Here is a 56452-nt window from a genome sequence, read left to right as displayed (position 1 = left end):
GGTTTCGCCGTAGTCGGTCCCAAATCGCAAGCGGTTGTGGAAAAACTGGCCGAACAGGACATCTCGGACCTCAAATTCATGGGCTGTGGTGATTTCGACATCGGGTTAGTGCGCGCACGTGTTGCCCGCATGTCAGTGACCGGCGAGAAAGGGTACGAGATCAACTGCCGCTCCGGAGACCACATCAAGCTTCGCCGGATGCTGTTGGAGGCCGGAGCCGAGGAGGGCATTCGTGAATGCGGCTTCAACGCCATGTTGTCGACACGGCTGGAAAAGAGCTTTGGTATCTGGTCGGCAGAGTTCACGCAGCTTTACACGCCGGGCATGACCGGAATGGATCGCTGGATCGACTGGGGCAAGGAATTTGTCGGCAAAGATGCTGCGGTCGCAGAACGTGACGGCAATGGACCGGCGCAGATTCAGGTAACACTGGAAGTGGACGCCGCAGACGCGGACGCAAGCGGTTACGAACCCGTTTGGGCGGGCGGTGAGCGTGTCGGCTTTGTGACATCCGGCGGATACGGTCACTACACCGGCAAGTCTTTGGCAATGGCTTTGGTCAATCGCGACAAGGCTGCGCCCGGAACAGAGCTTTCGGTCCATGTGGTTGGTGTCGAGAGGCCCGCGAGGGTTGTCGCGCCGTCACCTTATGACCCGCAGGGCAAAGCGATGAGGGGCTAAGCATGATCGGACAAACATCCGAACGTGGGCGACGACGGCGCGGGCGAAGCGCCGAGGCCGCTCCTGCGCCCAGTCGGGACGTGAATTATCGCCAGTTGAAGAATCCCTTCCCATTGATGGAGGTGTTCCCGGCTGACCAGATTGCAAATATGCACGAAACGGCCTTGCGAACACTTCAGGAGTTGGGCGTTAAATGCCTGCTTCCGGAAGCCCGGCGTCTCTTTGCGAAAGCGGGCGCGCGGGTGGATGAAGATACCGAGATGGTCTTCATCGGCCGCGACATTGTTGAAGCCGCCGTCGCATCAGCACCAAAGTCGATAGCGTGCCATGCAGGCGCGCGACACAGAGACTTCACCCTTGAGCTAGGTAGTCTGGTGTTTCAACCGGGGGCAGGGGCACCGAACGCGACAGATCTTGAACGCGGCCGCCGTCCCGCCACAGGGCAGGATTATCTGGAGTTCCTAAAGCTTACGCATCATTTTGATGTGTTCCAGATGATCTCGCCTCAGGTCGAACCGCAGGACGTGCCGACCCATCTGCGCCACTATTTCACGACGCAGGCGCAGATGGAGCTGACCGACAAGTTCCCGTTCTTTTTCTCACGCGGGACGCCGCAGGTGATGGATTGCTTTGAAATGCTGTCCATCGCGCGGGGGCTGTCGGACGATGAGTTTCAGGCGGGCGCACACTGCTACACGATCATCAATACGAACAGCCCGCGCACACTGGATATTCCAATGGCGCAGGGTCTGATTGATTTCGCCCGCAACGGCCAGATGTCGATCATCACGCCGTTTACGCTGATGGGCGCAATGGCCCCGATCACCGTGGCCGGCGCGATCACACTTTCGCATGCCGAGGCGTTGGCGGCGTTGACACTGACCCAGCTGGCCAGTTCAGGAGCGCCGGTTTGCTATGGCACGTTCACTAGCAACGTGGATATGAAATCGGGTGCGCCCGCATTTGGAACACCCTCACATTTCCAGGCTTCGCTTGCCGCAGGCCAGTTGGCCCGGCATCTGGGCCTACCTTGGCGGTCGGCTGCCGGATCAGCGTCGAACATCAACGATGTTCAAGCAGCGAATGAAAACCAGTTTGGTCTTTGGGGCTGTCTGATGGCAGGGGCGACGGTGATCATCCACTCGGCCGGTTGGCTGGAGGGTGGCTTGACCGTTTCTTTTGAGAAGATGATCTGCGACGCCGAGGTCCTGAACATGGTGGCTGAGCTTTGTGCCGGGGCGCAGGCGGGCAAAGCTGAGATCGGTTTCGACACCGCGCTGAGCGAGGTAGAACCAAGCGGGCACTTCTTTGCCTCGAGCCAGACGATGGATCGGTACAACACCGAATTCTATGAACCGCATCTGCACGACTACGCCAATTTCGGAACCTGGACAGAACGCGGATCGATGGATGCCAATCATCGCGCGACCGCGGTCTGGAAGGGTATTCTCTCTGACTTCAAAGCGCCTTCATGTGACAGTGACCGTATCGGAGCCTTGCAGGACTTTATCGCGCGCCGCACCGCTGCGGGCGGCGCACCGCCGGAGAGTTAGATGAGCACAAAACCCATCCTGCACCGGGATGACCCCGAAGCTGAACCCTTGGTTGGGAACATTAAGGTCACGCGCGACGACTGGCTGAACGTGGCTATGGATGTCCTGATCTCGGACGGTGTGGACCAAATCAAGGTCCTGAACCTGGCTGAACGAATGGCCGTGTCGCGGTCGTCCTTCTATTGGTATTTCAAATCCCGGCAAGAGCTTTTGGACGCACTGCTGGCGCGCTGGCATGCGACGAATACAGCGGCTTTGGTCGCGCAGGCCAAGGCCCCGGCGGATACGATAACCGCAGCCGTCTGCAACGTGCACCGTTGCGTGGTGAACACTGAACTGTTCGATACGGCCCTGGACTTTGCCGTCCGGGATTGGGCGCGTAAATCGGGGAAAGTACGTCGGGCGCTTGATCAGTCAGATGCGCGCAGGCTTGAGGCGTTGCACGCCATGTTCGCGCGGTACGGCTATTCAGAGGTCGAGGCCGAAACGCGCGCGCGCGTGCTGTACTATATGCAAATCGGTTATGATCTGGCGCAGCTGAACGAGCCAATGTCCACGCGGATCGCAATGGTTCCGCATTACCTTTATGTCTTCACTGGGGTTGAGCCCAAGCCCGAAGAAGTCGAAGAATTCAGCGCCTATTCAATGCGCTATTGGAAGGGAGAAGCCTCATGAGTCAACCTGACGCAATCATCATCGGAACAGGTGTGATCGGCGCGGCCATCGCCTTTGAAATGGCCAAAGCAGGCTGGAAAACCTTGTCGCTGGACCGAAACAGTCAGGTTGGCCACGGTTCGACCGCGGGGTCATGTGCGATTATTCGGATGCATTATTCGACCTTCGATGGAACGGCGTTTGCGTGGGAAGGTTACCACTATTGGCGCGATTGGGCGGACTACCTCGGCCTGCCCGAGGATGCTAATCTGGCGCAATTCCGCGAGACCGGCTGTCTGGTGATGAAGACCGATGCCAATGGCTTGCTTGAAAAGCACATGAAGAACAGCGCCGATTTGGATTGCCCGTTCGAAGAATGGTCATCTGACAAAGTCGGTGAGCGCCTGCCGATCTACTCGCAGGACAGTTTCGCGCCAGCGCGCCGGATGGATGATCCAGAATTCGGGCACCCGAACGGGCGCAAGATGCAGGGCGGCGTGTTCTGGCCGCAGGCGGGATATGTCACGGACCCGGCTTTGTCCGCGCAGAACTTGATGGATGCTGCCAAGCTGCATGGCGCAGAAGTGCACACTGGTGCCGAAGTGGTCGAGATATTGTCCAGCGACGGTCGGGTTTCGGGTGTTAAACTTGCCTCGGGCGAAGAAATTCACGCAAAAGTCGTTGTGAACGTCGCGGGCCCCGGCTCGGCGATCATCAACAAGATGGCGGGTGTCCTAGATGATATGACGATCGAAACCCGCCCGTTGAGGCAAGAGGTTGTGCACGTCCCCGCACCCGAGGGGTTTGATTTCGAAAACGATGGAACGATTGTCTCGGACAGCGATATTGCCTGCTACTGTCGACCCGAGCACGGCAACCACATTCTGGTCGGCTCGGAAGATCCGGAATGTGACCCGCATCAGTGGTGCGAGGATGATGTGGATTACAACCACGACTTCACCGACCAGTGGACAACGCAGGCCATGCGGTACGCGCAGCGCGTCCCAAGTCTTGGCATCCCGTCCAAAACGCGCGGCGTTGTGGATCTGTACGACGCATCGACCGACTGGATTCCGATCTATGACAAATCCAGCCTGCCGGGGTTCTACATGGCCTGCGGGACCAGTGGGAACCAGTACAAGAACGCGCCGATCGCAGGCAAGATGATGGCGGCCCTGATCGCGTATTGTGAAGGGGGCGCGGATCACGATGCGCAGCCGCTGCAATACGAACTTCCCTATATCGGGCGGAGCATTGATGTCGGGTTCTATTCCCGCAAGCGCCCGATCAACGAAGAAAGCAGTTTTTCTGTACTGGGGTAGTTAAAGAAAAAAATCGCCCTATCCTTCCGGGGAACTGGAAAAGGGCAGGGCCCAGAATGGCCGAACCGACGCATCGCGTTTTGATACTTGGAAGTGCACCGGCCGCCGCTGCAGCTCGGGAGTGGTCGCGGGATCCGTTTACCCACATCATTGCAATCAACAACGCCTGGCGTATCCGCGACGATTGGGATTTCCTCATCCATCCTGAGGACTTCCCTATCTGCAATCGCCCGGACGAACTGGTTCGTAGCCAAAGCATCGTCGAGGCGGATGAATACGTTCCGCATCAAAACAAGTTTGGTGGCTTTGTTTACGCCGGCGGCACGATGGCGTTTACGGCGGGCTACTGGGCCTTGGCCGCGCTTAAGCCAGCCGTCTTGGCCTTTTTTGGCTGTGACATGATTTACCCGAATTCCGGCAAGACCCATTTTTACGGCAACGGAGCAGCCGACCCTTTGCGCGCTGATGTGACGCTGCGATCGCTCGAGGCAAAATCCGCCCGATTGGCTTTGTTCGGTGCCGCGCAGAACTGCCGCGTGGTTCGACTGTCGCAGGGTGAAAGCCGGCTGGTCTTTCCTTCGGTGACGACTGACACCCTGATGTCTGGCAGGCTGCTTTCGACAAAGGGTATGCAAGCGGCACTGCAGGCAGAGGCACAGTTGAATTACTTCGTTTCGTCTGGTCGCTATTGGGAGGAAGAAGAACGTTTCGACGCCGCTAGAATTGACCATTTGGATCGAATGTGGCTGGACGCGTATTGTCCCCAATCCCTGGAAAACGTTGCCTGAAGCAATCGCTGATCAGGTCGCGAATTCAGCCCAGGCCCAGACCATGGCGATGTAAGTCAGGTTGTGCAGGCACTGGTCCAGACCCGCAGCCCGCCAAAACGCGGCTTGGGTCGGCATCAGTTGTTTTTTGTCCGAATAACTGGCTTTGGCGAAATCAATATTGAAGTGAACAATCCATTCCAGTGCAGCAATGATCAAAATAAACGACCACGGCGCGCCAAAAATCAAAAAGACAATCACTGACCCGATGACATGCACGCCCGCATGCTGCGCACGGCCCACGTGAAAATACTCACCGCGCCCTGCCAACATTTTCGGAGTCTGGAGAAAGAAATCCGCAAACATATGTTTGATCTGCAACAAGCAGAGCATCAATAGCACTGCGCCTATACTGGCAGTCAAATGAGTCCTCCCGAAATCGTCCCAGACAGAGTCTAGGCACTAATCTGTGGTTGCGCAAATGAACTTGTTCACACTCGGCAATTAACTGATGAAATTGGAAACTATTTGCCTCTTTTGGCTGGACTAAGGTAAATTCAGAGTGTTGGGTTTACGACACTTTCGTCAAGATCGTTTCGGTGATCCTTAGTAGGGGCAGGTTCCATAGAACGTTCAATTTTCCAGTTTATTTGGAAATACTCGAAACGCGACCAGTTGATTCTGCTGGCCGTGACCTCGACGTTGTTTCCTCTACTTTATCTGACGCTCGAATTGCCCAAACGCATCATCAACGATGCGATTGGCGCGGCCAGCCCGGTTGTAGATGTCTGGGGTTATAGCCTGCCTCAGACGACATTCCTCATCATTCTGTGTATCGGATTTCTGATCGCGGTGCTGGCGCATGGCCTGATGAAAATGCGCATCAACACCATGAAAGGCGTGCTGAGCGAGCGTATGTTGCGCCGGTTCCGGTACGTGCTGATCAGCCGCGCGTTGCGTTTCCCGCAACCCTATTTCGAACGCGTCAGCCAAGGTGAGCTGGTGTCGATGGTCACCGCCGAAAGCGAGCCGATGGGCGGGCTCATGGGGGACGCGATCAGCCAACCGGTTTTGCAGGCGGGTCAGATGATCACCATCCTGTCCTTCCTGTTTCTGCAAAGCTTCTGGTTTGGGTTGGCGGCAGTCGCGCTGATCCCTCTGCAAGCCTGGCTGATTCCGAAACTGCAGCGTCAGATCAACCTTCTGAACAAAAAACGCATTCAAGAGGTTCGTCTGCTGGCCGCCCAGATCGGCGAGAACGCGGCGGGCGCGTCTACGTTGCGTGCCAATGGTGGGTGGCGATACCGCCGGGCGATGGTGTCTGAGCAGCTGGGGCGCCTTTTTGGTATCCGGTTCGAGATCTACCAGAAGAAGTTCTTTATGAAATTCATAAACAACTTCATCTCGCAGATGACGCCGTTCCTGTTCTATTTGGTTGGCGGTCTTCTGGTTCTGCAGGGGTCGGTTTCGCTTGGTGCGCTGGTTGCGGCCCTGGCTGCGTATAAGGATCTCAGCTCACCGTGGAAGGAACTACTGACCTATTATAACCAGACACAGGACATGTCGCTGCGCTGGGACGTGGTGACGGAACGGTTTGCACCTTCCGGAATGCATGACGAAAAACTGTTCGATGGCGAACCCGAGGCCACGCCAAAGCTGAACGGTGACATCGTGCTCGACCATGTCTCGGTCCGCGATATGGACGGTAACCAGGTTCTGGATGATTTGGACCTGTCCTTTCCCAGCGGGAAAATCATCGGGATCGCGGCCCCCAGCGAAGAAGATCGCCGCGCTATGGCCGAGTTGCTGACGCGGGAAATTCTGCCCAGCTCGGGCCGGGTTCGGATCGGTGAAATCCGTTTGTCAGAGCTGCATCAAAGCGTCGTGGCCGCCCGTATTGGGTATGCTTCATCACGACCCGTAATGTTCCAGGGTACGCTGGGCGACAACGTCATGATGCCGATGCGGTTCAAGCCACAGACATCCGAAACAAACGATCCCGGATATGATGAGACGTTGCGGGCCGGCAATAGCCCGGACCCCTTCAAGGCAAACTGGCTGGACCCGACGACTGCGGGATTAGACAGCGCTGAAGAGGTGCGCGACTGGTGGTTGAAACTGATTGACGGGATGGGTTCCGGCGCGGCGCTGTTTTTGCGCGGGGCCGAACAGGTCTTCGATGCCGCCGAGCATCCCGAGCTGGCCGACAAACTGGTCGAACTGCGACCTTTGGTTCAGGATGCGGTGAAAGCAACAGGGCTAGAGCAACAGGCCCTGATCTTTGACCGCAATCGCTATAACCCTGCCTTGCCGGTTGCGGAGAACTTGTTGTTCGCCACCCCCAAAGTCCCCGTCACACAAGAGCTTTTGGCGCAGCAGACCGTGTTCCTTGAGCAGTTGCGCGAATTTGGTTTGGACGAGACACTGGTCAGCCTGACACGCGATGTGATTGAAATGCTGCGCCAGATTTTTGGCCTGGACGGCACCGATCACCCGCTGTTTCGCAAACTGGGACTAGAGGCGCAAACGTACGAGGCTGCGGTCGAACTTGTCGAAAAGACCCGGAACGAGGGCGTATCGGGGCTGAATGATGAACAGCTGGCAAACCTGCTGGCCGTTCCGTTTGTGATTTCGGCGGAACAGATCGGACCAGCCTTCACCGACGACCTCAAGGACCGCATTCTTGAGCTGCGACATAGCCATTCCGAAAAGCTGCTGGAGCGGTTGCTGGATGTATTTGTGCCCTTGGACAAATCAAAATTCGCGCCCGGATTGACAGTTCTGGAGAACGCCCTGTTTGGAAAGGTCAGTCAGATCGGCGGCGCCCGTTCGGACGAGGCGCGCAAACTGATCGTGGATGTATTGAACGAAAATGGTGCGCGCCCGCTGGTGGTTGAGCTGATCTATGACGTGCCGGTGACGCTTGGCGGCCAAAACCTGCCAGCGGTCTTTGCTGAACCTCTGTCCTTTACGCGCGCGACGATCAAGAAGCCGGATATACTGATCCTTGAGGACGCGTTGGCCAGTTATGACATGGCCTCGAAAGTGGCCGTGTACAAAAATCTACGCGCTCTGCTGCCGGATACCACGGTGATCTACCTGAACGACCAGTTCGAAAACCCGAGCGTGTTCGACATGTATGTGGAAATCAGGCAAGGTCGGGTCGTCTCGGACGAAGGACCTGCGGACGTGGAAGAAGACAGTGCCGCCTCGGCTGACCTTTCGCGCAAGCTGCGCGCGCTGGAACAGACACCGCTGTTTTCCGGGCTGGACCGCCGACAGCTGCGCCTGCTGGCCTTTGGTGCGCGCTGGTTCGATGCCAAAGCAGGAGAGGTTGTTTTCCTTAAGGACGATCAGCCAACCGACGGCGCCTATGTGGTGCTGGATGGGGAAGCCGGGCTGTACCTTCCACAGACCGACGGAGTGGATCAGTTGATTGCCACGGTCGGCCCCGGTGCCCTGGTCGGAGAGTTGGGCCTGATCCGCAAGGAACCTAGGGCGCTGAGCATGATCGCCGAGACGGAACTGTCGTGCCTGCGTATTGGTGAAGAGGAATTCCTGGCCGTGGTCGAAAATGATGCCGCAACCGCGTTCAAACTGTTGCAGGTGATCGCGGGCTACGTATCGAACTAAGCGTTATTCGCTATCGGGGCTGCAGAACATATCGTAAAGAACAGCAATCACCTGCGCCGCGCCGTCGTTGTTCAGCGAGTAATAGATGGATTTTCCGTCCCTGCGCGTTGCAACAATGTTTTCAGCGCGCAGGCGTGCCAGCATCTGACTGACTGCAGCCTGACGGATATGCAACAAATTCTCCAGCTCACCCACGGATTTTTCGCCGTCGGCCAGATGGCATAAAATCATCAACCGACCCTCATGCGCGAGCGTTTTCAGAAACGCAGAGGCTCGAGCAGCGCTTTCTTTCATTTCAGATAGCGCGGCTTCGGTTTGTTCGGTTTGGTCGTCTTCAAGTGTCACGCGTTGCCTGTTTAACACCTATGGGTTGGGTCAATGTGCCCCAAGACCTATTGAGTTGTCACCCCTCGGTTGCAGGGGCACCACCTTGAAAGGCGTTTCCGTTCACGTAATCACAGGGCTCCTCCTGCATCTGCAGATGCAGGCCATCACCGTTAAAAGGGTGCGCCCGTGCAAGGTCTTCGTTCACCTCAATCCCCAGGCCCGGTGCGGTCGGCGCAGGGACAAATCCGGCCTCAACCTGCAATGAGCTGTTGATGAGTTGATCGTGAAACGGCGTGTCTATGGTCTCAAGCAGCAGCAGGTTGGGGATGGAGGCGGCCAGATGGATATTGGCCGCCCATTCAACCGGACCGGCGTACAAATGTGGGGCCATCTGGGCGTTGAAGACTTCGGCGATGGCGGCCACTTTCTTCATCTCCCAAATCCCGCCGGCACGACCCAGCGCGGGTTGCAGGATTTCTGCCGCCCCAGCCCGCAAAACGGCCGCGAATTCGGCCTTGGTAGTCATGCGTTCACCGGTTGCGACCGGGATCCGAACGTTTCGCGCGACGCGGGCCATGTCTTCGATCATGTCCGGAGGTGTCGGTTCTTCGAACCAAAGCGGTGAATAGGGTTCAAGCGCCTGACCCAACCGGATTGCGCCCGCGGTGTTGAATTGCCCGTGGGTGCCAAACAGCAGATCGGCTTTGTCATCCACGGCCTCTCGGATTGCTTTGCAGAACGCAATAGACATCGAGATATCGGACATCGCAGGCATGTGCCCGCCCCGAACAGTGTAAGGCCCGGCGGGGTCGAACTTGACGGCTGTGAACCCGCGCCGGACCATTTCGGCGGCACATTCGCCCGCTTTTTCAGGCGACGTCCAGAAATCGTTCAGACTATGTTGGGGCAGGGGATACAGATAGGTGTAGGCCCTTATGCGTTCGTTCACCAATCCGCCCAGCAAGGCGTAGACCGGCCGATCGCGATCTTTACCCAGAATATCCCAACACGCGATTTCCAGTCCGGAAAAGGCGCCCATGACCGTCAGATCGGGCCGCTGAGTAAACCCGCTGGAGTAAGCGCGGCGGAACATCAGCTCGACGTTTTCGGGGTTCTCGCCCAGCATGTGCCGTTCAAACACGTCCCGAATGACATGGCGCATCGCCTCGGGACCAACCGAGGATGCATAGCATTCACCCCACCCCGTGATCCCAGTATCGGTTGTGACTTTAACCAGTATCCAATATCGCCCGCCCCATCCGGGCGCAGGAGGGGCGGTGACAATGATGTCGAGGTCTTGCAGCTTCATCAGGTGGTCTCCTGCCCTGCCGGGTTAATCCCTGTCGAAAACGATCACGTTACGCTTGGCGGATCCGGTTTTGGTATCCTCGATCGCTTCGTTGATCTGCGACAGCGTCCATCGGCCCGAGATCAGTTCATCCAGTTTCAGGCGTCCCTGATCGTAAAGGTCGATCATCCACGGAATATCCCGCTGAATGACAACATCGCCCATTTTTGATCCGATCAAACCCTGGCCCAGCGCGGCCAGAACTACCGGCTCGTAGCTTGCCATATCCCCGGAGTGCGGCATCCCGATCATTACCGCCTTACCACCCGGACCCAAGTAACGAGGGGCTTGGTCGTAAGCAGGAATCGCGCCGACGGTGATCAACACGGCATCTGCACCGCGACCCCCAAGCGCCTTGTAGGCGGCCTTCCAGGGGGCTTTCTGATCGGCCAAAACGCCGTGGGTCGCGCCGAATTCCTTGGCAATGGTCAGCTTCTCTTCGGTCATGTCCACGGCCACAATACGACGTGCACCGGCGATGCGGGCGCCCTGAATTGCGTTCAGCCCGACACCTCCGGCACCGATCACCACCACATCCTGTCCGGGCCGCAGCCCGGCGGCGTTGACGGCGGCGCCGACGCCCGTGATCACGCCGCAGGACAGCAGGCTGGCGACGTCTTTGGGCATCGACTGTGGAATTTTGACAATCTGCCGGTGGCTGACCACAACCTTCTCTGCAAAAGCTCCGCAGGCCATTGCCTGCTCCAGTGGTCCGCCATCTGCTGTGCGCAACGGCCCGTTGACCTTATCATAAGGCGTTTCGCAGACAGTTGGTTTCCCCCCCGCGCAAGAGGGGCACGAGCCACATGCCCGGATCAGGGTAACGACAACCGGGTCCCCAACCTGAAACTCACCTGCCGAGTCGCCGACCGCAGTGATAATGCCCGCAGCTTCGTGCCCGTAGACGGCAGGAAGATGCCCGCCCCACGCACCACCGGCAAATGAAATGTCCGAATGGCAAATTGCCACCGCATCCAGTGTCACCTCGACCTCATCTGACTTGGGCGGCGCGATCTGAATATCTTCGATGACCAGAGGTTCACCGAACGCCCGGCAAACGGCGGCTTTGATGGTTTGCATGCTGTCCCTCTCTCACTTTGCGCTACGGTGGCGCGCTTATGGGGACGCTGCAAGGCGGAATCCGTCAAAGGGATGTCGTAGTTATGCCATGACCCCACGTGAACGGGAAAACACAAGAAGACAGATCACCATCATGACGAATGCCAAGAGGAATGGTGCGCCCGGCAAGTAGATCGCCGCGTCGGGCTTGATGAACTGAGCGAACACGCTGGTCATGAGCAACGGTGCGATGACCATCGACAAAGCGTGCAAGGATGTCAGTACACCCTGCAGTTCACCCTGTTGCGAGTCGGGAGTCTTGCGCGACATCAGGGCCTGCAGGGCAGGGGTCACAACCGCTCCGATGGCGGTGATCGGGATCAGCATCAAGGCAATGATCCCATTGGTCAGGAAGGCCAGAAGAAAAAAGCTAAACAGCTCGAACCCCATGCCGTAGATGATTGTGACGCGTTCACCCAAGTATTTGGTTGCGGGCCGGATCAGGCCACCCTGAACGGCCGCCATGCCGATTCCGTAGACGCCCAGTGACACGCCGATCATTTGTGGTGACCAGCCAAACCGCTCGGTTGTGAAATACGCCCAAATTGCTGGGTAGACATAGATCGAGATGGAGTACAGGAGATAGACCCACAGCATCGGCCGGATACCGGGCAACGCAGCAATCGCGCGCAACGAGTTCACTGGGTTTGCCCGCCGCAGGCTGAAGGCCCGGCGTGTCTTGTCGCTGACCGTCTCGGGCATGACACATACACCGATGACGAAGGCCAGGGCAGACAAACCTGCGGCAGCCCAAAATGGTGCACGTGTGCCATATTCGCTCAGCAGCCCACCAAGTACTGGGCCAAAGACAAACCCGACGCCAAATGCTGCGCCCAATAGACCAAAGTTTGCAGCCTTTTCGTGGGGTTTCGACACATCCGCCATGAAGGCCGCCGCCGTTGCATGCGTGGCGGCCGTAATGCCTCCGACGATGCGCCCGGCCAACAGCAACCAGATGCTGCCCGCAAGTGCCATGACAACATAGTCCAGCGACATGACGAACAGCGAGACCAGCAATACCACCCGTCGCCCGTAAGCATCCGAAAGGTTACCCAGAACTGGTCCGAACACGAACTGCATTGCTGCAAACGCGGTGCTGAGGATGCCACCCCAGATCGCAGCCGTCGCCAACGTGCCACCCTGAACCTCGACGATCAGTTCCGGCATGATAGGCAAGACAAGGCCGATGCCCATGGCGTCGATCATGACCGTGAGAAGGACGAAGAAAAACGGAAGACGCATTTGAACCGCAAGGATGATGATTTGGGCGGACCTTATCCGCGGACGATGCGGGTTGAAAGGGATGTGCTCAGACTTGTGACCCTGGCAGGTCTTTTGCGATTTTGTCCAACAATTCAGCCAATTTTTGCGGTTGTGCAAAGAATGGGGAATGTGACGTGTCAATCGTATGCCGCATCGCTTCGGGGGCGCTGCGGCTCATTTGTTCCTGGTATTCGGTCGGGATCGTCCGGTCATCGGTTGTCCGGATATATGCCTTGGGAACCCGGTCGAAATTGCCGGTCAGGGGCAGGGGGGTGTCCTGTGGTGCGATGGCTTGCGGGCACAAGCGCGCAAACGCGAATGGCAGTGTTTCGGGTGGGCAGTCGTGGTAGAACAGGTCATGCACCTTGCTTGGTACAACCGTATACGAGAGGCCGTCGGTTGATTTTTCGACCGCATCATGGATTGTCTGCCGGGGCGATCGTTTGCGCATTTCCACCATCGAAAGACCATCCTGCGGGACGTAGGCGGCAAGGTAGATAAGGGCGCGCATCGCCTCCGGCTCCGCCTCTGCCGCGGCACTGATCGGGTAGCCACCCCAGGAATGACCGACAATGATCGTATTGCGCGAGGTCGCATCCAAAATCGTGTCGCGACAGTTGTCCAACGTCACATCGGCAACGGGCGTCGGATCCGATCCGTGGCTGGGTAGGTCAATGGCACGGACCTCGTGCCCCAGCGCTTCCAACGCCGGGATGAGGTCGCGCCAACACCAGGCACCGTGGCAGGACCCATGGACTAATAGAAGATCGGCCAAACCAAGGCTCCTTCAAACATGTCCGATTTCGGTCAGAAAGCTGTGCAGCAATGCCGCGTATTCTGCCGGTTGTTCCACACAAGGCAAGTGCCCAGCGCGTCGCATCAGCTCGAACCGAGAGCCGGGGATCAGGTCAACGGTTTCCCGCACAAGATCCGGTGGGGTCGATCCGTCCTCGCTGCCGGCGATGCCGAGCGTCGGCAGGCGCAGGCCGCTGGTGGGGGTGTAGAAGTCTGTGCCAGAGATTGCCGCGCAGCAGCCCAGATAGCCATCCACTGGCTGGCGCACCATCATGTTGCGCCAAAGCAGATGCTCGGGCGCTGCGCGAAATGCCTTGGAAAACCAGCGCTCCATGGTTGCATCAGCCAGGGCCTCGATCCCGCCCTTTTGTACCGCGTCCATGCGGTCCTGCCAGATTGAAGGAATGCCGATCTTGGCTGCGGTGTTGGACAGCACTAAGGCGCGGACCTGATCCAGACGTTTTACGGCCAGTCCTTGTCCAATCAGCCCGCCGATCGAAAGGCCGACAAACACGCAATCGCGCACTTCAAGAAAATCAAGCAATCCTTCCACGTCCCGCACAAGCGCACCCATCGAATAGGGGGCCGGGGGTTGCGACGAAAGACCGTGCCCGCGCTTGTCAAAACGGATCACACGCAGCCCTGCGGGCAGGTGCGGCAACACATCGTCCCAAAGCCGCAGGTCGGTTCCCAAAGAATTGGCAAACACAATTGGCGCGCCGTCTGGATCACCATCGATCCGATAGTGGATTTGAACGTTTCCAATGTCTGCGATCTGCACGACTCAATCCCCTGGCGTCAATACGCCCACATTTCAGGTTGCCCCAGCCTAAACGACTTGTCAGGTCAGGTATTCCAGCGCTTTTCCAAAGACTTCGGGGTCGGCGTTGCCGCCCGATGCTACTACGATCACAGTGTCGCCCTCGATTTCCTCGGCGCGGAAAAGGGCTGAGGCCAACGATACTGCCCCGCCTGGTTCCAGCACGATCTTGAGGCGCAAAAACGCCTGCGCCATGGCGCGAAGCGCGTCTTCCTCGGACACCGACAAGCCCGGACCGCACAGCCTATTCAGGATCGGAAAGGTGATCTGGCCCGGTTCCGGCGTCAGGATTGCATCGCAGATATTGCCCGATGCGGCGTTGTTGCTTTGAATGTGCCCTGTTGCCAAAGACCGTTTGACATCGTCGAACCCCTGAGGCTCGCACGGGCGGGCGCGCAGCCCCGGCGCGTGGCCTTCCAGCGCCAGCGCAATACCTGAGGTCAACCCGCCACCGCCGCAGCACACCAGAACATCCGCCTTCTCGATACCCAAATCGGCCGTCTGCCGCGCCAGTTCCAGCCCGACTGTGCCTTGTCCTGCGATGACCTGAGGTTCGTCGTAAGGCCGGATCAGGGTCAGACTGCGTTGGGACGCCAGTGCCTCGCCAATTTCTTCGCGGCTTTCGTTCGCGCGGTCATACAGAACGACCTCACCCCCCAGCGCGCGGGTGTTGTTGATCTTTAGCTGCGGTGCGTCAGAGGGCATGACGATGACCGAGGAAATCCCGTGCTGCGCGGCCGCATAGGCCACGCCCTGCGCATGATTGCCCGAGGAATAGGCGATGACACCGCGCTGCCGGTCCGCATCACCAAGGGCCGATATCGCCGACCAGGCCCCGCGAAACTTGAAGCTGCCGGTATGTTGCAAACACTCGGGTTTCACCAGCACGCGGCGGCCCGCGATTTTGTCCAGAAACGGCGAGGTTAGAATCGGTGTCTCGCGAACATGCCCTCTAAGGCGCTCGGCGGCGGCCTCGATCATTTCAAGTGTGCTCATGCGGTGACCAGTACCTTGCGAATGAGTTCTACCGACTGTGGTTCATCCAGAAACGGGGGATGACCACGGTCGGGTATTTCTGTCGATATAAGATCAGGGTGGCGGTTGTGCATTTCAGTCAGCGTGTCTTTGCCCAAAATATCCGAATTTGTGCCGCGAATGACGCCGGTTGGAATGCTCTGCAGTGCTTCAAACAGGGGCCACAGATCAGGGGCGGGCCCTGCAGCGGCCTGTTCCAGAAGCGCTGTACGCAGCGCAGGATCATAGCTGAGGGTCAGACCATCAGGCGTTTCGTCGAATTGGACTTCCGCCTGCTGCCGCCAACGCGCTAGTGACACGCCGGGAAATTGGGGCCCCAAGACGTGCTGCAACGCCCGGGCCGCCAAATCATATGTTTTGGAAACGGGCTGCTTGCCGACAAATTCCATGATCTTGGCGATACCCGATGGTTCCAGCACCGGACCGACGTCGTTCAAAACAACGCTCAACAACCGTTCGGGATGGCTGGCGGCTAGCGCCATGGCAATCAGCCCCCCACGCGAGGTGCCGATGACATTCACACGGTCCAGACCAAGATGGTCCAGCAGCTCGATCGCGTCTTGAGATTCGCGAAGGACGTTGTAGTTCATAAAGTCCGGGTCATGGTCCGAGCGACCGCGCCCGCGGTAATCCATCGCAATTACCCGCATGTCACCCAGATGCGGCGCGAGGAACGAAAAATCCTTGCTGTTGCGGGTCAACCCGGCAAGGCAAAGCACAGGCGCACCAGAGCCGGTGTCCTCGAAAAAAAGACGCCTGTCATCAGACGAAGTGAAAAATGCCATTAAAGTCCAGCCAGTTGCGGAATCGTCGTCAGGTCGGACAGTACATGCGCAGGTTTCCATGGCAAGCGGTCCATCGGCTCCCCGGCGCGATTGACCCAGGCGGTTACAAAGCCATACCCGCTGGCACCAGCCGCGTCCCAGCCGTTTGAACTGACGAACAGCACCTCGTCGCGGGCGCAGCGGAAACGCTCTTGCACAAGGTCATAGACACGCGAGTCCGGTTTGAACACGCCGACGCTTTCCACCGACAACACATCGTCCAATACATCTCCGATACCCGCAGACTGGACAGCGCCATCCAGCATCGGTGGTGAGCCGTTCGACAAAATCGCTGTTTGCAATCCACCCGATTTCAATGCGCGCAGCATTTCCGGAACTTCCGGATAGGCCTGCAATTCCCAGTAGAGATCCAGCAGCCGTTGCCGCAGGGTGGCGTCGCCGTGTAACTCAGTCGCCTCGAGCGCCCAGTCGAGACCATCCTGGGTAACATCCCAGAAATCTGAATGGGCGTCCGTAACCGCGCGCAGCCAGGTGTACTGCAGCTGTTTCAGGCGCCAATGATTGGCCAGTTCGGGCCATTTCTGTCGCAGTTTCTCAAAGCCCGGTTCTCCGGCTGCTTGCCGCGCGGCGGCGGCCACGTCGAACAGCGTTCCATACGCATCGAAAATGCAGGTTGTGATTGGCATCCGGTCCCCTCCTGATCGTCCGGGGCAGGTTTGCACAACAATAACGGGCATGAAAGAGGGCGGGGTTTACAATGTCGTGTTACCTCCTAGGCTTGGCCGCTAAACCCCTAAAGAGGCCGGAGACCAATATGACCGAAATCAAACAAGGCGACACGGTTCGCATCCATTACACAGGAACGCTGTTGGACGGAAACGTCTTTGACAGTTCCGAAGGACGTGACCCGCTGGAATTCGTCGTTGGTACGGGCCAGATTATCCCGGGTTTGGATTCGGCGATGCCGGGTTTGAACATTGGGGACAAAAAGCGGGTCGAGATCGCCTGCGTTGACGCCTATGGCCCGATTAACCCCGCAGCGCGCCAGCAAATCCCGCGCGAAGGCATTCCGGACGATATTCCGCTGGACCCCGGCACCCAATTGCAGATGCAAACACCGGACGGACAGGCCGTTCCGGTGACGGTGGTCGAGGTCGACGAAGCAACCGTCACGCTGGATGCCAACCATCCATTGGCCGGTCAGGATCTGATATTTGATATCGAGGTCGTTTCGATCAACTGACCTAGGAAACGAGTCGGATCAGCCTGTTATGAGGCTGATCCAGGCTATGACGGTTTCCCGCATCTGCGGCTGTGTGAAAAACACAAACAACAATAGGGTGGTTAGGGCCAATAACGCGACAATGCCACGCGTGCCCAAAAATCCGGATCTGCGGCGCGACCGGATGCTGCGAGTGTTGCTGGAAAGGATATGTTCGGCTTTGCTCATGCCGATATCCCTGCCCGTGAAAGATGGTGAAATCTTGGCACCGGCAGGGAAAGATCGAGTCACATGTGATCGGGCTGTGGCATGCCCAGAACGTGGAAGCCGCCATCGACGCGAATGATCTCACCCGAGGTGCATGCGCCCGCGTCTGAAGTGAGGTAAACGGCCGTGCCGCCAACAGCCTCGAGCGTTGCGTTCGAGCGCATGGGCGCGTTCTGATCGCAGAACTTGTAAGTCTTGCGGGCACCGCCGATTGCGGCACCTGCCAGCGTCTTCATCGGGCCGGGCGAGATCGCATTGACGCGAATGCCTTCCGGGCCCAGATCATTGGCCAGATAGCGGGTCGCCGATTCCAGCGCGGCCTTGGCCACACCCATGACGTTATAGTTCGGCACAACCTTGTTCGATCCCTGATACGTCAGGGTCAGCAGCGTGCCGCCATTCTCTTGCATCAGGGGATAGGCGCGGCGCGCGACCTCGATGAAGGAATACGCCGACACGTCCAGCGAGTGCTTGAAGTTGGCACGCGTGGTGTTCAGAAAACGTCCGGTCAGTTCGGATTTGTCCGAATAGGCAATGGCATGAACCACGAAGTCGATGGTGGGCCAGCGCGCGCCAAGCTCTTCGAATGCGCGATCCAGCGAGGCGTCATCCGTGACGTCAGCGTCCACCATGAAATCACTGCCCAGGCTTTGGGCCAACGGCTCAAGACGTTTACCGAACGCCTCGCCCTGATATGTGAATGCCAATTCGGCACCGGCCTCATGCATGGCCTTGGCAATGCCCCACGCAATCGAGCGGTCATTGGCCACGCCCATGATCAGGCCGCGTTTACCTTTTAGAAGATCCGACATTACATTCACCCGTTATACTTCGACAGGATCATGGACCCGTTGGTGCCGCCAAAGCCGAAGCTGTTGGTCATCACACTGTCCAATCCTGCGTTTTCAACTACTTGAGTTGCAATTTCACCGGGCAAGATGCCTTCGGCAAGCGTGTCGACATTGATCGACGGCGTAATAAAATCATTGTCCAGCATCAGCAGGCAGAAGATCGTCTCAAGCGCGCCTGCCGCACCCTGTGCGTGTCCGGTCATCGACTTGGTCGATGAGATCGGGGGCACATTGCCTTCACCAAAGATGCGGCGCACGGCTTCAACTTCGCCAACGTCTCCGACCGGGGTCGAGGTGCCATGGGCGTTGATATAGCCGACTTTGCGCCCTTCGGGCATGGTCGACAGAGCCAGACGCATCGCGCGCTCGCCACCTTCACCGGACGGGGCCACCATGTCGTGGCCATCCGATGTGGCCGCATACCCGGTCACTTCGGCATAAATCTTTGCGCCGCGGGCCAGCGCGTGTTCCAGATCTTCTAGAACGACGATCCCGCCACCGCCCGAGATGACGAATCCATCACGGTCCTGGTCAAACGCACGCGACGCTTTGTCCGGCGTGTCATTGTATTTGGATGACATCGCACCCATTGCGTCGAATAGGCAGGACAGTGTCCAGTCCAGCTCTTCTCCGCCGCCAGCGAACATGACGTCCTGCTTGCCCAGCATGATCTGTTCGGCTGCGTTGCCGATGCAATGCAGCGAGGTCGAGCAGGCCGAGGTGATCGAGTAATTGATGCCCTTGATCTTGAACGCGGTCGCAAGATTGGCCGAGATCGTCGAACACATGCATTTTGGCACGGCGAAGGGGCCGATACGCTTGGTCGCACCGGTTTTCAGAACAGTCTGATGCGCCGTCAGCATTGCGCTGGTCGACGGACCACCGGAACCGGCCACCAATCCGGTGCGCGGGTTCACGACCTGGTCTTCTGTCAGGCCCGCGTCGGCGATTGCCTGGTTCATGGCGATATGTGCGTATGCTGCACCGGGACCCATGAAGCGAAGGGTACGCTTGTCTACATGCTCAGCCGGATCAATCTTGAGCGTTCCGGCGATTTGGCTGCGAAAGCCGTGTTCGACCATCTGCTCGTTGGCCTCGATGCCGGACTTTCCGGCCCTGAGAGAGGCCATTACTTCCTGGGCATTGTTCCCGATGGAGGACACGACCCCCAAACCGGTGACAACTACTCGACGCATGTGCGTGCTCCTTATTTCGGGCCGGTCAGGCTCAGGCTTCGGACAGAACGACTTTCATGTCTTTGACATCGTAAATCATTTCACCGTCCGCTTCGACGATACCATCCGCCACACCCATGGTCAGACGGCGGGTCTGGATCGCTTTTTTGAAGTCGATCTTGTAGGTCAGCATCTTGCGGTCAGGGCGGACCATGCCGGTCAGTTTGACCTCGCCGACGCCTACGGCCATGCCGCGTCCCTGCCAGCCACGCCAGCCCAGGTTGAACCCGGTCAGCTGCCACAGGCCATCCAGCCCCAGACAGCCGGGCATGATCGGGTTGCCGGGGAAGTGGCAATCAAAGAACCATAGGTCAGGGGTGATGTCGAATTCAGCCAGAATATGGCCTTTGCCATGCGCGCCACCATCGGCCGAGACGTCGGTGATCCGATCCATCATCAGCATCGGAGGTGCAGGCAATTGCGCATTGCCCGGGCCGAATAATTCGCCACGGGCGCATTTCAGCAGATCGTCCTTGTCAAAGCTGCTCGGGAATTGGGCCATTCTGCCGCCTCTCCTGCCAGGGGTCCGTTCGTTATATCTGGCCTCGTCTAGCACCCGTATGCAAGGTCCTGCAAGAGCAGCACGTCACATCCTGTTGTGCAGACGGCATTCTTTGCGAATGAATTTCATTTGAAATTACCCGAACACAGCACCTATATATGGTTCAGCAACAATTGGGTTTCGGATTGATGACACCTCAGAGCCAGAACAGAGCCACAGATTGGTTGGTTGACGCGGGGCTGCGCCCAACGCGCCAGCGTGTCGCTTTGGCCGAGCTTTTAGTCGGCGATGGTCGCCATCGGCATGTCACTGCCGAAAGCCTGTTTGAGGCGGCCAAAAAGAATGGGGACGCGGTATCTCTGGCAACGGTCTACAACACGCTGCGCGCGTTTTGTGAGGCCGGAGTTCTGCAGGAGATCACGGTTGATGGTTCGAAAAGCTATTTCGATACCAATACCCACGATCATCCGCATTTTTTCTGGGAAGACGAAAGCCGCCTGAGCGATGCGCCGTCGGATCAATTGGTGATTCAACGCCTGCCCGAAGCGCCCGAGGGCGTTGAGATCGCGTCAGTCGACGTGGTGATCCGTCTGCGGAAAAAGTAACTCAGACTAAAAACTCCATCAGAATCTGTTCCGCCTGCGCAATGTGCGGCTCTGTAGGGCCGGTGCCGTGGCGCGCCACAACCACAGGTTCCGCAGCGATGTCATCCAGGATTCGGCGACTGACCAGGGGCATTCCGTCATAGCTGAGGTCCGTGGGCGGGGTGGCATAGCTGATCGCAACCCCCTCGTGATGAGCGGCAAGACTGCGCTGGATTTCCAGCGTTGCCGCCCGGTGTGCCACTGACGGTCGCAATCCGATCTGCCGAAACAGTCCAAGCACGTGCTGTGATGAGAGGCCTTCGTTTGACAGGATCAGAGGATAGGCGGCCAGCTCGCTCAGCGAAACAGACGGCGCGCGTACCAATGGGTGGTCCGGGGCCATAATGGCGTTTGGCCTGCTGGGGAAAAGGGTCTGCTGTTGAAATCCGGCATCCATGCTCAGGCCGTACGTCAGCGCCAAATCTATGCGCCCGTCGATCAGGCCGGTTATCAGCCCTTCGAACCCGTCTACCTTGTACGAAACGGTCAAATCCGGCAGTGCCACGCGCAACGGGCGCAGCGCCTTGGCCAGCAAAAACGGGGCCAAATCCACGAAACACCCCAATCGCAACTGTGCCCTGGTTGCGCAGACTTGATCCGCTTTCTCAAGCCGGGCCGCATTGGTCAGCAAGTTTTCCGCGACTTCAATAAATCTGCGTCCTTGCGGGGTCAGCGCCAGCGCGGCCCCGCGTTTTCGCGAAAATAACGGATGGCCAAGATGCGATTCGACGCGCGTCAGAGCGGTGGACAGCGCCGGTTGTGAGACATTCAGCTGTTGCGCGGCGGCAGACAAGCTGCCGAAGCGGCCGATAGCACAGACATATTCGTATTGGCGAAGTGAAATATATAACATGAAATTAAACCTATCTTAGAAAGATATTATTTGAATAGAGGGGTCATCCAAGTGCAGATCGTCGTACCACCGGCACGGAGACAAACATGACGCACCCCATGGTTACTCACGAAATGATCGACACCTATCAACGGGACGGCGTGGTCCTGATCAAAGGGCTATTTGCCGATCACGTTGAGGCCCTGCGCGAAGGGGTGGCAGCGAATATGGCGGATCCCGGACCTTATGCATCCGAGAACAAGAAAGAAGGCCAGACGGGTCGTTTTTTCGACGATTATTGCAACTGGTCGCGCATTGAACAATTTCAGACGGTCATTCGCGAATCCCCAGCAGCAGAAGTCGCGGCAGATTTGATGCAGTCGGATACTGTGCAGATGTTCCACGACCACGTTTTGGTCAAAGAGCCCGGAACCTCGATGGCGACGCCGTGGCATCAGGATGGGCCCTATTACTTTGTTGAAGGGCAGCAAACGATCAGCTTTTGGTCGCCGCTTGATCCGGTCACGCAAGCCACACTGCGTTGTGTGGCAGGCTCGCATCGGTGGGAGAAAGAGGTCCTGCCGACCCGCTGGGTTTCGGAAGATGGGTTCTTTCCCGATGAAGGCCAATACATCCCGGCCCCGGACCCGGATGCCGAAGGGATGCGGGTTGTCGAGTTCGAGATGGAGCCGGGCGACGCGGTTGCTTTCAACTATCGCACGCTTCACGGTGCGCGAGGAAATCAATCCGACAGCCGGCGCCGCGCGTTTTCACTGCGTCTGGTTGGTGACGATGCGCGATATGTCGAGCGACCAGGCCGGACATCGCCGCCGTTTCCGGGGCATGACATGGTTCCGGGCCAGCGCTTGCGCGAGGATTGGTTTCCGATGTTGCTGCGGCGGTGATCAGACACCGGATAGGTCATTGAGGCGGGTCAGAACCACTGGCCCGTTTCGATCAACCCCATCTCAAGCAACTGATTTGACGACCATTCGAACGGAATCGAATTGCGCCAGCGGAATGTCGGAATGTCAAAAGTAGATCCTGCGTTGGTTTTCAAGGCTTTGGCTGCCCGGAACGAACACACCGCAGCCGTTAGGTTGTGGTGCCACGGGCAGGAATACGTGTTGTATTCTTCGTCGTTGAACGTGTGATCCGGTCGCAATGACAATCCTTGTTTGGATTTGAATAGGGCGATCCGATCAATTCGGCGGCTTTGTGCGGGAACGTGTTCTTCGAACCGCCATCGCAAACCACCAGACATATCCAGCTGGCGCTCCTTCGGGTGCTTTATTGAATCCAGCCGCGCCTGGGCAAAATACCCGGTGCGATCCATCATCGCGTGTTCAGGTGCGACGCCGTTCGGGAATTCGTTCAGATCCTCGGCATAAAGATCGACAACATGGCTCAGCATCGAGTCGCGGCGTTCTTCGGTGTGAAACGCCAGCATTTCACCGATTGTGCGCGTCTCGCAAAAGGGAAAAAAGAGGTACTCGGCGTTGAAGCAGTAATACATCCACAAACTTGGCGCCGCCTGAATGATCCTGTTGATCGTCTCAAACACGACGGTGCGCGGGACGCAGCTGAGAGAGACGCGGTGAACTTGATCCTCAAGTTTGGGGTCCAGCGCAAACTCCTGCGGCATGAAAACGATCAGGGACTTGAAGCCCAGATTCAGATGGTGACGGATAGTGCTATCAGTTTCAACGTCATCTTCGACAAAAACCAACGCGAGGGGTCCCTTTGCCAAAGCGGACTTGCCCGTTTGCAGGAAAGAGTCGAGAGATTCGTATTGCATTGCCTGTCCGCTGCCGCCTTGCTGGAGTTTCGGGTCAAAATCGGGTAATCGCGTCGCCATTGCAAGCGGCGTTCGTAGGGTATAGACGACGCCGATCCCGCGAATGCAAAGGCCGTTTTCATGTCAGAACCCAAAAAGCTGTACATCAAGACCTATGGTTGCCAGATGAACGTATACGACAGCGAGCGTATGGCGGAAACGCTGGGCGGTCAGGGTTACGTGGAAACCAAGAGCCCCGATGATGCGGATATGATCCTGCTGAACACCTGCCATATTCGGGAAAAAGCTGCGGAAAAAATCTATTCCGAGCTTGGCCGGTTCAAAGGTTTGAAGACCGAAAAGCCCGACCTCAAGATCGGTGTTGCTGGATGTGTTGCACAGGCAGAAGGCGAAGAGATTATGCGCCGCCAGCCGATTGTTGACCTTGTTGTCGGTCCGCAAAGCTATCACCGCCTGCCCGAGATGGAGGCGAAGACGCGCACCGGTGCCAAGGCGCTGGACACTGATTTCCCCGAAGAAGACAAGTTCGAGAAACTCAAAAACCGTCCCAAGGCGAAACGCGGACCGACCGCATTTCTGACGGTGCAGGAAGGCTGCGACAAGTTCTGTGCCTTCTGCGTAGTGCCGTATACGCGGGGGGCCGAAGTCAGCCGTCCCGCCGATCGTATCCTGCGCGAGGCGAACGATCTGGTCGAACGCGGGGTGCGCGAGATCACTCTGCTGGGCCAGAACGTTAACGCCTATCACGGGGCTGGTCCGAATGGTGACATGACGCTGGCCGGTCTGATCTGGGAGCTGAACAAGGTCGACGGGCTAGAGCGGATCCGGTTCACCACCTCACATCCCAACGACATGGGCGATGACCTGATCGAGGCGCACGGGACGTGCGACAAGCTGATGCCTTATCTGCATCTGCCGGTTCAGTCGGGTTCGGATCGCATCCTCAAGCGAATGAACCGCAGTCACACCGCCGAGAGCTATCTGCGCCTGATCGAGCGCATTCGCGCCGCGCGCCCGGATATCGTGATGTCCGGCGACTTCATCGTCGGCTTCCCTGAAGAGACCGAAGAGGATTTTCAGGCCACCATGGATTTGGTGGAAGAGGTCAAATACGGATATGCGTATTCGTTCAAATATTCGACCCGCCCCGGAACACCGGCGGCTGAGCGGTCTCAGGTTGATCCCAAGGCTGCAGACGATCGTCTGCAGCGGCTTCAGGGGTTGATTACCCGTCACCAGCGCGAGATTCAGGACGCGATGGTTGGCCGGGACGTGAAAGTGCTGTTTGAAAAACCGGGTCGTTTGCCAGGTCAGATGGTCGGAAAGTCCGAGTATCTTCATTCGGTTCACGTGTCTGACGCTGATGTTGCGGTGGGCGAATTGCGCGATGTCCGGATCATGTCATCAGGCGCAAATTCATTGGCGGGTGCGTTGCGCTAACGCGTCCGTTATTTGGATTTTGGAAACCATACGGATTTGTTAATTCCAAATTTACCCTTGATTTATTACTCGGAATTATGTTCCGAGAAAAATCAGGTTGCTTAGGGGTCGAGTGTTTTGTGCCTTTGGGAAACCTCATCTCTTGCCGACGGGATGGGCAGGTCGGTGAATGGAAAGGGTACGAGTGAAGACTTTGAAACGTTTTTCTGGGCGGCTGTTGAAATCCGCCCTTACCACCGCGATCGCTGTTTCGGTGCTTCCCGGTGTGACCGCTGCAGGCAATCTGGATCAAGGTCTCTCTGACCCTCCTGTCGTCAACCCAAAACGGTTCGGCAGTGACGTCAGCGCCTTTTATCTGGGTGCTACGGGCGCGTACGCTTTCGGGGGCGACGATCGATTTGGACTGACTGGACCCGGCGGAACCTCGGAAGTAGGCGACCTGGACCTGAGCGGTTCGTTGGGTGGCGTGCGTGCCGGGTGGCGCGGCGTTTTGCCTGCGCGCGGCGGGCGCGACTATGTTTACGGGTTTGAGCTTGGGTACGAGTTCGGCTCGCTTAGCGATGACGCCTCCAACCAGATCAACGGCCAGACGGTCACGGGCGGGTCCGAAATATCGGACGTGTTCTCGATTCGGCTGCGCAATGGCCTGACCAATAAAAGCGGTACAGTGTTGTATTTTGTGTCGGCTGGATATGTGAATGGCGACATCAACACAACAAGCAGACAGGTCGTCCAGGGGGGCTCTCAATTCTTCGATAGTGGCGGCCGGCGCAGCGGCTTTACCGCCAGCGTCGGAGCCGAACATAACCTGACCGAACACTGGTCGATCACGGGTGAGTTCGAATACGTTCAGTTCAGCGCTGAAAACGTGGATTTCGGCAATGGAACCTCAACCAGATCGACACCGAAGTATCGCGGTCTGAAGCTGGGTTTGAACTATCGGTTCTGACACGCCGACTAAAACAGCGGCGCCAACAGGTGCCGCGCACGGGCCGGGCGCATTGGCGGTTTTGCCATTTGGGCGGAAAAAATGAAACTGTGGCTTGCGCCCACCAAGGCTTCCTGTCTACGCTCAAGGTGAAACGCCAAGACAGGAGAGCGGATTGGCCATCGGTGCCCTAAACCCACCGCAAGATGAAATGCCTCAGCGCGAAGCGTTTGTTGAGTTTCCAGACAACCGATTGTTAATAGACCTGTGCGGGGAATATGACCGCAATCTGACAGATATTGAGCAAAAGCTATCTGTTCAAATTGTGCGCCGCGGGAATCAGCTGGCCGTTATGGGTGACGAAGACGCCCAGAAGCAGGCCATCGAGGTTTTGCAGGCGCTGTACACACGCCTGGAAGGCGGACGTGACGTCGAAGCGGCCGATGTGGACCGCGAGTTGCGGATGGGTGGCTCGGAGACGGGAACCGGCAGCCGCGACGGTGATCAGCTTGAGATGTTCAGAGGCGGCACGGTCGAAATCAAGACGCGCAAGAAACTGGTCGAGCCGCGCACGGATGCGCAAAAGGCTTATGTCCAGTCGCTGTTCCAGAACGAACTGGCCTTTGGAATTGGCCCTGCCGGTACGGGTAAGACCTATCTTGCCGTGGCCGCTGGCGTGTCGATGTTTATCGGAGGCCATGTTGATCGGATCATTCTCAGCCGCCCTGCAGTCGAAGCTGGCGAAAAGCTGGGCTATCTGCCCGGCGACATGAAAGACAAGGTCGATCCTTACATGCAGCCGCTGTACGACGCCTTGAACGATTTTCTGCCGGGCAAGCAGCTGGCCAAACTGATTGAAGAAAAGCGAATCGAAATTGCGCCGCTGGCCTTCATGCGAGGACGTACGCTGGCGAATGCGTTTGTTGTGCTGGATGAAGCTCAGAACGCCACGACCATGCAGATGAAAATGTTCCTGACGCGTCTGGGTGAAGGTAGCCGAATGGTGATCACCGGTGACCGCTCTCAGGTTGACCTGCCGCGCGGTGTTCAGTCAGGGCTGGCCGATGCCGAGCGTTTGTTGAATACGATACCAAACATCAGCTTCAACTACTTCACGTCCAAAGATGTTGTGCGCCACCCGCTTGTGGCCGCCATTATCGAAGCGTATGAGGCCGACTCGGGCCGCGAGAAAGCATAGTCGTCCCGGTTGCGGCCACAGGGCTTTGGACACGGTGAGATGAACCTGGAAGTGACGATCGAAGATGCGCGCTGGCAACAGCTTGAACCGTTGGCTGCGCGCGCGATAAAGGCTGTTTTGGACTTTTGCGATCTGGACGCCGAGCTGTGCGAAGTCAGCCTGCTGGCCTGCGATGATGCGCGAATTGCTGATCTGAACGCGGAATTTAGGGAAAAGCCCACGCCGACCAATGTGTTGAGTTGGCCAGCCGAAGATCTGGCCGCTGATGAAGCTGGGCGGAGACCCGCCCGTCCGACGCCAGACTTCACGGGCGAAATCGCGCTGGGCGACATTGCGATATCTTTCGACACTTGCGCACGCGAAGCAGCCGACGCCAGCAAAACTATGGACGATCACGTCACGCATCTGATCATTCACGGAGTGTTGCACTTGCTGGGCTATGACCACATCCGTGACCCCGACGCCACTTTGATGGAAGGGGTCGAGGTCGAGATACTTGGCAAAATGGGTATAGATGACCCATATAGTATGTAATAGTGGCCGCATTGGCCGATCATTTGGAACAGGATTATGGGCGATACAGACGGCAGTTCTATGGCGGCGCAGAGCGCGCAACCGAAGGACAGCGGTGAAAATGCCAGCGAAAAAACTGGCTTCTTTTCTCGAATAGTGGACGCGTTCTCGCCGCAGAGCGACGAAGAGGTCAGCGCGACCAATGGACATGAGGTCGACATGGTTCAGCCTCGCGGCATGATCAACCTGCGGCGAATGCGGGTCGAAGATGTGGCTATTCCCACGGCGGAAATCGTGTCCGTGCCCTCGACAATCAGCAAGGATGAGCTGGCCCAGGTTTTCCGCGACAGCGGCCTGTCCCGTATTCCCGTCTACGAGGGAACGCTTGATACGCCTTTGGGGTTTGTGCACCTCAAGGATTTTGCGCTTACGCACGGATTTAATGGCACGGGTTCAGAGTTTGATCTGGTCTCGATGCTGCGTACTTTGCTGTTTGTGCCGCCGTCGATGCCTATTGGCGTGTTGTTGACGAAGATGCAGACCGAACGCCGCCATATGGCGCTGGTGATTGACGAATACGGCGGTGTTGATGGTCTGGTGTCGATCGAGGATCTGATCGAACAGGTGGTCGGTGAGATTGCGGATGAGCACGATGCCGACGAAGGCCAGCTTTGGATACAGGAAAAGCCCGGCTACTATGTCGTGCAAGCCCGCGTCCCCTTGGAGGAATTCGAGGCCGAGATAGGGCGTTCTTTGACAAGTCACGAGGATGTGGACGAGGAAGAAATCGACACGTTGGGCGGATTGGTCTTCATGCTGTCTGGTCGCGTTCCCGCACGAGGCGAGGTCGTGTTGCATCCCGAAGGTCCCGAGTTCGAGGTGATTGACGCCGACCCGCGCCGGATCAAACGTCTGCGTGTCATGTTGCCGGATCGCGTTGAATGAACCCTGCACAGGGCTGGCCGTTTTGGTTGCGGTTAATATCCGCAGCTCTGCTGGGCGCGATCGCGGCGTTTGGGCTTGCTCCGTTCGGCATTTGGCCGGCAACAGTGATCGCACTGATCCTGCTTTCGCCTCTGTTTCTTACGACTGAGACGCGGACGAGGGCAGCGTGGTTGGGCTGGGCCTTTGCGACCGGGTATTTCGCACATGCGCTCAGTTGGATTGTCGAACCGTTCCTAGTTGATGTCCAGCGTCACGGATGGATGGCGCCTTTTGCCCTGACATTCATGGCAGGCGGCCTCGCTCTGTTTTGGGGGCTTGCCTTTTGGCTGGTGCGGCGTCCCGACAGCGATGGCGTATCACAGGCCGTGTTTCTGGCGATTTCAATCTCACTGCTGGAATTTGCGCGAGGCTATGTTCTGACGGGGTTTCCCTGGGCGGGGCTGGCGCAGGTCTGGGTGAATACACAGGTCGCGCAGCTATTGTCTCTGTTCGGGCCATATGGGCTGGGCGCGGTGACTTTGCTGGCGACTTTGCCGCTCGGGGCCGCGCTGTCGCGGCGCGATGGCTATGTGGTTCCGTCAGTCCTGACCGTTGGAACCGCGTGTTTCGCATTGATTTATGCCATGTCGCGCCCGGCTGTTACGGACACTGACAATGTTGTTCGCCTCATTCAACCAAATGCACCCCAGCATCAGAAATGGGATCCGGATTACGCCCCGCTGTTTTTTGCCCGACAACTAGAGTTTACGGCGTCGGCCCCGCGACCGGATTTGATTGTCTGGCCGGAAACCTCGGTTCCTGCATGGCTGGGCAGTGCGCAGCCTTATCTGACCGCAATCGCCGATGCCGCGCAGGGGACGCCCGTATTTCTGGGTATTCAGAGAGGGGACGGCCCGCGCATTTACAATTCGATGATCTATCTGGATGAAGATGGCCGGCAGCAGGGGCTTTATGACAAGCATCATCTGGCGCCCTTTGGCGAATATGTCCCATTTGGTGACATCTTGGCTCAGTTCGGAATTTACGGAATGGCTGCTACCACCGGCAATGGCTTTAGCTCCGGACCGGGTGCGGCACTGATGGACGCTGGCAAGCTGGGGAAGGCGTTACCCCTTATCTGCTATGAGGCGGTCTTTACGCAGGATGTCTTGTCTGCACCAGGTCGTGCCGATTTTCTGCTGCAGATCACCAATGACGCTTGGTTCGGAACGCGCTCGGGGCCGTATCAGCATCTGGCTCAGGCGCAAATGCGCGCCATCGAGCAAGGGTTGCCAATGATCCGGTCGGCAAATACCGGAGTGTCAGCGATGATTGACCCGCTGGGTCGGGTTACAGCAGCTTTGCCGTTGGGGCAGGCCGGTTTTGTCGATGCGACATTGCCCAGTGCGCTGGCTCCGACTGTGTACGCCCGGCTGGGTGATGCACCGGTCTTTGTCGCGCTGTTGGCGCTCTATGCGCTGCTTTCACGCAACGCCAGAAGACAACAACGGTAATTTTGGATTGACGCTGTGTTTCATGGTGCGTATCCCGTTGCATGCTCATCACAACGGCTTCCTGGCGTGATGGGAAAACCTTAATGGAGCACTTTCATGTCCCGACAGAACTACACATTTACTTCGGAGTCCGTTTCCGAAGGGCACCCGGATAAGGTTTGTGACCGGATTTCTGATGCCGTGCTTGACGCATTTCTGAATGAAGAACCCGAAGCGCGCGTGGCGTGCGAAACCTTTGCTACGACCGACCGGGTCGTCATCGGTGGCGAAGTAGGTCTGTCTGATCAGGAAAAGCTGCACGACTACATGGGCCGCATCGACGAGATTGCGCGCGCCTGTATCAAAGACATCGGATACGAGCAGGACAAGTTCCACCACGAAACCGTCGAGGTAACGAACTTGCTGCACGAACAGTCCGCGCATATTGCACAAGGTGTGGATGCAGCCGCAGACAAGGACGAAGGTGCTGGTGACCAGGGCATCATGTTCGGTTATGCGACCACGGAAACGCCTGCGCTGATGCCGGCCCCAATCCAGTATTCTCACGCGATCCTGCGCCGTCTTGCCGAAGTGCGCAAAAATGGCAGCGAACCCGCGCTTGGCCCCGACGCCAAGTCGCAGTTGTCAGTCGTTTACCGCGACGGAAAGCCAGTCGGTGTAAGCTCGATCGTGTTGTCGACACAGCACCTGGACGAAGCGCTGAGCTCGGCCGACATCCGCGCGATTGTCGAACCTTACATTCGTGAATCACTGCCCGAAGGATGGTTGAGCAACGAAACCGAGTGGCACGTGAATCCCACGGGCAAATTCGTGATCGGTGGCCCGGATGGCGACGCAGGTCTGACCGGGCGCAAGATCATCGTGGACACATATGGTGGTGCCGCCCCACACGGCGGTGGCGCGTTCTCGGGCAAGGATCCGACCAAGGTGGACCGTTCGGCTGCGTATGCCGCGCGTTATCTGGCCAAGAACGTTGTGGCCGCCGGAATGGCAGAACGCTGCACGATCCAGCTGAGCTATGCGATTGGTGTCTCCAAGCCGTTGTCGATCTATGCTGATACACACGGTACCGGCGAAATCCCGGATGCTGTAATCGAAAAAGCAGTAGGGCAGGTGATGGACCTGACCCCGCGCGGCATTCGCCAGCATCTTCAGATGAACAAACCCATCTATCAGCGCACAGCGGCTTACGGCCATTTTGGCCGTGATCCAGAGGCTGATGGTGGTTTCAGCTGGGAACGGACTGATCTGGCCGATGCGCTGAAAGCGGCCGTCTGATCCGAATTATCAAAGCGCGCCGTCATCGGCGCGCTTTTTGTGTTGGCCGCTGATTGCCATGCCCCTCTTGAACCGACCTCAGCGTCGCAGTATGGCCACCGCCATGAGCACCCAGACCCCACAACGCCCGCGCAGAAACTTCTATGGCCGCTTCAAAGGGAAAACCCTGAAGCCCAGCCAAAAGACGTATCTGAACGAAGACCTTGATGCACTGTCACCGGGTGCGGTGGATTGGGAAATCAATCCCGAACGCCATCCGCTGGATCTGAACGCTCTGTTCGATGGCAGGGACGTCTGGCTTGAGGTCGGCTTTGGTGGGGGTGAGCATCTTGTGCACCAGGCTGCCAGCAACCCCGATATCGGCATTATTGGGGCCGAACCGTATATCAACGGCGTCGCTATGCTGTTGGGTAAGATTCGTCAGGCCGGGGTCGAAAATCTGGCGGTGCATCCGGGCGATGTGCGCGATCTGTTCGATGTTCTGCCCGAGGCCAGCATCTCACGCGCTTTTCTACTTTATCCTGATCCCTGGCCAAAAACACGGCACCACCGTCGCCGTTTCGTGACGCAGGAACATCTGGAACCTTTGGCCCGTGCCCTGAAGCCGGGGTCTATTTTTCGCGTTGCTACGGACATTCCCGACTACGTGCGCCAGACATTGGAAGAGGTGCCGCGCGCCGGGTTCGAATGGCTAGCCGAGCGTCCTGCTGACTGGCGTGAGCCCTGGGATGACTGGATTTCCACCCGCTATGAACAGAAGGCCCTGCGAGAAGGCCGTACGCCACACTACCTGACCTTCCGCCGCAAAGACTGATTGCGGCTGGACCAACCGGCCCCAATTCGCTAATCCGCCTTGAACTGATAGCGAAAACAGGAGCCCCCATGTCCGGACACGGCACGCCCATCCCGATGACCTCGCATCCCTGCGGCCCGCTGACCGGAACGGCAGAGGTGCCCGGTGACAAATCTATTTCGCACCGGTCGCTGATCCTGGGTGCGATGGCCGTGGGCGAGACCCGGATCTCGGGTCTGTTGGAAGGTGAAGATGTTCTGGACACCGCCAAGGCCATGCGCGCCTTCGGGGCTGAGGTCACTGACCACGGCGGCGGCGAATGGACTGTGCATGGTGTAGGTGTCGGTGGCTTTGCTGAACCCGATCAGGTGATTGATTGCGGCAACTCGGGCACCGGTGTTCGCTTGATTATGGGCGCGATGGCGACCTGTCCGATTTCGGCGACTTTTACGGGCGACGCGAGCCTGAATAAACGCCCTATGGCGCGGGTCACAGATCCGCTGGCGCTGTTTGGAACGCAAGCGGTGGGCCGATCAGGGGGGCGCTTGCCGATGACCATCGTTGGCGCGGCTGACTCCACGCCGGTGCGCTACGAGGTACCCGTGCCTTCCGCCCAGGTAAAATCTGCGGTGCTGCTGGCTGGCCTCAATGCCCCCGGCAAAACTGTGGTGATCGAGAAAGAGGCCACACGCGACCATTCCGAGCGGATGCTGGCGGGCTTTGGTGCGGAAATCACCGTTGAGGACACTGATGAGGGCCGGGTTATCACTCTGACCGGTCGCCCCGAGTTGAAACCACAGGTCATTGCCGTGCCACGCGACCCGTCCAGCGCGGCCTTTCCGGTCTGCGCGGCGCTGCTCACGCCGGGGTCGGACGTTTTGGTGCCGGGCATCGGCCTGAACCCCACCCGTGCGGGGTTGTTCACTACGCTGCGCGAGATGGGTGCAGACCTGACCTATGAGAATGAGCGCGAAGAGGGTGGCGAACCTGTCGCCGATCTGCGCGCAAAGTACTCACCGGATATGAAGGGGATCGATGTTCCACCGGAACGCGCGGCCTCGATGATTGATGAATACCCGGTTTTGTCCGTGATTGCGGCAAATGCCACCGGTGTCACGATGATGGGCGGCGTAAAAGAACTGCGCGTAAAGGAAAGCGACCGGATCGACGCAATGGCCCGGGGCCTGCGCGCCAATGGTGTAACTGTCGAAGAAGGTGATGAATGGTGGTCGGTTGAAGGGCTGGGCATCGGCAAGGTCCCCGGTGGCGGCACCTGCGAAAGCTTTCTGGACCACCGGATCGCCATGTCGTTCATGATTTTGGGGATGGGGGCCCAAAAGGGTGTAACCGTCGACGATGCGGGCCCGATCGCCACTTCGTTCCCGATTTTTGAACCTTTGATGGCCACGTTGGGTGCGAAACTGCAGCGAAATAATCGGTAGATTTGATGTCGGATTCTCAGTTTACAATCGCCATTGACGGACCAGCTGCAGCGGGCAAGGGCACGATCTCAAAAGCGGTCGCGGCCCGATTTGGCTTCGCGCATCTGGACACCGGACTTTTGTACCGCGCGGTTGGCAGGCGGACTTTGCAGGGACTGGAGCCGATTGCGGCAGCGCACGCCCTGACCGCCGAAGAGTTGGAGCAGGGCGATTTGCGCACGGCCGAGATTGCGCAAGCAGCCTCAAAAGTAGCCGTGATCCCCGAGGTTCGGGCCGCGTTGGTTGACTTCCAGCGGGCGTTTGCGCGCCGCTGCGGGGGCGCTGTGCTGGATGGTCGCGACATCGGCACTGTGATTTGTCCCGAGGCCGAGGTGAAACTGTTCGTCACCGCCAGCCCCGAAGTTCGGGCCGAGCGTCGGTTCCTTGAGCTTAGCGCGAAGGGCAATGATATCTCGCGTGAACAGGTGCTGTCGGACGTAAAAGAGCGCGACGCGCGGGATACGGAACGCAGCACTGCGCCGATGAAGCCAGCAGAGGATGCAGTCTTGCTGGACACGTCAGATTTGAGCGTCGAAGCCGCGTTGGAAAAAGCCATCAAGGTCATTGAAGCAAAAAAGCCCGCACGGTCGTAACCGTGCAGGCCTTGGTCTTTTGTGGCCAGATTACAGTTCTCCGACCGCGATACTTTTGATCTTGGACCACTGATTGTCAGCGGTTTCGGATGTGGCAGAGACATCTTCAAGGAACGCCGCGCGAGTATCAGCGTTCAGGAACAGATACAGCTTTCCGTCAGCCACCAAGTATTGATCCGGATCGCCGTCGAATTTTTTGCCGACAGAAACGCCGAACGAACAGAACCCGCCATGTTGTGGCAGGTAGGCCGCCGGGTTGGCCTCGAACGCTTCGCGGTTGGCGGCGCTGGTGAAGTAATAAGATGCGCCGTCATAAGTGGCCGAGTGGGTGGCAAAGCCATCGACCGGGTTGCCGTCGTTAACGAGAGTTACCAGATCGACCCCATGCGCCGCAAGCGGCGCACCGGCGGCAGAAATACCGTTTGATACGTTGATCTCATCCGCAGCAAAGGCCGGGGCTGCGATCAGGGGCAATGTGGCGATCAGGGTGGTAAGAACGAGAGATTTCATTTGTATTTCCTTTCCGGTTCAGAGTCCGGCCAGCAGGTCTACCAGCCGCTGAACCAAAGCTAGGAACTAGGTTCTGAACGAGCTATCGCAGAAAGCCCTGAGTATCTTGCAGATCGTTCAAAGCTGTCGGTGCCTTCGAAATACTGTTCACCAAGCTTTGTTTGGTCAGTTCTGTGCCCCGACCCTATTGTCGGCCTATAGCCTGCAGGAGCGATGCCATGATCCGACTAGCCTTATTGATGATTTTCCTCTCCGGAAGTGTCTTCGCTCAAGAGACGGCTGAGCCGGAGCCCCCGATGACGTATGAGCGGTTGGGAAAGATCATCTTTGCGCTCGATCCTGACGCGAAACCGTTTGGACCGGGGTTTGAGCTGAAGGTTGGGGACGTAACGGTGCTGGTCGTTACGGATATCAATGCGGACCGGATGCGGGCCATGGTCGCGATTGGCAGCGCCGAAGATTTGTCGCCCGCTGACCTTGAACGCGTGATGCAGGCGAATTTTGACAGCACGCTGGACGCGCGTTACGCGCTCGCGAATGGTATCTTGTGGGCTGCGTACATCCATCCGCTATCCCGGCTGGATAAGAACCAGCTGATCTCGGGGCTGGCCCAGACAGTGAATATCGCCAAGACCTATGGCACCTTGTACACCGGTGGCGCGGCGGAATTCGGAGGGGGCGACAGTCAGGATTTGCAGCGCGATCTGATTGAAGAGCTTCTGAAAAAAGGTGAGGAAATCTGACACGCGCCCGGGAATTGCGTTTGCTCTGATTTCAAGTTGCCGCGCAGAAGCTGCGGTCCATCGGCGGCCCGGTTTGCCTTTAACGCATCGCGGTTATTTGTACTGCCCGGGGCAGGGTGCCGTGACCGAGCGTCGCTTTGCCGAAAGAAGGAAAGTACATTCAGGTCAGGGCGCGCTAGACCCTAGCTGGACGCAGGAAACCTGCTATGCTTTGCCCATGCCAGAAGGGAAGGCTGCCAAACAATCCTCAAAAACAAAAAGGGGAAGCAGCCAAAAAATCCCTCAAGCCAACAGGGACAGAACAATATGAATAATCGTTTGCGTAAGATCACTATCGTGGGTGGTGGCACGGCGGGTTGGATGACCGCGCTGATACTGGACATGGTGTTTTCACGCACCTCGGCCCCCAAGGATCGCCCGCGCATCTGCCTGATCGAAAGCCCCAATATCGCCACCGTTGGCGTCGGTGAAGCCACGGTGCCGCGCATGCCGGTCACTCTGCGTCAGGCGGGCATTTCCGAACGGGATTTTTTCCGCGAGACCAATGCGTCGTTCAAGCTGGGCGTGAAGTTCTGCAATTGGAACAAGGACGCAAAGGGCAATCGCATCGATTACGTGAACCCTTTTGCCCACGGTCAGTTGTTGGAAGGATTGGAAGCCGCCGAATACTTCTTACGCTTTGGCAATGGCGATCGGGACTTTACGCAATCCATCTCGCCGCATGACGATCTGGCCCGCCTGTGCAAGGGCGGGCGACCGCTGGGTCAGCCCGAGTTCGAGCAACGGTTTGGCTACGCATATCATCTGGACGCTGTGAAATTTGCGGGCATGCTGACCAAGGTCTGCACCAAGCGCGGCGTTGAGCATATCCAGGATGAGGTGCAGGCGGTTGAGCTGGATGAACAGGGCAATGTCAGCCATCTGATGTTAGAGCGTAAGGGCCGTCACGACATCGAGATGGTCATAGATTGCACCGGGTTCCGCGGCTTGATCATCAACAAGGCTCTGGGTGAGCCGTTTATGGATTACTCGGATTACTTGCCCAACGATCGCGCCATGGCGTTGCAGATTGAACATCCCGACCCAGAGAAAATCGAAAGCGTCACCCGGTCTACCGCGCTGGGCGCCGGTTGGACATGGCGGGTGCCGCTCTACAACCGTGTGGGCACAGGCTATGTGTATTCATCGGCGCATCGCACGGATGATCAGGCGGCAGATGAATATCTCGAATGGCTAGGCGACAGCGGCAAAGGTTTGACACCGCGCGTGATCCCGATGCGCATCGGGCGCGTGCGCAATGCCTGGGTCAAGAACTGTCTGGCAATCGGTTTGTCTGGCGGGTTCATCGAGCCGTTGGAAAGTACCGCAATCCATATGGTTGATCATGCGGTGCGCTGGTTCGCAGAACACCTGCCTACACGCGACATCGAACCATCGCTGCGGGCAAGATATAACCGGCAAATGAACAAGATGTATGACGAGGTCCTGGATTTCATCTGTCTGCACTATCGCCTGGGCAACCGCACGGATGATCAATATTGGATCGATGCGCGCACAGAGATGAAGATACCGGATCGTTTGGCCGAAAACCTGGAATTGTGGCAGCACCGCCTGCCCATGGAACACGATATCGAATTCGCCACACTGTTTAATTTCCGCGTTTATCAGACGGTTCTTTTGGGCAAGCAGGTCTATGACACCGGCTATGGGACCGGCATCCGTGATCGTCTGCGGCCGTTGAAGAAACCGATTTGGTTCCAGTGGTGGAAGGGCGCGAAGGTGGATCTTGCGCAGATCCTCAAGGCGATGCCGGATCACAAAACACTGCTGCGCGATATCCGAGGAGAGCTGGAGCAACCTCCAGCCTTTGGTATGGCGGCTGCGATGCAACCGACCGTCGCGATGCCGGGCGAACAACTTGCACCCGTGGCAATCCAGAACATGCCGAACCTTGCCGAAATCCAAAGCGGCAAGAAGGATCTGCAACTGTTCTAAACGGTCCTAGCGCTCGGCGCAGCTTTGCGGTGGTGGCAGCATTGAACTGCGCTACGCGGACCAAGCAACCACTGGAGGAATGCAAAATGCCTGCGCTAAAGCGCGGGTCCTTCACGCAGCTTTTCCTGCTCGAACGGGGTGGGCGTGTGATTGAAGACAAAGGCCGTGCGGCAGGCTTCTTCTCCGCCCAGGTCTTCGATTTTCTTGCGTTGATCGGCAAAGGCGCGGGCGTTTACCTCTTCGGGGTCGCAGATTTCTCGCAGACGGCGTTCCCCTTCGGCCAGCGCGGCCTGAACCAGCGGATCATTTACCCGATCTTGCGCGCGATTGGTCTGTTCCTGCGGATCGGTTGACAGGTCGAACAATTGCGGGGGCTGTCCGACATAATAGACGTATTTCCATTCGCCCCATCGCACCATGAAACTGCCGGTTTTTGACCCACCATCGTGGTACTCGCTGAAACCGGTTCGGTCGGGGTTGTCCGGCGCATTGGCCAACCCGATCAGAGACAAGCCGGGTTGACCCGCGTTGCCGTCGTCGTCCTCGACGCCGCAGACGTCCCGGGCGGTTGCAGCTATATCGGTCAGATTGGTACAGGTGGTGACACGTCGCCCCGACGGGATACCCGGGCCGGTCGCGATCATCGGAATTCCTGCACTGGCCTCATACATCACCTGTTTAGTCCAAAACCCCTGATCCCCCATCATGTCACCGTGATCCGAGACATAGATCACGACCGTATTCTCGGCCTGACCACTGTCGGACAAGGCTTTCAGGATGCGCCCCACACAATCGTCCATCAATGAGGTCAGACCATAATAAGCCGCCTTGGCTTCGCGCATTTTCTGTTCGTCAAAATAGTCATCGTAATTGAAGAACGCAGCGATGTTGCGCAGCTCTTCATGATCCGGCAGCCCTTTGCCATACCCGACCGGCAAATCCATCTGAGCTGGATCGTAAAGGTCGTACCATTCCTTGGGACAGGTCAGGGGATAGTGCGGACTGACCAGCGACACAAATGCAGCCCAGGGTTTGTCCTGTCGCGCGGGATCGGCCAGCCAGGCCTCGCCTGCTGCGGCAATGTCCAGATCGTAATCGGTATAGGTGCTGGGCCCGACGCCCACATCACCCGCCAGCTCGGATGCCGAATCATAGTCTGGTGGGTTTTCGCGCAAAAGCCCAACGGCCCAGCCGACACCTCCGACCACGTGCATCGGCAGGATTTCCCGCGAGAAGCCATTGTCGTCTTCGTTGGACCTGAAGTGCAGTTTTCCAATAGCGACGACCTCGCGCCCGGCGTCGCGCACCTGCCTCATCCAGCTGCGCGGGTGCCCGTCATAGGGGGTTGCGCTGTCCCAGTTTCCTGTCGTGTGAATCCAGTCTCCGGTCGCAAGCGCCGCCCTTGTGGGTACGCACATGGGTGAGGGCGTGTAGGCAGACTGAAACATCGTACCGCGCGCGGCCAGCGCATCCAGATTGGGCGTTTTGACAATCGGATGGCCCGCGCATCCCATTGCGTCTTTGCGGTGTTCGTCTGAAATGATGACGAGAAAGTTCAGGTCTTGACGCATGAGATCCTCCGACTTTTTCAAAGCTTCGCAAGTGGCGCAGACTTTGCTGTTCGAAACACGACATTCTTCGCAGGAATCGGGAGTTGCGCCTAACGAGGGCGGTTGCATATGGATAAAAATAATGTAATAACATATCAAAACTATCGGGCGAGCATGACGACCCACTGACACCTGAAAGCCTAGGTTCGTGCGCGCCGATGAACGGAGCGCACAATGACTGACCGCAGAAAGAACCGAAACCTGCGTAGCCGGATCAAACGCCGCCAGCGGACGGGATCGCCAATGCAGGCCTATGACGCGTTGCCTGCCGAATTGCGATTGTGGCTTGCCTCGGCTTGTTTACCGTGGAGCCCGGCCTCGGCGCTGCGCATTTGGCATAAAGTAGGCGGCGCGCATAGTCCCGATGATGCCTATTCGCGATTGAATGCGATTGAGCAGTCCATGTTGCAACGGGACGGGCGCGTTTGGGACATGGCGCGCCGAGTGTGACGGCGGCCGATGCCCTGTATATCAAGGCTTTCCTCTTGCACATGTCGAGTATTCCGCTTATACGCGCGCTGTCAACACAAGGGCGGTCAACGTCCGGATGACGTTACTGAGCAGGGCCGGGTCACCTCGGCCCTTTGTGTTTGTTTGCTCAGGGGCGCACCGGATCACGTCCGATGACACCATGAAACAAGACCGGCGGAGACAACCGCTCGGCCAGTAAAAACGTATGTAAAGGAAAACACTGCCAGATGGCTGATACAACCATGGAGGAATTCGAAGCCCTCCTGAACGAAAGCTTCGAAATGGACACGCCCGAAGAGGGTTCTGTTGTCAAAGGCAAGGTACTGGCGATCGAAGCCGGCCAAGCCATCATCGACGTCGGCTACAAAATGGAAGGCCGCGTTGATCTGAAAGAATTCGCGAATCCCGGCGAAGCTCCTGAAATCGCTGTTGGTGACGAGGTAGAAGTCTACCTGCGCGCCGCAGAAAACGCCCGTGGCGAAGCCGTTATCTCGCGCGAGATGGCCCGCCGTGAAGAGGCATGGGACCGTCTGGAAAAAGCATATGCCGACGACCAGCGCGTCGAAGGTGCAATCTTTGGCCGCGTCAAAGGTGGCTTCACCGTCGATCTGGGTGGCGCAGTTGCGTTCCTGCCCGGCTCGCAGGTTGACGTTCGCCCCGTGCGCGACGCTGGCCCGCTGATGGGCTTGAAGCAGCCGTTCCAGATTCTGAAAATGGACCGCCGTCGTGGCAACATCGTTGTTTCGCGTCGCGCTATCCTGGAAGAATCGCGTGCCGAACAGCGTGCCGAAGTCATTGGCAACCTGACCGAAGGTCAGACCGTCGAAGGCGTGGTCAAGAACATCACCGAATACGGTGCGTTTGTTGACCTGGGCGGCGTTGACGGCCTGCTGCACGTCACTGACATGGCATGGCGTCGTGTGAATCACCCGTCTGAGATCCTGACGATCGGCGAAACCATCAAGGTTCAGGTCATCAAGATCAACAAAGAGACCCACCGCATCAGCTTGGGCATGAAGCAGCTGCAGGAAGATCCATGGGATCTGGTTGCTGCCAAGTATCCACTGAGCTCGGTCCATCAGGGTCGCGTCACCAACATCACCGACTACGGCGCGTTCGTCGAGCTGGAAGCCGGTGTCGAAGGTCTGGTGCACGTGTCCGAGATGTCCTGGACCAAGAAAAACGTCCACCCCGGCAAGATCGTTTCGACCAGCCAGGAAGTCGACGTTATGGTTCTGGAAATCGACGGTGCCAAGCGTCGTGTGTCTCTGGGCCTGAAGCAGACAATGCGCAACCCGTGGGAAGTGTTTGCAGAAACACACCCCGAGGGCACCGAAGTCGAAGGCGAAGTCAAGAACATCACCGAATTTGGTCTGTTCATTGGCCTCGAAGGCGACATCGACGGCATGGTTCACCTGTCCGACCTGTCGTGGGACGAACGTGGCGAAGATGCGATCCAGAACTACCGCAAAGGCGACATGGTTTCGGCCGTTGTCTCGGAAGTTGACGTGGAAAAAGAGCGTATCTCGCTGTCGATCAAAGCCCTGGGTGGTGACAAGTTCGCAGAAGCCGTTGGCGGCGTGAAGCGCGGTTCGATCATCACTGTCGAAGTCACTGCGATCGAAGATGGCGGCATCGAGGTAGAATACGAAGGCATGAAGTCCTTCATCCGTCGTTCCGACCTGTCGCGTGACCGTGCAGAGCAGCGCCCCGAGCGTTTCTCGGTTAACGACAAGATCGACGTCCGCGTCACCAATGTCGACAGCAAGACTCGCCGTCTGGGTCTGTCGATCAAGGCACGTGAGATCGCCGAAGAGAAAGAGGCCGTGGAACAGTACGGTTCTTCCGACTCGGGCGCATCGCTGGGCGATATCCTGGGTGCAGCGCTGAAATCCGGCGACTAAGCTCAGGCTGGATTTTCAGCCGAATTTACGGCCCCGTGCAGACGCGCGGGGCCGTTTTTGTTGCGAATCAATATGTTCCAAAATTTGGGCTTATTGCGGCCGTCGTTCACGCTTTAAGAGCGGATTTTGCCTGAACAAGCAAAAAATCGCGCGACTTTGCTGTAAAATGAATGCTTTGCACACAGAGTTTACGTTCCCCCGATCACGGTTTTTTCCTATACTGTCCAGAAGTATAGACATGGTTAACCGGTCGCCTGGGAGGGTAACACTCATGATCCGTTCAGAACTGATTCAGAAAATCGCCGACGAAAACCCGCATCTCTATCAGCGTGATGTCGAGCGGATTGTGAATACCGTGTTCGAAGAAGTGACAGATGCCATGGCGCGTGGCGACCGTGTTGAACTGCGCGGCTTCGGTGCGTTCTCGGTCAAACAACGTGACGCGCGTGTTGGCCGCAATCCTCGTACGGGTGAGACCGTGCAGGTCGAAGAAAAATGTGTTCCATTCTTCAAAACTGGCAAGTTGCTAAGGGACCGATTGAACGGTAAAGCCTGACACCATGATGCGTTACCTTCGATATGCTTTCCTGGCGATCCTTGGGATCGTTCTTGTGTCAATCTCGCTGGCCAATCGCCAGATCGTCGAGTTGAAACTGATGCCGGATGCCCTGGCCGAGTTGCTGGGGCTCAATTTCTCAACGTCTTTGCCACTGTTCATCGTGGTGCTGGGCGGCGTCGTGGCCGGTCTGATCATCGGCTTCCTGTGGGAATGGCTGCGCGAGCATAAACACCGCCGCGATGCCTCGACCAAGACCGGAGAAGTGCGCAAGCTTGAGCGTGAGGTCAAGAAGCTCAAGAAAAAGCAGAACGAGGGCAAGGACGACGTTCTGGCTCTGCTGGACGAAGCCAGCTAAGGCACTTTTATGACGAACGTAGCTGTCAAAATCTGCGGGCTGACCGCACCTGATCATGTGCGCGCTGCGGCTGACGCTGGCGCGCGATATGTCGGGTTTGTTTTCTTCCAAAAATCGCCGCGTCATCTGGAAATTGATGCGGCCGCGTCACTGGCTCAGCTTGTGCCAGCAGGCGTAGCCAAAGTCGCCTTGACCGTGAATGCGACGGACGCTGAACTGGACCGCGTCGTCGCAAGCGTGCCCTTGGACATGTTGCAACTGCACGGCAAAGAAACACCGCAGCGTGTTTCTGAGGTTCGCGACAGGTTTGGCTTGCCGGTGATGAAAGCAATCGGCATCGCCGAGGCCGAGGATCTGAGCGCAATTGACCTGTATTCTGAGGTTGCAGATCAGTTGCTGATCGACGCGAAGCCGCCGCGCACCTCCGAACTGCCGGGCGGCAATGGGCTTGCCTTTGACTGGAGATTGCTCGCAGGCCGGAAATACTGGCAAAAGCCATGGATGCTGGCCGGGGGACTGACGCCAGATAACGTTGCTGAGGCGATCCGGATGACCGGTGCAAAACAAGTCGATGTGTCTTCGGGCGTCGAAAGCGCGCCGGGACTTAAAGATACCATTAAGATTTCTGAATTCGTATCCGCCGCTCATTGATCTGATCGCTGACCTCCCCCGTATATAACGCTGGGGAGGAACAAAGATGCTTGCAGCGATTGGTGGGGTTTCCCTGCAACATTGGTACAACGCGCCAGAGTTCTTTTGGCGCGCCGGGCAAGCATTGAAACAGGCGCGTGGGGATCCATTATGCGAGCATGCACAGATGTTCCCTCACGGTGGGCTCTACTTTTCACTCAGTGTTTGGCAGGATGCCGAGGCCATGCTGACATTTGCCCATTCGGGACCACACAGACGCGTTCTTGCGGCGTCGGACCGGTTGTCAATCACGCATGAGTTCCACCATTTCTCATGCATCGCGGTGCCGACCGAAGAACAGGCCCTGCGGATTTGGAAGCATCGCTATCGACCCGCGAAATGATACGTTTTGCCATGGCAAAACCATCCGCTACCTCCTATGAATAACGGGTACGACGAGGGAGACACCCATGGCCAACGATCTTTTCAATTCCTTCATGTCCGGTCCCGACGAACAGGGCCGGTTTGGCATCTTCGGCGGACGGTTTGTCAGCGAAACGCTGATGCCGCTGATCCTGTCGCTTGAAGAGGAATATGAGAAGGCCAAGGATGATCCGACCTTCTGGGCCGAGATGGACGATCTGTGGGCGAACTATGTGGGTCGACCCTCGCCGCTGTATTACGCAGAGCGCCTGACCGAGCATCTGGGCGGCGCGAAAATCTATCTGAAACGCGACGAACTGAACCACACGGGCGCGCATAAGATCAACAACGTGTTGGGCCAGATCATTCTGGCGCGGCGCATGGGCAAAACCCGGATCATCGCGGAAACCGGGGCAGGGCAGCACGGCGTGGCGACAGCTACCGTCTGCGCCAAATTCGGCCTGAAATGCATTGTTTACATGGGCGCACACGACGTTCAGCGTCAGGCACCGAACGTCTTCCGCATGCGCCTGCTTGGCGCCGAAGTTATTCCGGTCACCTCAGGTCGTGGAACTCTTAAAGACGCGATGAACGACGCGCTGCGTGACTGGGTGACCAATGTACGTGATACGTTCTATTGCATCGGCACTGTGGCGGGCCCGCACCCGTATCCGGCGATGGTGCGTGATTTCCAGTCGATCATCGGCAAGGAAGCCAAGGAACAGATGCAAAAGGCCGAAGGCCGTTTGCCCGACACGCTTATCGCCGCCATCGGCGGTGGGTCGAATGCGATGGGCCTGTTCTATCCGTTCCTTGACGACAAGAGCGTCAACATCATCGGTGTTGAGGCGGGCGGTAAAGGCGTGAATGAAAAGATGGAACATTGCGCCTCGCTGACCGGTGGTCGTCCAGGTGTGCTGCACGGAAACCGTACCTACCTGCTGCAGGACGATGACGGTCAGATCCTCGAAGGCTATTCGATCTCGGCCGGTTTGGATTACCCTGGCATTGGACCCGAGCATTCTTGGCTGAATGACATCGGTCGCGCGAACTATGTCTCGATCACCGACAAAGAGGCGCTGGAAGCGTTCCAGCTGTGCTGCGCAACCGAAGGCATCATCCCCGCGCTCGAGCCCAGCCATGCGTTGGCGCATGTCATGAAGATCGCGCCGGAACTGCCCAAGGATCACCTGATCTGCATGAATATGTGTGGTCGCGGCGACAAGGACGTTCAGACGGTCGCCAAATACCTGAACTTTGATATGTCCGACACCGAAGGCCGTTCGGCCGGATAACGCGCGCCCGGGGCTTTGCGCCCCGGGTGTTTCATGTCACGCTGCATGGCATGCAGAACGCGTCCAGTTCCGAACGACTCGATCAAAAGTACGATGCCGCAGCCCCCGGCTGGGCGGATAAGATGCGTCTGCTGGGCTATTTTGATGCCTATCTGGGGTTTCTGTCGATCGGCTCAGCGGATGATCTAGGCCGGAACGGGCTGGATGTGGGGTGCGGGACAGGTGCTTTTGCCGAGGCACGGGCGGTCATTCAGCCCGAAGGTAAGGTCACACTGCTCGAGCCGTCCGGGAAAATGCTGAAACAGGCCGAGGGTGCGCTGGCCCAAAGGGGCGTTACGACCCAGACTGCCCGATCCCGGTTGGAGAAATTTCACCCAGCCGAGCCCTTTGATTGCATTCTGGCCGCCCATGTCCTTGAACATTGCAGCGACCCCACCGATGCCCTACGCCACATGCGCAGGCAGGCCACGCCAGCGGCAAAGCTATGGCTGGTCGTTAGCAAACCACACTGGTGCAACGCAATTATCTGGCTTCAATGGCGTCACCGGTCGTACAGACCGCAACAGGTGGCCAAGATGCTTAAGGAGGCGGGGTGGGTGTTGGAGGCGGAGCACAGTTTTCCAACTGGTCCGCCCTCGCGCACATCGCGCGGCTATCTGGCCCGCGCCGTGTAAACATCAATCCGGTGTTGGCGACATGGATTGATCAGCTCTGATGCACAACCGTTTCGAACCCCTCGAACTGAGGTGGTCCCATCAGAGCCGACTGCGTCTTGCCGTTGCCTGCATTCTTGTGCGCATCGCGGAATTGTTCGGATTTGGTCCAGGCCTCGAAATCGCTGCGATTGTCCCAAATCACGTGGCTGGAATACAGCCGATACCCGTCGCCTTCGGGGCCTTTCAGAAGGCGGAACTCCTGAAATCCTTGCAGTTCTTTCAACCGGCTTTCGCGGTCTTTCCAAACGGATTCGAAATCGGCTTCGCTGCCCAAACGGACTTTGAAGCGGTTCATGGCGATAAAGCTCATAGCCTACCTCGTTTTTTGACGGTTTCGCGCTTGCTAAACAAAGTGTCGGCTGGCGGGTTTTTTTGATGTCTTTTTACCCCTGAGGTCAATCAGGTTCGACGGCATTTTCACGTAAAATTCCAATAGGGACGATGTCCAATGCCCGCTGATGCGTGGCCTCCAGATCAACCTTGGGCGCGCAGCCCTCGTCATGGGCCTGCAGGAACCGCCCGGCACACAGGCACCAGTTGTCACCGGGCTTGAGACCGGGAAAATCGAACTCGGGGCGCGGTGTGCTCAGGTCATTGCCGACATACTTGGAATAGGCCAGAAACTCGGCCGTCATGACCGCGCAGACCGTGTGACTGCCCTGATCTTCGGCGCAGGTGTTACAGGCCCCGTCCCGAAAAAAACCGGTCTGTGGATCGCGGGAGCAGGGGGCAAGGACGCCCCCCAGAACGTTTATGCTGTCCAGTTTTTGCATGGGCACACCTTACAGGCTTTGGGCGATTGTGCGGAACATTTCTATGTTTGTTTCGTTGACGCCATCGTCACGGAAACTGCGATCAGCCCCGGTTGAAACGATAACAACACCGCGCGGTTGGTCGAAATAGATGTACTGACCATAAACGCCACGGGCCAGAAACTCGCCTTCATGCGCGCCGACGGGGATCCACCACTGGTAGCCATACCCGATCTCTCCGGCTTCGGTCGGGGCGCTCGGAAAAACGGATTCCGCAATCCATTCGGCGGGCACGATCTGCTGGCCATTATGCTCGCCGTTTTGCAGGATCATCTGTCCAAACCGGGCAAAGTCGCGAGTAGTGAAGTTCAACCCGCCCAAGACGAAAGCCACGCCAGCACCGTCGGTGACATAGTAGCCGTCGCGTTCAAGGCCCAGAGGTTCAATGATCTTTTCGGTCAGCAAGTCAGCCACAGACCGATCCGTCGCACCGCGAACAACCATGCCGATAACGTGTGTGTCGATCGAGACATATTGCCATGTCTCGCCGGGCTCGACGAAGGTTTCGTTCAGCGAGGCGGCAAAGTCATCCAGCTCTCCACCCAGGGCGACGACGCGACCCATTCGGTTGATGTCGGAGTTGTAGTCCAGATAGTCCTCGTCGAAGGTCACACCGCTGGCCATGTTCAGAACATTGCGGATCGTTGCGCCGTCATAAGCGGTGCCCTGCAGTTTCGGGGCGTATTTGACCACCGGATCGTCCAGCGAGTCGATGGCGCCTTCGGCCATCAGGATGCCGAACAGGGCGGACAGATAGCTTTTGGCGACCGACCAGGATATCCGGCGATCCTCGGGGGCGGTCCCCAAATAGTATTCTTCGAACCTGATCTGCCCGTCCTGCATCACCAGCAAAGAGGTTACGGCCCGGTCTTCGACCCATTTGTCCGTGCCCTCGGGCAGGTCAAAACCGGGGCCGTAGGGCAGTTCGAATGTCGCACCTTCCCCCCTTGGCAGGTCGACAGTCAGGAAGGCGTCATCCATGTGAGAGAAATTGTGAATGATCTTTTCTTCGGAAAACAGAGAGTTCACGGCCATCAGGCGCTGAATCTCTTCGCGCTTCCAAACGCCAACGACCACCGCTGCCAGCACCAACATCAAAACGATGCGCAGCACCCATTTCATCAGGGTTCGCATATGTTACCTCCCGCTTTTGGTGTGCATTGGAGCGCGGACTGGCGCAGTTCGCAATTGAGACGTAGCGGCAACATCGTTAGCCTTACTTGAACTTGTCCATCAGTTTTTGCATGGCGGACCTGCTGTCCGCCTCGGGTTCAGGCGTAGCTGCAGCGACCGATTTCGAGGAGGCCGCAGCGGTTTTTGATGACCGTGGCGGTGCGGTGCGCAATGCGACCGCGTTCATGAATTTGCCACCATCGCCATCTGCCAAATGACCTGCACCGTCGGAAACCCCTCGCAAGACGTCTTCCAGCCAATCCGAATCTGCCTTGGCAAAGTCACTCAGAACATAAGGCGAGACCAGTTCCTTACGACCCGGATGCCCAATGCCCAGACGAACTCGATCATAGGCCGGGCTGATATGGTCATGGATCGACCGCAGACCGTTATGCCCGGCGTGACCTCCACCTGCTTTCGCACGCACCTTACCGGGCGCAAGATCCAGCTCGTCGTGAAAAACGGTCACATCGGTTGAGTCCAGCTTGTAAAAGCGCATCGCCTCACCCACGGATTGACCCGAGCGGTTCATGAAGGTTTGCGGCTTGACCAGCAGCACCTTTTCCGAGCCTAACCGCCCTTCGGCGATTTCTGCCTGAAACTTTGATTTCCACGGGCCGAAACCGTGATCGCCGGCAATCCTGTCCAGTGCCATAAAGCCGATATTGTGCCGGTTCCGGGCATATTTCTGCCCCGGATTGCCCAGCCCGACAAAAAGTTTCATGGTTCTGCTCCGCGCGTCATTGTACGACTTGCTTCCTCATGCCCCGAATTGGATCGGAATTCCAGTGAGACTTCGTCTGCCATTGCCTGTCGCTAACAGCAGCAGGTGAGGCGCGCCTGGCCAGTAGGGGCCGTGATTTCAATCCGCCAGAGTGAATGCCGGAGCCGGCGGCAAGCTAGTGCGAAGATCCGCATTAGACAAAAAAACGGGGCTCCAAAGGAACCCCGTTTCAAATTCAAGGTACTGAAACCTGAACTTATTCTTCGGCTTCCTGACCGACGACTTCAACTTCGTCTACGGCTACTTCGCCCTCTTCACCTTCTTCGTCATCATCCGTTACCAGACCGGTCGGTGCTGAGATGTTCGCGATCACGAAGTCACGATCGATGGTCGGCTTGGTGCCTTCGGGCAGGTCAACCGACGAAATGGTGGCAACGTCGTTGATGTTCATGCCAGTCACGTCAACAGTGATCTTCTCAGGAATATCACCTGCCGTGCACAGCAGTTCGACTTCCGGACGGACAACCGTCAAAACGCCGCCCTTTTTGATGCCGGGTGCTTCTTCCTCGTTGATGAACTCAACCGGGATGAACAGCGCGATCTTGGTGGTGCGACGCAGGCGCATCAGATCCAGGTGGGTCGGCAGGTCTTTGACGACGTCACGCTGAACGTCGCGGCAGATGACGCGGACGTCTTCCTGGCCTTCAACCTTCAGGTTCCACAGGGTCGACTTGAACCGGCCAGCTTTCAGGCGCTTGAACAGTTCGTTGAACGGGATCTGAATCGGCAGCGGTTCTTTGTCGCCACCAAATACGATGCCCGGAACCATGCCGTCGCGGCGTGCCTGACGAGCGGCGCCCTTGCCTGTCCCCGTCCGTTCCAGAGCTACGAGATCAGGAATCTCTCCAGCCATGATAATTCTCCAATGTTAGGGCGGGCATCCTCCAAGGCTGTATGCCCGCGTGAAGCCGCGTCCTTAGCTTGAATTGTCAGGTTTGGAAAGGGGTTTTTAGCGGTCTTCATACTTTGCGAGGCTCTGCCTCGTGCTCCGGGATATTTGGGGCCAGACGAAGAGCGGATCCCCTGCTTCAACTGGCAAAAAAATATCTCGGGGTATTCGCAGTTTGCTGCGGTGGGCGTAGTGCCCCCTTTAACATGGCTTGCTGAAAGGTTTTGCGAGATCAGGCTTGCCATCGGCCGCCGAAATCCTCGGGGATCAGCAGGTTGTGACGACCCAGACTGCTCACATTCCGCTCGCCGCACAGGGCCATCGTGGTATCCAGCTCTTTGTGGATGATATCCAGCGCGGTGGTGACACCTTTTTGGCCCATCGCACCCAGCCCATAGACAAAAGCGCGACCGATGTAAGTACCCTTGGCCCCAAGTGCCAACGCTTTGAGAACGTCCTGCCCGGACCGGATGCCGCTGTCCAGATGGACTTCGACGTCATCACCAACTGCGTCCATAATTTCAGGCAAAACGCGGATCGAACTGAGCGCTCCATCCAACTGTCGCCCGCCGTGGTTTGAAACAACGATGGCCTCTGCGCCCAGTTTAGCTGCCATCCTGGCGTCCTCGGCATCCAGAATGCCCTTCAGGATCACCTTGCCGCCCCACTGCTCCATCAACTTTTCGACCTTTTTCCAATCGAGGCTGGGATCGAATTGCTCGGCCGTCCACGCGCCCAGCGATGAGGCATCAGAAACGCCTTCGGCATGACCAACAATATTGCCAAATTCGCGCCGATGTGCGCCCAGCATCTCGATCCCCCAAGCCCATTTGGTCATGAGGTTTGCGATTGTCTTGGCGGTCAGTTTCGGCGGCGCGGACAAGCCATTTTTCAGATCTTTGTGGCGCTGCCCCAGAATTTGCAGGTCCAGGGTGATCACCAATGCGGAACAATTGGCATCCTTGGCGCGCTGAATCAGGCGACCGACGTAATCCTGATCCTTCATTGCATAAAGCTGAAACCAAAATGGTTTGCTTGTATGCCCTGCGACATCCTCGATCGAGTTGATCGACATGGTCGACAGGGTGAAGGGCACGCCGAATTCTTCGGCAGCTTTTGCGGCCTTCATCTCACCGTCCGCGTGCTGCATGCCTGTCAGGCCCACTGGGGCCAGAGCCACCGGCATCGCAACATCCTGCCCGATCATCTGCGATGCAGTCGAGCGCCCGTCCATGTCCACGGCGACCCGCTGGCGCAGCCTAATATCTTCGAAATCCGAGCTGTTGTCGCGGAACGTCTGTTCGGTCCAGCTGCCGCTTTCGGCATAGTCGAAAAACATGCGCGGCACGCGGCGTTCGTAGATGCGTTTCAGATCGTCGATATTGGTAATGACGGGCATGAGGTTCGGCCTTCGCAGTATTGGTGATGTTTGTTACCAACCATTTGAGGCCCTCGCAACGCTGGGACGTTGTGAGGCAACGTCAAGTATCCCGGGGCAACAAAAAACGCGGCCGGACATGGCCGACCGCATTGAAATTTGATCAGGCTTCGCTTAGGCTGAGTGGGCGCCGTCAGCCAGAGATTTCACGAAATCCAAAACTTCGCCGGTGGGCTTGCCCGCAGCGATCTGGCTGACGATAGCAGAGCCAACCACAGCACCATCAGCAACAGTTGCGATTGCCTGTGATTTTTCAGGTGTATTGATCCCGAACCCGACGATCACTGGTAAATCGGTTGCGGATTTGATGCGGGCGACCTCGGGGCCAACATTTGTGGCTTGGGCTTCGGCCGCACCCGTAATGCCGGTGATCGATACGTAATACACAAAGCCCGATGTGTTCTGCAGAACGCGGGGCAAGCGCTTGTCATCGGTGGTTGGCGTTGCCAGGCGAATAAAGTTCAGACCTGCGGCTTGTGCAGGCAGGCATAGCTCTTCATCTTCTTCTGGTGGCAGGTCGACGACGATCAGCCCATCAATTCCGACCTCTTTGGCATTGGCAAGAAATTTGTCGACACCACGGCTGTAGATTGGATTGTAGTAGCCCATCAGCACAATCGGAGTGGTGTCATCGGTTTCGCGAAACGCTCGGGCCAGATCCAAAGTCCGCTGCAAAGTCATGCCGCTGTCCAGTGCGCGTTGACCGGCGGCTTGGATCGTCGGGCCGTCTGCCATCGGATCGGTAAAGGGCAGGCCCAGTTCGATGACATCGACACCTGCGCCAGGCAGGCCCTTTACGATTTCAAGCGAGGTTTCGAAATCCGGGTCACCGGCCATGATATAGGCGACGAACGCCTTCTTTCCCTGTTCTTTCAGAGCGGCGAACTTGGCGTCGATACGGGTCATAAGCTGTCCTTGCAATCAGGTTCAGACCTGATGTGCAGAAACTTTGAGGGGAAATCAATCCCGGTTCGCAGCGCAGCCCCTAGAACGCAAGGTGATATCGCAGCAACACGGAATTGACGCCGGGGTTTTCCTGTTGCGTGCTTGCATTGGATTTATGCGTAATCGCCACCGAGACTTTGTTGCCGCTGTTCAGCGTATAACCGACGCCCAACAGGCTGCGGATCTGGAAACTGCCGCCTAGGTCGTTCAGTTCCTCTGATTCAGAGAAATAGCCGGGCATGACGCTGCCCTCTACGAACCAGCGTTCTGCGAAGGTATATGTACCGATCAGGCCAGCACCCACATGGACGTCACCGGCTTCGTCCACGGTCAGCGCACCGCCCCATGTCGCGGATAGGCGTGTCGCCTCGTAGAAAGGGCGGTGATGGTATTCGACCGAAAAGGCGGCCTGGTCTTTTGCGTCACTTTCGGAAAAATCTGCATATCCGGCACCGAAGACAACTGATTGCGCGTGTGCGGAGGTCGCGGCGAAAAGAACCCCAAGGGCAAGAACAAAAGATCTCATGTCAGCATTCACTATTCAATTTTTCTAAATTGCTAATTGGTGATTCTAGTGCTCTCATTTCAATGTGAGCAAGCGCACAAAGCCGTGACAATCAATTGTGTTGTCAAAACGCCCTTGCGTACCTAATGCGCCCGCTGGCTTGCGCATTGTGCCCGACCTGCATAGAAGCTGCGCTCGAATGCTATGCAGGAGGCCGTCATGGGCTTTAAAATGGGAATCGTGGGTCTGCCGAACGTGGGTAAGTCGACCCTCTTCAATGCGCTGACCAAAACCGCAGCTGCGCAGGCGGCGAATTTCCCGTTCTGCACGATCGAACCCAATGTGGGCGATGTGGCCGTCCCCGACGACCGGCTGGACAAGCTGGCCACCATCGCAAGCTCCAAGCAAATCATCCCGACGCGCATGACCTTTGTGGATATTGCCGGTCTGGTGAAGGGCGCCTCGAAAGGTGAGGGGCTGGGCAACCAGTTTCTGGCCAACATCCGTGAAACCGACGCCATTGCCCACGTGCTGCGCTGTTTCGAAGATGGCGATGTGACCCACGTGGACGGCCGCGTCGATCCTGTGGCCGATGCCGACACCATCGAGACCGAGTTGATGCTGGCCGATCTGGAAAGCATCGAAAAGCGCCGCGCCAATCTGGTGCGCAAGCTGAAGGGCAATGACAAAGAGGCGCAGCAGCAGGAACGTTTGCTGGCCGAAGCGCAGGCGATGCTGGAAGACGGCAAGCCCGCGCGTCTGGTCGAAGTCTCCGACGAAGACGCCAAGGCATGGACGATGCTGCAGCTGCTGACCACAAAACCGGTTCTCTATGTCTGCAACGTGTCCGAGGAAGAAGCCGCCGAGGGTAACGAATATTCCGCCCGCGTGGCTGAAATGGCCGCTGCTCAAGGCAATTCCCACGTCATAATCAGCGCCAAGATCGAAGAAGAGATTAGCCTGCTGGAAGAAGACGAGGCGCAGATGTTCCTTGAGGAGATGGGTCTGGAAGAGCCCGGTCTCGACCGACTGATCCGCGCGGGTTACGACCTGCTGAAACTGGAAACCTATTTCACCGTCGGCCCGAAAGAGGCCCGCGCCTGGACCATCCGCACCGGCACCGCCGCGCCGCAGGCCGCTGGTGTGATCCACGGGGATTTCGAAAAAGGTTTCATTCGCGCTGAGACGATCGCCTATGACGACTATATCGCCGCCAATGGCGAACAGGGCGCGAAAGAGGCGGGCAAGATGCGGGCCGAGGGTAAGGGCTACATCGTCAAAGACGGCGATGTGATGCACTTTTTGTTCAATACCTGAGCGCCGATTGACCCTGCGTGAAGCGGACCATTCAGATGCGTCGAGCATCGCTGCGATTTCGATTGAAGTCTGGATCGGCACCTATCTCAAGCGCGGGGTTAGCGGTTTTTTTGCGGATTACGCGCTGACCGAGTTCACGCCAGCGCGTATCGCTGCCCTGATCAGCGATCCGGAAGAGTTCATGTTGGTGTCGAATAATACACAGGGGATCGACGGGTTCATTCGCGTCTCTCCGGTCTGTGATGCCCCCGTCGCGGGGTGGTCGGGTATGGAAATTTCGACCTTCTATGTTCAGCCGCGTCATCACGGCAAAGGGATCGGGACGCGCCTGCTTACGGCAGCGCTGACGCATTGCCGAGAGCAACGGGCCGCTTCCGTCTGGTTGACCACCAATGCAGAAAACGATCTGGCCATCGCCTTCTATCTGGCCAATGGTTTTGTACAGATTGGCGAAACCCAGTTCCGGATTGCAGACCAGGGCTATCTCAACAAAGTCTATGCCTTGTCTTTGATCTGAACACATCGCTTTCCCCCAACGAAAAAGGCGCTAATCTGGGTTTCTGGCCTCACCTTGGGATACCGAAAAATGATCGAAATCCGCGACCTGCAATTGCTTAGCGCCTTGGCCCGGCATCGCCATTTTGCCAAAGCGGCAGAGGAATGCGGAATTTCTCAGCCAGCGTTTTCCATGCGCATTCGGAATCTCGAGGACCGGCTGGGTGTCTCAATCGTGCGCCGCGCCAACAGGTTTCAGGGTCTGACTGAAGAAGGCGAGATGATCGTCCAACGAGCGCGACGCATTCTGGATGAGACAAAGGCGCTGGAACAGCAGGTTCTTGCCTCAAAGGGTGAGATTACCGGGACACTCAAACTTGGCGTGATCCCAACCGCGATTGCCTTTACCGGACGGCTAATCAAGCGGCTGCATCAGGCGCATCCGCGCGTTGTCACACGGATCGAAACCATGTCGGCCTCGGCTATTCAGCACCGGTTGGACGAGGGTAGTCTGGATGCGGGTATCACCTATGGCGACAGCATTGGCACCGACCTGCGGCAGGTTCAGCCGCTATACGAAGAGACTTACGTGCTGTTGATCCCGTCACATATGACCGATGAAACCGGACCGATCCCATGGACACAGGTCGCCGAGTTCCCACTCAGCCTGCTTGAGCCACAGATGCAGAACCGTCGCATTCTGGACCGCATCTTTGCTGAGCAGGGGCTCCATCCCCAAGTAGTCGCCGAAACCAGTGGCTTTACTGCCTCAATGGTCATGGCGCGTGAAGGGCTGGCAGCCACAGTTGTCCCCCGCGTTCTGGTTCGGGCGCTGGGTGAACTTAAGGGTACGCGCGTGCTGCCTCTGGTCGATCCTGTTGTAAGTAAACCAATTTGTCTGGCCACCCTAAGCCGAGACCCGGAATTGCCAACGGTTGGGGCTTTGCGCGCTGTGGTGACGTCTTTGCGGTGATAAGGTGTCGTTATCGTGCGATAGCGATAAGCGATTTGACGATATGCTATTCTGATGAGACACGGAGCCTTAATCGGAGGGCATCATGGCACCATTAGATACCAAGCCATCAGGCGCACCCAAGGGCGTCTGGAAGTCAGGTAAAGGCAAAGGGCGGCACACGCCCAAAGGCCGTCAGTTCACGGATGAGGCGCAGGCCGAGATCGCGCGCCTGCTGGGCGACCGCCCGCGCCGTCGCGATCTGCTGATCGAATTCCTGCATTTGATTCAGGACGAACACGGCCATATCAGCGCCGACCATATCGCGTCACTGGCGGTTGAGATGCGGATCGGTCAGGCCGAGATCTATGAGACCGCGACGTTTTATGCCCATTTCGACGTGGTGAAAGAAGGCGAGGTGCCTCCGCCCGCGCTGACGATCCGAGTCTGTGACTCTCTGTCCTGCGAAATGGCCGGTGCCCAGCAGTTGCAAAAGGCGCTGGAAGATGGGTTGGACGCATCCGAAGTGCGTGTGGTGCGCGCGCCCTGCATGGGGCGTTGCGATACCGCCCCGGTGCTAGAGATTGGTCACAACCACATCGACCATGCGACTCCTGAAAAGGTGCAGGCCGCAATTGCCGCCGGTGATACTCACGCCCATCTGCCCGATTACGAAACCTTTGCCGCCTATGAGGCAAACGGTGGCTACGCCAAGCTGAAAGAGCTGCGCGAGAGCGGCGACTGGGAGAAAGTACAAGAAGACGTTCTGTCCTCAGGCCTGCGCGGTTTGGGTGGTGCTGGCTTCCCGTCCGGCAAGAAATGGGGCTTTGTACGCATGAACGAAGGCACCCGCTATCTGGCCGTGAACGGTGACGAGGGCGAACCCGGTACCTTCAAAGACCGTTATTATCTAGAGCGTGCGCCGCATGTTTTCCTTGAGGGTATGCTGATCGCTGCTTGGGCGGTCGAGGCAGAGACGTGCTTCATCTACATGCGTGATGAATACCCGGCGGTGCTGGAAATCCTCGCCCGCGAGATTGCCGCGTTGGAAGAGGCCGGGATCGTCGAAAAGGGTTACATTGACCTGCGCCGGGGTGCTGGTGCTTACATCTGCGGTGAAGAATCCGCGATGATCGAGTCGATCGAGGGTAAGAAGGGCCTACCGCGCCACCGTCCTCCGTTTGTGGCGCAGGTTGGGGTCTTTAATCGTCCGACCTTGGTGCACAATGTCGAGACGCTGTATTGGGTCTCAAAGATCTGCCGCGAAGGGCCGCAGATTCTGAACTCTGTCGAAAAAAATGGTCGCAAGGGTCTGCGTAGCTACTCAATCTCGGGGCGGGTGGCCAAGCCGGGTGTTTACCTGCTGCCTGCGGGTTCGACCATATTGGACGTGATTGAGGCCGCTGGCGGCATGATCGAAGGTCAGACCTTCAAAGCGTATCAGCCGGGCGGTCCGTCCTCGGGTCTGCTGCCCGCGTCAATGGACGATATCCCATTGGACTTTGACACGCTGCAACCACATGGCACCTTTATCGGATCCGCCGCTGTGGTGGTTCTGTCCGATCAGGACACCGCACGCGATGCCGCGCTGAACATGCTGCGCTTCTTCGAAGATGAGAGCTGTGGCCAGTGCACGCCTTGCCGGGCGGGCTGCGAAAAGGCTGTGAAGCTGATGCAGGCTGACAAGTGGGATCAGGATCTTCTGGAAGATCTGTGCCAGGTCATGGGCGATGCCTCGATCTGCGGTCTGGGGCAGGCGGCCCCGAACCCGATCCGCCTGGTCATGAAACATTTCGCTGACGAAATCTGAGGGAGA

Annotated in this window: 59 protein-coding genes and 1 riboswitch (1 of these 60 running past the window's edge); of the genes, 33 read left to right on the top strand and 26 right to left on the bottom strand. The window is 57.6% G+C overall.

Translation table 11 applies throughout. From position 1 onward, the window contains the following. The 5 genes in view from QMP16_RS12600 to QMP16_RS12580 are tightly spaced (at most 56 nt apart) and all read left to right on the top strand, a layout consistent with a single transcriptional unit that may run on beyond the window. On the top strand, positions 1–681 hold the 3' portion of the coding sequence (locus tag QMP16_RS12600; protein WP_282152647.1) for a GcvT family protein. The gene continues 1722 nt to the left of window position 1, outside the view; only the last 681 of its 2403 coding nucleotides appear in the window; its start codon lies off the left edge, out of view; its stop codon occupies positions 679–681. Positions 682–683: 2 nt separating this feature from the next. Then, positions 684–2234 (top strand): trimethylamine methyltransferase family protein, encoded by a 1551-nt coding sequence (locus QMP16_RS12595; protein ID WP_282152646.1) that lies wholly within the window; start codon positions 684–686, stop codon positions 2232–2234. Then, positions 2235–2909, top strand: coding sequence for a TetR/AcrR family transcriptional regulator (locus QMP16_RS12590; protein ID WP_108860933.1), 675 nt, complete (start codon positions 2235–2237; stop codon positions 2907–2909). After that, the gene (locus QMP16_RS12585; protein WP_282152645.1) at positions 2906–4210 is read left to right on the top strand and encodes an NAD(P)/FAD-dependent oxidoreductase; all 1305 of its coding nucleotides are present in this window, start codon (positions 2906–2908) and stop codon (positions 4208–4210) included. Before QMP16_RS12590 ends, QMP16_RS12585 begins: the two co-directional genes overlap by 4 nt. 56 nt (positions 4211–4266) lie before the next feature. Continuing rightward, positions 4267–4998, top strand: a complete 732-nt coding sequence (locus QMP16_RS12580) for a hypothetical protein (RefSeq protein WP_282152644.1) — start codon at positions 4267–4269, stop codon at positions 4996–4998. A 12-nt stretch (positions 4999–5010) separates the two neighbouring features. On the opposite strand, the gene QMP16_RS12575 is transcribed toward QMP16_RS12580, so the two are convergent. Continuing rightward, the gene (locus QMP16_RS12575) at positions 5011–5370 is read right to left on the bottom strand and encodes a DUF3307 domain-containing protein (protein ID WP_370737425.1); all 360 of its coding nucleotides are present in this window, start codon (positions 5368–5370) and stop codon (positions 5011–5013) included. Between the two features lie 243 nt (positions 5371–5613). Between QMP16_RS12575 and QMP16_RS12570 the strand changes: the two genes are divergently transcribed. Next, the gene (locus tag QMP16_RS12570) at positions 5614–8610 is read left to right on the top strand and encodes a cyclic nucleotide-binding domain-containing protein (protein WP_282152734.1); all 2997 of its coding nucleotides are present in this window, start codon (positions 5614–5616) and stop codon (positions 8608–8610) included. 3 nt (positions 8611–8613) lie between these two features. On the opposite strand, the gene QMP16_RS12565 is transcribed toward QMP16_RS12570, so the two are convergent. From QMP16_RS12565 to QMP16_RS12525, 9 genes are all read right to left on the bottom strand, one after another. Beyond that, the gene (locus tag QMP16_RS12565; RefSeq protein ID WP_282152733.1) at positions 8614–8904 is read right to left on the bottom strand and encodes an ArsR/SmtB family transcription factor; all 291 of its coding nucleotides are present in this window, start codon (positions 8902–8904) and stop codon (positions 8614–8616) included. A 109-nt stretch (positions 8905–9013) separates the two neighbouring features. Next, positions 9014–10246, bottom strand: a complete 1233-nt coding sequence (locus tag QMP16_RS12560; RefSeq protein ID WP_282152643.1) for a mandelate racemase/muconate lactonizing enzyme family protein — start codon at positions 10244–10246, stop codon at positions 9014–9016. A 24-nt stretch (positions 10247–10270) separates the two neighbouring features. After that, complete coding sequence (locus QMP16_RS12555) at positions 10271–11365, bottom strand: Zn-dependent alcohol dehydrogenase (protein WP_282152642.1); 1095 nt, start codon at positions 11363–11365, stop codon at positions 10271–10273. Positions 11366–11446: 81 nt separating this feature from the next. Further along, positions 11447–12646 (bottom strand): TCR/Tet family MFS transporter, encoded by a 1200-nt coding sequence (locus QMP16_RS12550; protein WP_282152641.1) that lies wholly within the window; start codon positions 12644–12646, stop codon positions 11447–11449. Positions 12647–12713: 67 nt separating this feature from the next. Beyond that, the gene (locus tag QMP16_RS12545; protein WP_282152640.1) at positions 12714–13442 is read right to left on the bottom strand and encodes an alpha/beta fold hydrolase; all 729 of its coding nucleotides are present in this window, start codon (positions 13440–13442) and stop codon (positions 12714–12716) included. 12 nt (positions 13443–13454) lie between these two features. After that, complete coding sequence (gene pcaD, locus QMP16_RS12540) at positions 13455–14243, bottom strand: 3-oxoadipate enol-lactonase (RefSeq protein ID WP_282152639.1); 789 nt, start codon at positions 14241–14243, stop codon at positions 13455–13457. 60 nt (positions 14244–14303) lie between these two features. Beyond that, the gene (locus tag QMP16_RS12535; protein WP_282152638.1) at positions 14304–15278 is read right to left on the bottom strand and encodes a threonine ammonia-lyase; all 975 of its coding nucleotides are present in this window, start codon (positions 15276–15278) and stop codon (positions 14304–14306) included. Further along, entirely contained in the window at positions 15275–16102 is an 828-nt protein-coding gene (locus tag QMP16_RS12530; RefSeq protein WP_282152637.1) for an alpha/beta fold hydrolase, read from the bottom strand. Before QMP16_RS12530 ends, QMP16_RS12535 begins: the two co-directional genes overlap by 4 nt. Next, positions 16102–16788, bottom strand: coding sequence for a haloacid dehalogenase type II (locus QMP16_RS12525; protein WP_282152636.1), 687 nt, complete (start codon positions 16786–16788; stop codon positions 16102–16104). The genes QMP16_RS12530 and QMP16_RS12525 overlap by 1 nt, the downstream gene beginning before the upstream one ends. 128 nt (positions 16789–16916) lie before the next feature. Between QMP16_RS12525 and QMP16_RS12520 the strand changes: the two genes are divergently transcribed. Continuing rightward, positions 16917–17345, top strand: coding sequence for an FKBP-type peptidyl-prolyl cis-trans isomerase (locus QMP16_RS12520; RefSeq protein WP_058273150.1), 429 nt, complete (start codon positions 16917–16919; stop codon positions 17343–17345). Between the two features lie 18 nt (positions 17346–17363). On the opposite strand, the gene QMP16_RS12515 is transcribed toward QMP16_RS12520, so the two are convergent. From QMP16_RS12515 to fabA, 4 genes are read right to left on the bottom strand one after another with little or no spacing between them, the layout of a single operon-like run. Next, on the bottom strand, positions 17364–17552 hold the full coding sequence (locus tag QMP16_RS12515; RefSeq protein WP_282152635.1) for a hypothetical protein: 189 nt from the start codon (positions 17550–17552) through the stop codon (positions 17364–17366). 59 nt (positions 17553–17611) lie between these two features. Beyond that, positions 17612–18403, bottom strand: a complete 792-nt coding sequence (locus QMP16_RS12510) for an enoyl-ACP reductase FabI (protein ID WP_108860946.1) — start codon at positions 18401–18403, stop codon at positions 17612–17614. A 5-nt stretch (positions 18404–18408) separates the two neighbouring features. Then, positions 18409–19638, bottom strand: coding sequence for a beta-ketoacyl-ACP synthase I (fabB, locus tag QMP16_RS12505; RefSeq protein WP_282152634.1), 1230 nt, complete (start codon positions 19636–19638; stop codon positions 18409–18411). Positions 19639–19669: 31 nt separating this feature from the next. Beyond that, positions 19670–20179 carry a bifunctional 3-hydroxydecanoyl-ACP dehydratase/trans-2-decenoyl-ACP isomerase gene (gene fabA / locus QMP16_RS12500; RefSeq protein ID WP_282152633.1) on the bottom strand — a complete coding sequence of 170 codons (510 nt, stop codon included), beginning with the start codon at positions 20177–20179 and terminating at the stop codon, positions 19670–19672. A gap of 188 nt (positions 20180–20367) precedes the next feature. On the opposite strand from fabA, the gene irrA reads away from it, so the two are divergent. Continuing rightward, positions 20368–20784: an iron response transcriptional regulator IrrA gene (irrA, locus tag QMP16_RS12495; protein WP_109312620.1), complete on the top strand. Its 417-nt coding sequence runs from the start codon at positions 20368–20370 to the stop codon at positions 20782–20784. 1 nt (position 20785) lies between these two features. Here irrA and QMP16_RS12490 read toward each other — a convergent pair whose 3' ends face one another. Further along, a complete protein-coding gene (locus QMP16_RS12490; RefSeq protein WP_282152632.1) occupies positions 20786–21676 on the bottom strand; it encodes a LysR family transcriptional regulator in 891 nt (296 codons plus the stop codon). An 86-nt stretch (positions 21677–21762) separates the two neighbouring features. Here QMP16_RS12490 and QMP16_RS12485 point away from each other — a divergent pair, with 86 nt between their 5' ends. After that, positions 21763–22560 carry a phytanoyl-CoA dioxygenase family protein gene (locus QMP16_RS12485; protein ID WP_282152631.1) on the top strand — a complete coding sequence of 266 codons (798 nt, stop codon included), beginning with the start codon at positions 21763–21765 and terminating at the stop codon, positions 22558–22560. A 29-nt stretch (positions 22561–22589) separates the two neighbouring features. Here the strand turns inward: QMP16_RS12485 and QMP16_RS12480 are convergent, their stop codons facing one another. Next, on the bottom strand, positions 22590–23513 hold the full coding sequence (locus QMP16_RS12480; RefSeq protein WP_432653404.1) for a hypothetical protein: 924 nt from the start codon (positions 23511–23513) through the stop codon (positions 22590–22592). A gap of 60 nt (positions 23514–23573) precedes the next feature. Here QMP16_RS12480 and miaB point away from each other — a divergent pair, with 60 nt between their 5' ends. The 10 genes from miaB to cmk all read left to right on the top strand — a co-directional run bounded on the left by miaB (position 23574) and on the right by cmk (position 34115). Then, positions 23574–24893, top strand: a complete 1320-nt coding sequence (gene miaB, locus QMP16_RS12475) for a tRNA (N6-isopentenyl adenosine(37)-C2)-methylthiotransferase MiaB (RefSeq protein WP_282152630.1) — start codon at positions 23574–23576, stop codon at positions 24891–24893. Between the two features lie 193 nt (positions 24894–25086). After that, on the top strand, positions 25087–25842 hold the full coding sequence (locus QMP16_RS12470) for an outer membrane protein (protein WP_282152629.1): 756 nt from the start codon (positions 25087–25089) through the stop codon (positions 25840–25842). Between the two features lie 154 nt (positions 25843–25996). Further along, positions 25997–27019, top strand: a complete 1023-nt coding sequence (locus QMP16_RS12465) for a PhoH family protein (RefSeq protein ID WP_058273235.1) — start codon at positions 25997–25999, stop codon at positions 27017–27019. Between the two features lie 39 nt (positions 27020–27058). Beyond that, positions 27059–27553 (top strand): rRNA maturation RNase YbeY, encoded by a 495-nt coding sequence (gene ybeY, locus QMP16_RS12460; RefSeq protein ID WP_282152628.1) that lies wholly within the window; start codon positions 27059–27061, stop codon positions 27551–27553. Between the two features lie 36 nt (positions 27554–27589). Continuing rightward, positions 27590–28477 carry a hemolysin family protein gene (locus QMP16_RS12455; protein ID WP_282152627.1) on the top strand — a complete coding sequence of 296 codons (888 nt, stop codon included), beginning with the start codon at positions 27590–27592 and terminating at the stop codon, positions 28475–28477. Next, entirely contained in the window at positions 28474–29970 is a 1497-nt protein-coding gene (gene lnt, locus QMP16_RS12450) for an apolipoprotein N-acyltransferase (RefSeq protein ID WP_282152626.1), read from the top strand. The genes QMP16_RS12455 and lnt overlap by 4 nt, the downstream gene beginning before the upstream one ends. Positions 29971–30012: 42 nt before the next feature. Continuing rightward, positions 30013–30061, top strand: a riboswitch (SAM-SAH riboswitch). Positions 30062–30066: 5 nt separating this feature from the next. Beyond that, positions 30067–31248 (top strand): methionine adenosyltransferase, encoded by a 1182-nt coding sequence (gene metK, locus QMP16_RS12445; RefSeq protein WP_282152625.1) that lies wholly within the window; start codon positions 30067–30069, stop codon positions 31246–31248. 103 nt (positions 31249–31351) lie between these two features. Then, positions 31352–32062, top strand: a complete 711-nt coding sequence (gene trmB / locus QMP16_RS12440) for a tRNA (guanine(46)-N(7))-methyltransferase TrmB (RefSeq protein WP_282152624.1) — start codon at positions 31352–31354, stop codon at positions 32060–32062. Positions 32063–32130: 68 nt separating this feature from the next. After that, positions 32131–33483, top strand: coding sequence for a 3-phosphoshikimate 1-carboxyvinyltransferase (aroA, locus tag QMP16_RS12435; RefSeq protein ID WP_282152623.1), 1353 nt, complete (start codon positions 32131–32133; stop codon positions 33481–33483). Between the two features lie 5 nt (positions 33484–33488). Further along, the gene (gene cmk / locus QMP16_RS12430) at positions 33489–34115 is read left to right on the top strand and encodes a (d)CMP kinase (RefSeq protein WP_282152622.1); all 627 of its coding nucleotides are present in this window, start codon (positions 33489–33491) and stop codon (positions 34113–34115) included. 30 nt (positions 34116–34145) lie between these two features. Here cmk and QMP16_RS12425 read toward each other — a convergent pair whose 3' ends face one another. Then, positions 34146–34625: a YHS domain-containing (seleno)protein gene (locus QMP16_RS12425; protein ID WP_058273166.1), complete on the bottom strand. Its 480-nt coding sequence runs from the start codon at positions 34623–34625 to the stop codon at positions 34146–34148. A gap of 218 nt (positions 34626–34843) precedes the next feature. On the opposite strand from QMP16_RS12425, the gene QMP16_RS12420 reads away from it, so the two are divergent. Together QMP16_RS12420 and QMP16_RS12415 are read left to right on the top strand one after the other, a co-directional pair. After that, complete coding sequence (locus QMP16_RS12420) at positions 34844–35368, top strand: hypothetical protein (RefSeq protein ID WP_282152621.1); 525 nt, start codon at positions 34844–34846, stop codon at positions 35366–35368. 306 nt (positions 35369–35674) lie between these two features. Further along, positions 35675–37363 carry a tryptophan halogenase family protein gene (locus tag QMP16_RS12415; RefSeq protein WP_282152620.1) on the top strand — a complete coding sequence of 563 codons (1689 nt, stop codon included), beginning with the start codon at positions 35675–35677 and terminating at the stop codon, positions 37361–37363. A 95-nt stretch (positions 37364–37458) separates the two neighbouring features. On the opposite strand, the gene QMP16_RS12410 is transcribed toward QMP16_RS12415, so the two are convergent. Next, the gene (locus QMP16_RS12410) at positions 37459–38934 is read right to left on the bottom strand and encodes a sulfatase-like hydrolase/transferase (RefSeq protein ID WP_282152619.1); all 1476 of its coding nucleotides are present in this window, start codon (positions 38932–38934) and stop codon (positions 37459–37461) included. A 213-nt stretch (positions 38935–39147) separates the two neighbouring features. Here QMP16_RS12410 and QMP16_RS12405 point away from each other — a divergent pair, with 213 nt between their 5' ends. The 8 genes from QMP16_RS12405 to QMP16_RS12370 all read left to right on the top strand — a co-directional run bounded on the left by QMP16_RS12405 (position 39148) and on the right by QMP16_RS12370 (position 45284). Next, entirely contained in the window at positions 39148–39423 is a 276-nt protein-coding gene (locus tag QMP16_RS12405; protein WP_222424420.1) for a DUF6525 family protein, read from the top strand. A 248-nt stretch (positions 39424–39671) separates the two neighbouring features. Beyond that, a complete protein-coding gene (gene rpsA, locus QMP16_RS12400) occupies positions 39672–41348 on the top strand; it encodes a 30S ribosomal protein S1 (protein ID WP_058279471.1) in 1677 nt (558 codons plus the stop codon). 271 nt (positions 41349–41619) lie between these two features. Beyond that, positions 41620–41904, top strand: coding sequence for an integration host factor subunit beta (ihfB, locus tag QMP16_RS12395; protein ID WP_037310872.1), 285 nt, complete (start codon positions 41620–41622; stop codon positions 41902–41904). A gap of 7 nt (positions 41905–41911) precedes the next feature. After that, positions 41912–42262, top strand: coding sequence for a lipopolysaccharide assembly protein LapA domain-containing protein (locus QMP16_RS12390; protein ID WP_058273237.1), 351 nt, complete (start codon positions 41912–41914; stop codon positions 42260–42262). 9 nt (positions 42263–42271) lie between these two features. Continuing rightward, positions 42272–42913 (top strand): phosphoribosylanthranilate isomerase, encoded by a 642-nt coding sequence (locus QMP16_RS12385; RefSeq protein ID WP_282152618.1) that lies wholly within the window; start codon positions 42272–42274, stop codon positions 42911–42913. Between the two features lie 46 nt (positions 42914–42959). Then, positions 42960–43295 carry a hypothetical protein gene (locus QMP16_RS12380; RefSeq protein WP_282152617.1) on the top strand — a complete coding sequence of 112 codons (336 nt, stop codon included), beginning with the start codon at positions 42960–42962 and terminating at the stop codon, positions 43293–43295. Between the two features lie 67 nt (positions 43296–43362). After that, entirely contained in the window at positions 43363–44610 is a 1248-nt protein-coding gene (gene trpB / locus QMP16_RS12375; RefSeq protein WP_282120708.1) for a tryptophan synthase subunit beta, read from the top strand. A 50-nt stretch (positions 44611–44660) separates the two neighbouring features. Next, positions 44661–45284: a class I SAM-dependent methyltransferase gene (locus tag QMP16_RS12370; RefSeq protein ID WP_282152616.1), complete on the top strand. Its 624-nt coding sequence runs from the start codon at positions 44661–44663 to the stop codon at positions 45282–45284. Between the two features lie 31 nt (positions 45285–45315). Here the strand turns inward: QMP16_RS12370 and QMP16_RS12365 are convergent, their stop codons facing one another. The 8 genes from QMP16_RS12365 to QMP16_RS12330 all read right to left on the bottom strand — a co-directional run bounded on the left by QMP16_RS12365 (position 45316) and on the right by QMP16_RS12330 (position 51893). Continuing rightward, positions 45316–45636 carry an antibiotic biosynthesis monooxygenase family protein gene (locus QMP16_RS12365; protein ID WP_282152615.1) on the bottom strand — a complete coding sequence of 107 codons (321 nt, stop codon included), beginning with the start codon at positions 45634–45636 and terminating at the stop codon, positions 45316–45318. Between the two features lie 85 nt (positions 45637–45721). Continuing rightward, positions 45722–46099: a DUF2237 family protein gene (locus tag QMP16_RS12360; RefSeq protein ID WP_109312566.1), complete on the bottom strand. Its 378-nt coding sequence runs from the start codon at positions 46097–46099 to the stop codon at positions 45722–45724. Between the two features lie 9 nt (positions 46100–46108). Then, positions 46109–47272 (bottom strand): serine hydrolase domain-containing protein, encoded by a 1164-nt coding sequence (locus tag QMP16_RS12355; protein ID WP_282120704.1) that lies wholly within the window; start codon positions 47270–47272, stop codon positions 46109–46111. Between the two features lie 82 nt (positions 47273–47354). After that, on the bottom strand, positions 47355–48035 hold the full coding sequence (pth, locus tag QMP16_RS12350; RefSeq protein ID WP_282152614.1) for an aminoacyl-tRNA hydrolase: 681 nt from the start codon (positions 48033–48035) through the stop codon (positions 47355–47357). A gap of 256 nt (positions 48036–48291) precedes the next feature. Next, positions 48292–48948 (bottom strand): 50S ribosomal protein L25/general stress protein Ctc, encoded by a 657-nt coding sequence (locus QMP16_RS12345; protein ID WP_058279479.1) that lies wholly within the window; start codon positions 48946–48948, stop codon positions 48292–48294. Positions 48949–49216: 268 nt separating this feature from the next. Continuing rightward, positions 49217–50383, bottom strand: coding sequence for an alpha-hydroxy acid oxidase (locus QMP16_RS12340; RefSeq protein WP_282152613.1), 1167 nt, complete (start codon positions 50381–50383; stop codon positions 49217–49219). A 153-nt stretch (positions 50384–50536) separates the two neighbouring features. Further along, a complete protein-coding gene (gene trpA, locus QMP16_RS12335) occupies positions 50537–51328 on the bottom strand; it encodes a tryptophan synthase subunit alpha (RefSeq protein WP_282152612.1) in 792 nt (263 codons plus the stop codon). 79 nt (positions 51329–51407) lie between these two features. Continuing rightward, positions 51408–51893 (bottom strand): acyloxyacyl hydrolase, encoded by a 486-nt coding sequence (locus QMP16_RS12330; protein ID WP_058273182.1) that lies wholly within the window; start codon positions 51891–51893, stop codon positions 51408–51410. Between the two features lie 198 nt (positions 51894–52091). Between QMP16_RS12330 and ychF the strand changes: the two genes are divergently transcribed. The 4 genes from ychF (at position 52092) to QMP16_RS12310 (ending at position 56446) form a co-directional block, all read left to right on the top strand. Further along, positions 52092–53189, top strand: coding sequence for a redox-regulated ATPase YchF (gene ychF, locus QMP16_RS12325; protein ID WP_109312571.1), 1098 nt, complete (start codon positions 52092–52094; stop codon positions 53187–53189). Positions 53190–53196: 7 nt separating this feature from the next. Continuing rightward, positions 53197–53706 carry a GNAT family N-acetyltransferase gene (locus QMP16_RS12320; protein WP_282152611.1) on the top strand — a complete coding sequence of 170 codons (510 nt, stop codon included), beginning with the start codon at positions 53197–53199 and terminating at the stop codon, positions 53704–53706. A 69-nt stretch (positions 53707–53775) separates the two neighbouring features. Beyond that, on the top strand, positions 53776–54657 hold the full coding sequence (locus tag QMP16_RS12315; protein ID WP_282152610.1) for a LysR family transcriptional regulator: 882 nt from the start codon (positions 53776–53778) through the stop codon (positions 54655–54657). Positions 54658–54742: 85 nt separating this feature from the next. Next, positions 54743–56446, top strand: a complete 1704-nt coding sequence (locus tag QMP16_RS12310; RefSeq protein WP_282152609.1) for an NAD(P)H-dependent oxidoreductase subunit E — start codon at positions 54743–54745, stop codon at positions 56444–56446. Positions 56447–56452: the final 6 nt, after the last annotated feature.

It is taken from the genome of Ruegeria atlantica (assembly GCF_947495585.1).
Classification (GTDB): Bacteria; Pseudomonadota; Alphaproteobacteria; order Rhodobacterales; family Rhodobacteraceae; genus Ruegeria; species Ruegeria atlantica_G.
Note: the sequence above shows the minus strand (reverse complement) of the source record. Positions and strands in the feature narration are given on the sequence as shown.

Coding starts and splice junctions, on each gene's coding strand:
- QMP16_RS12595 (WP_282152646.1), top strand. CDS start 684: ATGATCGGACAAACATCCGAACGTGGGCGACGACGGCGCGGGCGAAGC.
- QMP16_RS12590 (WP_108860933.1), top strand. CDS start 2,235: ATGAGCACAAAACCCATCCTGCACCGGGATGACCCCGAAGCTGAACCC.
- QMP16_RS12585 (WP_282152645.1), top strand. CDS start 2,906: ATGAGTCAACCTGACGCAATCATCATCGGAACAGGTGTGATCGGCGCG.
- QMP16_RS12580 (WP_282152644.1), top strand. CDS start 4,267: ATGGCCGAACCGACGCATCGCGTTTTGATACTTGGAAGTGCACCGGCC.
- QMP16_RS12575 (WP_370737425.1), bottom strand. CDS start 5,370: ATGCTCTGCTTGTTGCAGATCAAACATATGTTTGCGGATTTCTTTCTC.
- QMP16_RS12565 (WP_282152733.1), bottom strand. CDS start 8,904: ATGAAAGAAAGCGCTGCTCGAGCCTCTGCGTTTCTGAAAACGCTCGCG.
- QMP16_RS12560 (WP_282152643.1), bottom strand. CDS start 10,246: ATGAAGCTGCAAGACCTCGACATCATTGTCACCGCCCCTCCTGCGCCC.
- QMP16_RS12555 (WP_282152642.1), bottom strand. CDS start 11,365: ATGCAAACCATCAAAGCCGCCGTTTGCCGGGCGTTCGGTGAACCTCTG.
- QMP16_RS12550 (WP_282152641.1), bottom strand. CDS start 12,646: ATGCGTCTTCCGTTTTTCTTCGTCCTTCTCACGGTCATGATCGACGCC.
- QMP16_RS12535 (WP_282152638.1), bottom strand. CDS start 15,278: ATGAGCACACTTGAAATGATCGAGGCCGCCGCCGAGCGCCTTAGAGGG.
- QMP16_RS12530 (WP_282152637.1), bottom strand. CDS start 16,102: ATGGCATTTTTCACTTCGTCTGATGACAGGCGTCTTTTTTTCGAGGAC.
- QMP16_RS12525 (WP_282152636.1), bottom strand. CDS start 16,788: ATGCCAATCACAACCTGCATTTTCGATGCGTATGGAACGCTGTTCGAC.
- QMP16_RS12520 (WP_058273150.1), top strand. CDS start 16,917: ATGACCGAAATCAAACAAGGCGACACGGTTCGCATCCATTACACAGGA.
- QMP16_RS12515 (WP_282152635.1), bottom strand. CDS start 17,552: ATGAGCAAAGCCGAACATATCCTTTCCAGCAACACTCGCAGCATCCGG.
- QMP16_RS12510 (WP_108860946.1), bottom strand. CDS start 18,403: ATGTCGGATCTTCTAAAAGGTAAACGCGGCCTGATCATGGGCGTGGCC.
- fabB (WP_282152634.1), bottom strand. CDS start 19,638: ATGCGTCGAGTAGTTGTCACCGGTTTGGGGGTCGTGTCCTCCATCGGG.
- fabA (WP_282152633.1), bottom strand. CDS start 20,179: ATGGCCCAATTCCCGAGCAGCTTTGACAAGGACGATCTGCTGAAATGC.
- irrA (WP_109312620.1), top strand. CDS start 20,368: ATGACACCTCAGAGCCAGAACAGAGCCACAGATTGGTTGGTTGACGCG.
- QMP16_RS12490 (WP_282152632.1), bottom strand. CDS start 21,676: ATGTTATATATTTCACTTCGCCAATACGAATATGTCTGTGCTATCGGC.
- QMP16_RS12485 (WP_282152631.1), top strand. CDS start 21,763: ATGACGCACCCCATGGTTACTCACGAAATGATCGACACCTATCAACGG.
- QMP16_RS12480 (WP_432653404.1), bottom strand. CDS start 23,513: ATGGCGACGCGATTACCCGATTTTGACCCGAAACTCCAGCAAGGCGGC.
- miaB (WP_282152630.1), top strand. CDS start 23,574: ATGTCAGAACCCAAAAAGCTGTACATCAAGACCTATGGTTGCCAGATG.
- ybeY (WP_282152628.1), top strand. CDS start 27,059: ATGAACCTGGAAGTGACGATCGAAGATGCGCGCTGGCAACAGCTTGAA.
- QMP16_RS12455 (WP_282152627.1), top strand. CDS start 27,590: ATGGGCGATACAGACGGCAGTTCTATGGCGGCGCAGAGCGCGCAACCG.
- lnt (WP_282152626.1), top strand. CDS start 28,474: ATGAACCCTGCACAGGGCTGGCCGTTTTGGTTGCGGTTAATATCCGCA.
- metK (WP_282152625.1), top strand. CDS start 30,067: ATGTCCCGACAGAACTACACATTTACTTCGGAGTCCGTTTCCGAAGGG.
- trmB (WP_282152624.1), top strand. CDS start 31,352: ATGAGCACCCAGACCCCACAACGCCCGCGCAGAAACTTCTATGGCCGC.
- aroA (WP_282152623.1), top strand. CDS start 32,131: ATGTCCGGACACGGCACGCCCATCCCGATGACCTCGCATCCCTGCGGC.
- cmk (WP_282152622.1), top strand. CDS start 33,489: ATGTCGGATTCTCAGTTTACAATCGCCATTGACGGACCAGCTGCAGCG.
- QMP16_RS12425 (WP_058273166.1), bottom strand. CDS start 34,625: ATGAAATCTCTCGTTCTTACCACCCTGATCGCCACATTGCCCCTGATC.
- QMP16_RS12420 (WP_282152621.1), top strand. CDS start 34,844: ATGATCCGACTAGCCTTATTGATGATTTTCCTCTCCGGAAGTGTCTTC.
- QMP16_RS12415 (WP_282152620.1), top strand. CDS start 35,675: ATGAATAATCGTTTGCGTAAGATCACTATCGTGGGTGGTGGCACGGCG.
- QMP16_RS12410 (WP_282152619.1), bottom strand. CDS start 38,934: ATGCGTCAAGACCTGAACTTTCTCGTCATCATTTCAGACGAACACCGC.
- QMP16_RS12405 (WP_222424420.1), top strand. CDS start 39,148: ATGACTGACCGCAGAAAGAACCGAAACCTGCGTAGCCGGATCAAACGC.
- rpsA (WP_058279471.1), top strand. CDS start 39,672: ATGGCTGATACAACCATGGAGGAATTCGAAGCCCTCCTGAACGAAAGC.
- ihfB (WP_037310872.1), top strand. CDS start 41,620: ATGATCCGTTCAGAACTGATTCAGAAAATCGCCGACGAAAACCCGCAT.
- QMP16_RS12390 (WP_058273237.1), top strand. CDS start 41,912: ATGCGTTACCTTCGATATGCTTTCCTGGCGATCCTTGGGATCGTTCTT.
- QMP16_RS12385 (WP_282152618.1), top strand. CDS start 42,272: ATGACGAACGTAGCTGTCAAAATCTGCGGGCTGACCGCACCTGATCAT.
- QMP16_RS12380 (WP_282152617.1), top strand. CDS start 42,960: ATGCTTGCAGCGATTGGTGGGGTTTCCCTGCAACATTGGTACAACGCG.
- trpB (WP_282120708.1), top strand. CDS start 43,363: ATGGCCAACGATCTTTTCAATTCCTTCATGTCCGGTCCCGACGAACAG.
- QMP16_RS12370 (WP_282152616.1), top strand. CDS start 44,661: ATGCAGAACGCGTCCAGTTCCGAACGACTCGATCAAAAGTACGATGCC.
- QMP16_RS12365 (WP_282152615.1), bottom strand. CDS start 45,636: ATGAGCTTTATCGCCATGAACCGCTTCAAAGTCCGTTTGGGCAGCGAA.
- QMP16_RS12360 (WP_109312566.1), bottom strand. CDS start 46,099: ATGCAAAAACTGGACAGCATAAACGTTCTGGGGGGCGTCCTTGCCCCC.
- QMP16_RS12355 (WP_282120704.1), bottom strand. CDS start 47,272: ATGCGAACCCTGATGAAATGGGTGCTGCGCATCGTTTTGATGTTGGTG.
- pth (WP_282152614.1), bottom strand. CDS start 48,035: ATGAAACTTTTTGTCGGGCTGGGCAATCCGGGGCAGAAATATGCCCGG.
- QMP16_RS12345 (WP_058279479.1), bottom strand. CDS start 48,948: ATGGCTGGAGAGATTCCTGATCTCGTAGCTCTGGAACGGACGGGGACA.
- QMP16_RS12340 (WP_282152613.1), bottom strand. CDS start 50,383: ATGCCCGTCATTACCAATATCGACGATCTGAAACGCATCTACGAACGC.
- trpA (WP_282152612.1), bottom strand. CDS start 51,328: ATGACCCGTATCGACGCCAAGTTCGCCGCTCTGAAAGAACAGGGAAAG.
- QMP16_RS12330 (WP_058273182.1), bottom strand. CDS start 51,893: ATGAGATCTTTTGTTCTTGCCCTTGGGGTTCTTTTCGCCGCGACCTCC.
- ychF (WP_109312571.1), top strand. CDS start 52,092: ATGGGCTTTAAAATGGGAATCGTGGGTCTGCCGAACGTGGGTAAGTCG.
- QMP16_RS12315 (WP_282152610.1), top strand. CDS start 53,776: ATGATCGAAATCCGCGACCTGCAATTGCTTAGCGCCTTGGCCCGGCAT.
- QMP16_RS12310 (WP_282152609.1), top strand. CDS start 54,743: ATGGCACCATTAGATACCAAGCCATCAGGCGCACCCAAGGGCGTCTGG.